Source organism: Rhizobium aethiopicum (genome assembly GCF_014197535.1).
Classification (GTDB): Bacteria; Pseudomonadota; Alphaproteobacteria; order Rhizobiales; family Rhizobiaceae; genus Rhizobium; species Rhizobium aethiopicum_A.
Genome location: NZ_JACIFV010000024.1, coordinates 1 through 56,077, shown reverse-complemented (window position 1 = coordinate 56,077; position 56,077 = coordinate 1). Strand labels below are relative to the sequence as shown.

The 56,077-nt window shown below is 60.7% G+C and carries 52 protein-coding genes and 4 pseudogenes (1 of these 56 cut by a window edge); 19 read left to right on the top strand and 37 right to left on the bottom strand.

Features of this window, described 5'->3' with window-relative positions; translation table 11 throughout:
• The 13 genes from GGD53_RS25060 to GGD53_RS25000 form a co-directional block, all read right to left on the bottom strand.
• Nucleotides 1-959 carry the 5' portion of a tail fiber domain-containing protein gene (locus tag GGD53_RS25060; protein ID WP_184459451.1) on the bottom strand. 49 nt of this gene lie to the left of the window's left edge, so the window shows 959 of its 1,008 coding nt (coding positions 1-959); the start codon lies at nt 957-959; the stop codon falls past the left edge of the window.
• Complete coding sequence (locus tag GGD53_RS25055) at nt 925-1,341, bottom strand: GNAT family N-acetyltransferase (RefSeq protein WP_184459450.1); 417 nt, start codon at nt 1,339-1,341, stop codon at nt 925-927. Before GGD53_RS25055 ends, GGD53_RS25060 begins: the two co-directional genes overlap by 35 nt.
• Complete coding sequence (locus tag GGD53_RS25050; protein WP_184459449.1) at nt 1,338-3,161, bottom strand: hypothetical protein; 1,824 nt, start codon at nt 3,159-3,161, stop codon at nt 1,338-1,340. Before GGD53_RS25050 ends, GGD53_RS25055 begins: the two co-directional genes overlap by 4 nt.
• Nucleotides 3,158-3,862, bottom strand: coding sequence for a hypothetical protein (locus tag GGD53_RS25045; protein WP_184459448.1), 705 nt, complete (start codon nt 3,860-3,862; stop codon nt 3,158-3,160). Before GGD53_RS25045 ends, GGD53_RS25050 begins: the two co-directional genes overlap by 4 nt.
• Before the next feature lie 200 nt (nt 3,863-4,062).
• Nucleotides 4,063-4,629 carry a hypothetical protein gene (locus GGD53_RS25040; protein WP_184459447.1) on the bottom strand — a complete coding sequence of 189 codons (567 nt, stop codon included), beginning with the start codon at nt 4,627-4,629 and terminating at the stop codon, nt 4,063-4,065.
• A gap of 329 nt (nt 4,630-4,958) precedes the next feature.
• A complete protein-coding gene (locus GGD53_RS25035; RefSeq protein ID WP_184459446.1) occupies nt 4,959-5,744 on the bottom strand; it encodes a hypothetical protein in 786 nt (261 codons plus the stop codon).
• 22 nt (nt 5,745-5,766) lie between these two features.
• Complete coding sequence (locus GGD53_RS25030) at nt 5,767-6,741, bottom strand: phage major capsid protein (RefSeq protein WP_184459445.1); 975 nt, start codon at nt 6,739-6,741, stop codon at nt 5,767-5,769.
• A 15-nt stretch (nt 6,742-6,756) separates the two neighbouring features.
• Entirely contained in the window at nt 6,757-7,803 is a 1,047-nt protein-coding gene (locus GGD53_RS25025; protein ID WP_184459444.1) for a hypothetical protein, read from the bottom strand.
• A 98-nt stretch (nt 7,804-7,901) separates the two neighbouring features.
• Nucleotides 7,902-8,213 carry a hypothetical protein gene (locus GGD53_RS25020; protein WP_184459443.1) on the bottom strand — a complete coding sequence of 104 codons (312 nt, stop codon included), beginning with the start codon at nt 8,211-8,213 and terminating at the stop codon, nt 7,902-7,904.
• Between the two features lie 16 nt (nt 8,214-8,229).
• A complete protein-coding gene (locus GGD53_RS25015) occupies nt 8,230-10,311 on the bottom strand; it encodes a hypothetical protein (protein ID WP_184459442.1) in 2,082 nt (693 codons plus the stop codon).
• On the bottom strand, nt 10,311-11,882 hold the full coding sequence (locus GGD53_RS25010) for a terminase (RefSeq protein ID WP_184459441.1): 1,572 nt from the start codon (nt 11,880-11,882) through the stop codon (nt 10,311-10,313). Before GGD53_RS25010 ends, GGD53_RS25015 begins: the two co-directional genes overlap by 1 nt.
• The gene (locus tag GGD53_RS25005; RefSeq protein ID WP_184459440.1) at nt 11,848-12,318 is read right to left on the bottom strand and encodes a terminase small subunit protein; all 471 of its coding nucleotides are present in this window, start codon (nt 12,316-12,318) and stop codon (nt 11,848-11,850) included. The genes GGD53_RS25010 and GGD53_RS25005 overlap by 35 nt, the downstream gene beginning before the upstream one ends.
• A 17-nt stretch (nt 12,319-12,335) precedes the next feature.
• Entirely contained in the window at nt 12,336-12,572 is a 237-nt protein-coding gene (locus GGD53_RS25000) for a spike base protein, RCAP_Rcc01079 family (protein WP_128398695.1), read from the bottom strand.
• A gap of 1,035 nt (nt 12,573-13,607) precedes the next feature.
• Between GGD53_RS25000 and GGD53_RS24995 the strand changes: the two genes are divergently transcribed.
• Nucleotides 13,608-14,465: a dienelactone hydrolase family protein gene (locus tag GGD53_RS24995; RefSeq protein WP_184459439.1), complete on the top strand. Its 858-nt coding sequence runs from the start codon at nt 13,608-13,610 to the stop codon at nt 14,463-14,465.
• 25 nt (nt 14,466-14,490) lie between these two features.
• Here GGD53_RS24995 and GGD53_RS24990 read toward each other — a convergent pair whose 3' ends face one another.
• The 7 genes and pseudogenes from GGD53_RS24990 to GGD53_RS24960 form a co-directional block, all read right to left on the bottom strand.
• Nucleotides 14,491-15,024, bottom strand: coding sequence for a YidB family protein (locus tag GGD53_RS24990; RefSeq protein WP_184459438.1), 534 nt, complete (start codon nt 15,022-15,024; stop codon nt 14,491-14,493).
• Between the two features lie 140 nt (nt 15,025-15,164).
• Nucleotides 15,165-15,506 (bottom strand): hypothetical protein, encoded by a 342-nt coding sequence (locus tag GGD53_RS24985; RefSeq protein WP_184459437.1) that lies wholly within the window; start codon nt 15,504-15,506, stop codon nt 15,165-15,167.
• A 130-nt stretch (nt 15,507-15,636) separates the two neighbouring features.
• A pseudogene (gene aac(3) / locus GGD53_RS24980) lies at nt 15,637-16,441 on the bottom strand (aminoglycoside 3-N-acetyltransferase).
• Between the two features lie 212 nt (nt 16,442-16,653).
• Nucleotides 16,654-17,664: a DUF3618 domain-containing protein gene (locus GGD53_RS24975; protein WP_184459436.1), complete on the bottom strand. Its 1,011-nt coding sequence runs from the start codon at nt 17,662-17,664 to the stop codon at nt 16,654-16,656.
• Entirely contained in the window at nt 17,664-18,080 is a 417-nt protein-coding gene (locus GGD53_RS24970) for a phage holin family protein (RefSeq protein ID WP_184459435.1), read from the bottom strand. The genes GGD53_RS24975 and GGD53_RS24970 overlap by 1 nt, the downstream gene beginning before the upstream one ends.
• Nucleotides 18,073-18,639: a nutrient deprivation-induced protein gene (locus tag GGD53_RS24965; protein ID WP_184459434.1), complete on the bottom strand. Its 567-nt coding sequence runs from the start codon at nt 18,637-18,639 to the stop codon at nt 18,073-18,075. The genes GGD53_RS24970 and GGD53_RS24965 overlap by 8 nt, the downstream gene beginning before the upstream one ends.
• Nucleotides 18,640-18,716: 77 nt before the next feature.
• A complete protein-coding gene (locus GGD53_RS24960; RefSeq protein ID WP_246717880.1) occupies nt 18,717-19,880 on the bottom strand; it encodes a sialidase family protein in 1,164 nt (387 codons plus the stop codon).
• Between the two features lie 243 nt (nt 19,881-20,123).
• Here GGD53_RS24960 and GGD53_RS24955 point away from each other — a divergent pair, with 243 nt between their 5' ends.
• The 7 genes from GGD53_RS24955 (at nt 20,124) to GGD53_RS24925 (ending at nt 24,041) form a co-directional block, all read left to right on the top strand.
• On the top strand, nt 20,124-20,453 hold the full coding sequence (locus GGD53_RS24955) for an ArsR/SmtB family transcription factor (protein ID WP_184459433.1): 330 nt from the start codon (nt 20,124-20,126) through the stop codon (nt 20,451-20,453).
• The gene (locus GGD53_RS24950; protein ID WP_184459432.1) at nt 20,450-20,914 is read left to right on the top strand and encodes an SRPBCC family protein; all 465 of its coding nucleotides are present in this window, start codon (nt 20,450-20,452) and stop codon (nt 20,912-20,914) included. The genes GGD53_RS24955 and GGD53_RS24950 overlap by 4 nt, the downstream gene beginning before the upstream one ends.
• A 41-nt stretch (nt 20,915-20,955) precedes the next feature.
• The gene (locus GGD53_RS24945) at nt 20,956-21,372 is read left to right on the top strand and encodes a GFA family protein (RefSeq protein ID WP_184459431.1); all 417 of its coding nucleotides are present in this window, start codon (nt 20,956-20,958) and stop codon (nt 21,370-21,372) included.
• 191 nt (nt 21,373-21,563) lie between these two features.
• On the top strand, nt 21,564-21,893 hold the full coding sequence (locus tag GGD53_RS24940; RefSeq protein ID WP_184459430.1) for an ArsR/SmtB family transcription factor: 330 nt from the start codon (nt 21,564-21,566) through the stop codon (nt 21,891-21,893).
• Complete coding sequence (locus GGD53_RS24935; protein ID WP_184459429.1) at nt 21,890-22,375, top strand: SRPBCC family protein; 486 nt, start codon at nt 21,890-21,892, stop codon at nt 22,373-22,375. Before GGD53_RS24940 ends, GGD53_RS24935 begins: the two co-directional genes overlap by 4 nt.
• Nucleotides 22,368-22,988 (top strand): glutathione S-transferase family protein, encoded by a 621-nt coding sequence (locus tag GGD53_RS24930; RefSeq protein ID WP_184459428.1) that lies wholly within the window; start codon nt 22,368-22,370, stop codon nt 22,986-22,988. Before GGD53_RS24935 ends, GGD53_RS24930 begins: the two co-directional genes overlap by 8 nt.
• A gap of 156 nt (nt 22,989-23,144) precedes the next feature.
• Nucleotides 23,145-24,041 (top strand): alpha/beta fold hydrolase, encoded by an 897-nt coding sequence (locus GGD53_RS24925; protein WP_184459495.1) that lies wholly within the window; start codon nt 23,145-23,147, stop codon nt 24,039-24,041.
• Here GGD53_RS24925 and GGD53_RS24920 read toward each other — a convergent pair.
• Nucleotides 24,011-24,349, bottom strand: coding sequence for an antibiotic biosynthesis monooxygenase family protein (locus tag GGD53_RS24920; RefSeq protein WP_184459427.1), 339 nt, complete (start codon nt 24,347-24,349; stop codon nt 24,011-24,013). The genes GGD53_RS24925 and GGD53_RS24920 overlap by 31 nt on opposite strands.
• Before the next feature lie 206 nt (nt 24,350-24,555).
• Between GGD53_RS24920 and GGD53_RS24915 the strand changes: the two genes are divergently transcribed.
• Complete coding sequence (locus GGD53_RS24915) at nt 24,556-24,993, top strand: hypothetical protein (protein WP_184459426.1); 438 nt, start codon at nt 24,556-24,558, stop codon at nt 24,991-24,993.
• Nucleotides 24,994-25,504: 511 nt separating this feature from the next.
• A complete protein-coding gene (locus GGD53_RS24910; protein ID WP_184459425.1) occupies nt 25,505-30,835 on the top strand; it encodes a DUF4082 domain-containing protein in 5,331 nt (1,776 codons plus the stop codon).
• A gap of 898 nt (nt 30,836-31,733) precedes the next feature.
• Here GGD53_RS24910 and GGD53_RS24905 read toward each other — a convergent pair.
• Nucleotides 31,734-32,417, bottom strand: coding sequence for a phosphatase PAP2 family protein (locus tag GGD53_RS24905; protein ID WP_184459424.1), 684 nt, complete (start codon nt 32,415-32,417; stop codon nt 31,734-31,736).
• Nucleotides 32,418-32,687: 270 nt separating this feature from the next.
• Nucleotides 32,688-32,909: a hypothetical protein gene (locus GGD53_RS31995; protein ID WP_246717882.1), complete on the bottom strand. Its 222-nt coding sequence runs from the start codon at nt 32,907-32,909 to the stop codon at nt 32,688-32,690.
• 287 nt (nt 32,910-33,196) lie between these two features.
• Between GGD53_RS31995 and GGD53_RS24900 the strand changes: the two are divergent.
• A pseudogene (locus GGD53_RS24900) lies at nt 33,197-34,129 on the top strand (sialate O-acetylesterase); the annotation flags it as partial.
• A 261-nt stretch (nt 34,130-34,390) separates the two neighbouring features.
• On the opposite strand, the gene GGD53_RS24895 reads toward GGD53_RS24900, so the two are convergent.
• On the bottom strand, nt 34,391-35,122 hold the full coding sequence (locus GGD53_RS24895; protein WP_184459422.1) for an SOS response-associated peptidase: 732 nt from the start codon (nt 35,120-35,122) through the stop codon (nt 34,391-34,393).
• Between the two features lie 207 nt (nt 35,123-35,329).
• Here GGD53_RS24895 and GGD53_RS24890 point away from each other — a divergent pair.
• Nucleotides 35,330-35,512, top strand: a pseudogene (locus GGD53_RS24890) (hypothetical protein); the annotation flags it as partial.
• On the opposite strand, the gene GGD53_RS24885 reads toward GGD53_RS24890, so the two are convergent.
• From GGD53_RS24885 to GGD53_RS24870, 5 genes and pseudogenes are all read right to left on the bottom strand, one after another.
• Nucleotides 35,509-35,988, bottom strand: coding sequence for a hypothetical protein (locus GGD53_RS24885; RefSeq protein WP_184459420.1), 480 nt, complete (start codon nt 35,986-35,988; stop codon nt 35,509-35,511). The pseudogene GGD53_RS24890 and the gene GGD53_RS24885 overlap by 4 nt on opposite strands.
• Nucleotides 35,989-36,199: 211 nt before the next feature.
• Nucleotides 36,200-36,484 (bottom strand): hypothetical protein, encoded by a 285-nt coding sequence (locus GGD53_RS24880; RefSeq protein ID WP_184459419.1) that lies wholly within the window; start codon nt 36,482-36,484, stop codon nt 36,200-36,202.
• Nucleotides 36,485-36,584: pseudogene (locus GGD53_RS31990) on the bottom strand (CopG family transcriptional regulator); the annotation flags it as partial.
• A 37-nt stretch (nt 36,585-36,621) separates the two neighbouring features.
• On the bottom strand, nt 36,622-37,035 hold the full coding sequence (locus tag GGD53_RS24875) for a hypothetical protein (protein ID WP_184459418.1): 414 nt from the start codon (nt 37,033-37,035) through the stop codon (nt 36,622-36,624).
• 293 nt (nt 37,036-37,328) lie between these two features.
• Nucleotides 37,329-39,290, bottom strand: coding sequence for an elongation factor G (locus tag GGD53_RS24870; RefSeq protein WP_184459417.1), 1,962 nt, complete (start codon nt 39,288-39,290; stop codon nt 37,329-37,331).
• Nucleotides 39,291-39,806: 516 nt separating this feature from the next.
• Here GGD53_RS24870 and GGD53_RS24865 point away from each other — a divergent pair.
• The 4 genes from GGD53_RS24865 (at nt 39,807) to GGD53_RS24850 (ending at nt 46,126) form a co-directional block, all read left to right on the top strand.
• Nucleotides 39,807-40,904: a branched-chain amino acid ABC transporter substrate-binding protein gene (locus tag GGD53_RS24865; protein WP_184459416.1), complete on the top strand. Its 1,098-nt coding sequence runs from the start codon at nt 39,807-39,809 to the stop codon at nt 40,902-40,904.
• A gap of 83 nt (nt 40,905-40,987) precedes the next feature.
• The gene (locus tag GGD53_RS24860; protein ID WP_184459415.1) at nt 40,988-43,456 is read left to right on the top strand and encodes a PAS-domain containing protein; all 2,469 of its coding nucleotides are present in this window, start codon (nt 40,988-40,990) and stop codon (nt 43,454-43,456) included.
• 231 nt (nt 43,457-43,687) lie between these two features.
• Nucleotides 43,688-45,394: an adenylate/guanylate cyclase domain-containing protein gene (locus GGD53_RS24855; protein ID WP_184459414.1), complete on the top strand. Its 1,707-nt coding sequence runs from the start codon at nt 43,688-43,690 to the stop codon at nt 45,392-45,394.
• Between the two features lie 174 nt (nt 45,395-45,568).
• Nucleotides 45,569-46,126 (top strand): dihydrofolate reductase family protein, encoded by a 558-nt coding sequence (locus GGD53_RS24850; protein ID WP_184459413.1) that lies wholly within the window; start codon nt 45,569-45,571, stop codon nt 46,124-46,126.
• Nucleotides 46,127-46,305: 179 nt separating this feature from the next.
• Here GGD53_RS24850 and GGD53_RS24845 read toward each other — a convergent pair whose 3' ends face one another.
• Nucleotides 46,306-46,857: a DUF1003 domain-containing protein gene (locus tag GGD53_RS24845; protein WP_184459412.1), complete on the bottom strand. Its 552-nt coding sequence runs from the start codon at nt 46,855-46,857 to the stop codon at nt 46,306-46,308.
• Between the two features lie 299 nt (nt 46,858-47,156).
• On the opposite strand from GGD53_RS24845, the gene GGD53_RS24840 reads away from it, so the two are divergent.
• A complete protein-coding gene (locus tag GGD53_RS24840; RefSeq protein ID WP_184459411.1) occupies nt 47,157-48,425 on the top strand; it encodes a DUF892 family protein in 1,269 nt (422 codons plus the stop codon).
• A 74-nt stretch (nt 48,426-48,499) separates the two neighbouring features.
• Here the strand turns inward: GGD53_RS24840 and GGD53_RS24835 are convergent, their stop codons facing one another.
• The 5 genes from GGD53_RS24835 to GGD53_RS24815 all read right to left on the bottom strand — a co-directional run bounded on the left by GGD53_RS24835 (nt 48,500) and on the right by GGD53_RS24815 (nt 51,919).
• Nucleotides 48,500-49,405, bottom strand: a complete 906-nt coding sequence (locus GGD53_RS24835; RefSeq protein ID WP_184459494.1) for an NAD(P)/FAD-dependent oxidoreductase — start codon at nt 49,403-49,405, stop codon at nt 48,500-48,502.
• Between the two features lie 98 nt (nt 49,406-49,503).
• Entirely contained in the window at nt 49,504-49,722 is a 219-nt protein-coding gene (locus tag GGD53_RS24830; protein WP_184459410.1) for a hypothetical protein, read from the bottom strand.
• Nucleotides 49,719-49,979: a DUF982 domain-containing protein gene (locus GGD53_RS24825; protein WP_097597531.1), complete on the bottom strand. Its 261-nt coding sequence runs from the start codon at nt 49,977-49,979 to the stop codon at nt 49,719-49,721. The genes GGD53_RS24830 and GGD53_RS24825 overlap by 4 nt, the downstream gene beginning before the upstream one ends.
• A gap of 189 nt (nt 49,980-50,168) precedes the next feature.
• Nucleotides 50,169-50,636 (bottom strand): DUF2269 family protein, encoded by a 468-nt coding sequence (locus GGD53_RS24820; RefSeq protein ID WP_184459409.1) that lies wholly within the window; start codon nt 50,634-50,636, stop codon nt 50,169-50,171.
• Entirely contained in the window at nt 50,633-51,919 is a 1,287-nt protein-coding gene (locus GGD53_RS24815; RefSeq protein ID WP_184459408.1) for an SDR family oxidoreductase, read from the bottom strand. The genes GGD53_RS24820 and GGD53_RS24815 overlap by 4 nt, the downstream gene beginning before the upstream one ends.
• Nucleotides 51,920-52,362: 443 nt before the next feature.
• Here GGD53_RS24815 and GGD53_RS24810 point away from each other — a divergent pair, with 443 nt between their 5' ends.
• Nucleotides 52,363-53,493, top strand: coding sequence for a sulfite oxidase (locus GGD53_RS24810; RefSeq protein WP_281413931.1), 1,131 nt, complete (start codon nt 52,363-52,365; stop codon nt 53,491-53,493).
• Between the two features lie 295 nt (nt 53,494-53,788).
• Here GGD53_RS24810 and GGD53_RS24805 read toward each other — a convergent pair whose 3' ends face one another.
• Nucleotides 53,789-54,535, bottom strand: a complete 747-nt coding sequence (locus GGD53_RS24805) for a glucose 1-dehydrogenase (protein ID WP_184459407.1) — start codon at nt 54,533-54,535, stop codon at nt 53,789-53,791.
• Between the two features lie 107 nt (nt 54,536-54,642).
• Between GGD53_RS24805 and GGD53_RS24800 the strand changes: the two genes are divergently transcribed.
• Nucleotides 54,643-54,987 (top strand): ArsR/SmtB family transcription factor, encoded by a 345-nt coding sequence (locus GGD53_RS24800; RefSeq protein ID WP_184459406.1) that lies wholly within the window; start codon nt 54,643-54,645, stop codon nt 54,985-54,987.
• A gap of 285 nt (nt 54,988-55,272) precedes the next feature.
• On the opposite strand, the gene GGD53_RS24795 is transcribed toward GGD53_RS24800, so the two are convergent.
• A complete protein-coding gene (locus GGD53_RS24795) occupies nt 55,273-55,761 on the bottom strand; it encodes a hypothetical protein (protein ID WP_184459405.1) in 489 nt (162 codons plus the stop codon).
• Nucleotides 55,762-56,077 lie beyond the last annotated feature (316 nt).

Genomic DNA, 56,077 nt, shown 5'->3' with positions numbered 1-56,077 from the left:
TCGAACACTGCGTCGGGGTGAATCTCGCGCACATCATCCGACATCAGGCCGATCTGCATTGGGCCGCCGTCCTTGTAGCGGAAGGCGTAGACCGGCAGGCCGTTGTCCAGAGTGCCGACGCGGCTGATGTCTTGCTTCAGCCGCCGGTCGGATTTCATTGCCCAGCCACCGAGCAGCGAGCCGCCGAGGCCGAAGAGGCCGCCCATGGCGGCGTTCGACTGGGCGAGCTGCTGGTTGTAGAGGCCCATCTTCTGATTGAAGTTCTCGTTGATCAGGCCGGCCTGGTCGACGGTGGGAAGCTGCGTCGTCGGCGTGTTGACATAGTTCGGCTGGTGGACCTGCGAGCCGGACATCAGCGCCGAGATCTCGTTCAGCGGCTGGTTGCGCTCGGTCAGGATCGAATTCTGTGCATTCGAATACATGTCGCCGAGATATTGGTCGGAGGCGGCCTGCTTGCGGGTGGAGAAATCGCGCATGGCGTTGTCGTAAGCCGCCGAGCCCATCGCGATGCCCTTGTCGGCCAGGCTCTGCTCGAGGCTCGCCTGGTCGCGGTTCCATTGGTTGTCGAAGCCGGAACGCCAGTGATCATTGACATATTTGTCGACATTGCCGGCGCTGAGGTCGACATTGGTGCCGAGGATGCCGGAGACCTTGGCGGTCTGGTCGTTGGCGAGCCTCGCTAGGCCGAGCTGCGTCTGCTGTGTCTGGTCGTAGATCGCCTGGTTCTCGGGCGAATAGGTCTGAAAGGCGGAATAGGTCGGCAGCTTATAGGTCTTGCCGTTCTGGTCGGTCATCGTCTGATAGCCGCTGACCTTGTATTCCAGCGAACCATCCGGCGTGTACTGGTTGGTGTGGCTCAAGCCCGCATTGGCGATGGCGGTATCGACGTTGGTGGCGGTCTGCGCCGCCGCGGTCTGGGTCGGATCAGGCGCTTTGGGGGCCTTTGGCGTGGAGACCATAGGGAAAATCCTCCTTCGTGATGGCGTAAAGCAGGCCGTCGCAATCGCCGAAATAGCCGCGTTGGCGGCCTTCCGGCTCGGCGCCCACTCTGGCGAGCAGCCTCTGGGCGCTGCTGTTGTCGGCGCGGGTGCGGCAGGTGGCGCGGCGGCAGCCGAGCTGGTTGAAGACATAGTCGGAGACGGCGCGCATCAGCGTCAGCGACAGCCGGTCGGCGGCAAGCGAGAGCTCGATATCGTGCTCGGTCCAGACGTTGAAGACGAAGCCGGCGATGATCCGGCCGCGGTCGACGTGGGCAAGCGTCGTGTAGGGCGGGTGAAAGGTGACGCCGATCCTCGCGCCCACCCAGGCGGCGATCTCGGCGCTGGGTTCGCAGACGATCAAATCGGCGCGCCCCTCTCGTAAAGCAGCGAGCCGCCGACAACGGCGGCTTCCGAGACCGAGCCTGACGAGCCGGAGATCAGCGCGCGGATGGTCGGTGCAAGCGCCGAACCCGCGCCGCCGGCGGAGGCGAATTTGCGCACCAGCGAAATGCCGGGGAATTTCGAAACGCCCCAGATTGCCGTTCCCCATTTCGCCGCCGCATTGTTCTCGACGGACGACAGAAGCGCTGTCGGCACCTTCGTCTGGTAGTCGACCGAGATGCCGCCATACATCAGCGTGGACACGCCGATCTCGGCCGTCACCCCGATCAGCTTGGAGAGCTTGGTCGAGAGCCCGTCGCCGAAGCGGCTCCAGGCGCCGACCATCAGCGCGTCGATCGCCGCGCCATTGTCGTTTGCCCCGACCTCGGCCTCGTAAAGCGTGCCGTCGGCGGCGCCGAAGAACAGCCGGTCCTGCCATGTCGCCCAGCAGGAGGCGGGCATGCCGACGAAGCGGCACCAGGCGCCGGTCTCGGTGTTCATCACATATTGATAGGGGCCGAAGGAGGACGGCAGATTGACGATCGCCATCTGCCGCGCCGGGAAGCTCGAAAGCTGCCATTCCTCAGAGGTCGTGCCGGTCGCCGCCACGGTCGCGCGCCATGTCGGGCCGATCCTGGCGGTAATGGCGCCGAGGCTGGTGGCGCCGCGATCGAGCTGCACCGCCTTGGTGATCGGCACGATGCCATCGGTGGTCATGATCGCGAGATCGGCGCCGACCGACAGCAGGCACCGATCGGTGCCGAGCGGCCGGCCGAGCTTGAAGGTGCCGATCAGCCCCCAATTCGAAGCACTGGAAGGATCGGAACCCTGGAAGACGATCACCTCGCCTTCCGAGGAGATCAGCACCAGGCACTGCTGCAGGCCCGTGGAAACCGGAATCGTCCAGACGTTGATCGCAACAAGCGTGCCGCCATATTTCATGTTGCCGCCAACGGGCAGAACCGTCGCCGTGCCGCTGACGGCGTCGGTGGCAAGGTACCAGACATTCGTCGAGTTCTTTTCGATGAACCACAGGCGCGAGCGATAGGCGGTGACGGCGCTGAGCAGCGAGGCATCCGGTATGCCTGTTATCATCGTCGAGGCGACATAGGGCGTGGCGGCCGAGCCCTTTTCCAGCTGGGCATTGGTCACCGTTCCCGTCACGGTGACGGTGAGCGTGCCGGCCGCCGGGGTGAAGGTGAGCGACACCCGGTTGCCGGCGCCCGTTCCGTTCAGCGTGCCGGCGAAGGCGCCGGAGAGCGTCACGGAGCCGGTGCCGAAGAAGCTCAGCGTATAGGCGGTGTTGCGGACTGCGACATTCTGGCTGGCGAGTGTCGCCGTGCCCACCAGGAAATTATTCGTCCAGGAGCTGCCGTTGAAGATCAGCGGCGTGTCGAGGCCGTTGACGAGACGCAGGAATTCCTGGCCGGCCGGGTTGGTATATTGCTGCACCGACCAGTGAGCGCTGGCGAGGCCGGAGACGACAGGCGCGCCGGCCGCACCGCTCACTGTCACGTCGAAGATCTTGTCGCCGGCGGCGGCAAACAGCCGGTTGCTCACGCCGGAATAGGGAATGACCGTCTGCACGTCGGCGTTAAGACCGGTGGCAAAGGCGAGGAAGCCATAGCGGGCGCGCACGCGGTTGGCCTCGGGAAAGAAGTTGTCGAGCTGGAAGGCGGCGTCCTCGGGCATATCGGCCATCTCGACATCGGTTCGCCAGCCGCCGATCGGCGCGATCCAGTCTTTGCCGGGCGAAATGCGGCGGGTGCGGCCGTTCGGGGGGACAGGTCTGCGGGTCATGGCGTCACCGTGATCGTGCCGGGCCAATAATTTTCAGGCGTCTGTCCTCTCGCCGGCAGCGAAAGGTCGACAGGGCCCGCGGCGCGGTCGGCGCCGATGGCGGCTTCCTTGGATCGTTCGAAAGAGGCGAGCTCCTCGCCGTAATCGAGGCCCTTGGCCCGCTTCCAGCGCCAGATCAGCGAGAGTTCGAGCAGCTCTTCGGGAAAGAGCGCTGTGTCGGTGTCACCAGCCCAGTTGGCGGCAGTGGCCGCGCCACCGTTCACCGCCACCCAGAAGCCGGAGACATAGGCATATTCGATCGTCTCCCCTGCAACATTCGGATAGATGTCGAGCCTGCCCGCCGCCATCCGCCAGATCTGCGGCACCGGATTGGCATTGAGAATGGTGTGGCGCTGCCAGGTCTGCGGCTCCACCGGGCCGTTCAGCGCTGAGAGGCGGGAGACGTTCCAGATGCGCGCATTGGCGGCGAAGCGGTCCCAGTCGGCAGGCGGCTCGGCTGGCTCGGGGGCAGCACCCGTCGCTTCGAATTGTCGCCGCACCATCAGCGCCGACCAGTCATGCGCCCGCATCAGGTCGCGGCCGGCGCGGGTGGAAAGGATGCGCAGCTGCATGATCTGCGGATCCGCAGACGACATGACTGCCGTCGGCGGATCGAGGTCGATCTCCGCGCAGACGTTCTGAATGATGGTCAGCAGCGACATGCGGGGATCTCCGGTTCAGAGCGGTTGGCGTGGGTGAAATTCGCTTGAAGGTTGTGCCGTGCAGCCCCCTCATCCGCCCTACGGGCACCTTTCTCCCCGAGGGGAGAAGAGGGAGTCGAGACGTCGCCGCGAGTCTCTTCTCCCCAGCGGGGAGAAGGTGGCGGCAGCCGGATGAGGGGGCTGCTTGTGTCGGCGCTTCGTCAGGCCACTTGCCGGCTACGGCCCTTGCCCTCGCCGTCCTTTTCGATCGCCTCGAAGCGCAGGGCCATCTCCTTCATCTGCTCCTGCAGACGCCCGACCTCGCCCTTCAGCCGCTCGTTTTCAGCGGCAAAGGCCGAGGCTGCGCTGGAGTTCTCTGCCGTCGCCAGATAGGCGCGGGCAGCGGCGGTCAGCTCGTTGGCGCCCATGCCGACCTTCTGCTTGGCGGTGTCGGAAAGCGCGGCGAGCTGCTCGACCGTGTAGATGTTGATCGCCTCCAGCTCCTTGATCTGGCTGGGCTTCAGATAGGGCCATTGCGCAAGCGGCGTGCCGGTCAGTTGCTCGCGGGCGGCAGCGCCGTCCTTGAAGCGCTTATAGGCATCGGCAAAACGCTGTTTGTCGTTGTCGGTCACCTCGCGATAAACTTCGGTGTGCTTATCGCCTGCGATGAAGATACGGACGAATTCCTTGTCGGCAAAGATCGGCCGGCCCTCCTTCTCGGTCAGGAAGGTCTGTTCGACCGGCTCGAGGCTGAAGGAGGCATAAATTCCGGTGTTGCTGTCGGGCATGGTGTTTGCTCGCTGTTGATGGCGGGAGATGTGGATGGGCGCTGAGGCGCTGCTGTGATGTCGTGCGGTCCGTGAAGACCCCTCCCCAACCCCTCCCCACAAGGGGGAGGGGCTAACCCGTCATTCCGACGGCGATCAAAAGGAAGGTCTTGTCGGCTGTCACTCTCGACGGTTTGGGACGATGATGCTGCGTAAAGCGGTGCGGCATATTAGCCCCTCCCCCTTGTGGGGAGGGGTTGGGGAGGGGTGAGCGGCAGCCGGATGAGGGGCACGCCACATACGAAGACGTCAACGAAACGGGCGCCGAAACGCCCGTTGATTGCTATGGTTTAGTTCACCTTCGAAAGATACGGCCGCATCAGCGTCGCCTCGAGCACGCCGGTCGCCGTGATGGTGATGCCGGTGCCGTTGGCGGTGGCATTGGCCGAGAGCGTGATGCTCTGGACGACGCCGTTCGGGCTGTAGCTGATGCCAGCAATCGTAGTGCCGCCCGCAATACCCGTGCAGGCGACGGCGGCGCCGATGAACGGACCGGATCCGGCATTGAGGCCGGAAAGGTTCGTCAGCACGGGAGACCCGTTGACCGTCGTTGCCGCAAACGTCTGGTTGGCGGCTGCAAAGTTGACGTTGGCGATCGCCTTGGTGCCGACGGTCGCCGAGGCAGGCGCACTTGCCTGGCCCGCCGTGGTGGTGGTTTCGGCAACGACGAGGGCCGCCGTTGCGGTCGCCACCTGCGCCGGCGCCTGGCCGTTGCGCTGCAGCCAGATGTAATAGGTGCCGGGTTGCAGCGTCACGGCACCGACCGGGCCGCCGGTGATGGTCGGCGGCTGAGCAGCCCCCGAAAAGACGCCGCAGCGCTGGCCGACGACGGCGGCGGCCGTGGTCAGCAGCGAGGCGACATAATCCCGGCTCCACTGGAACCATTGGCCGGGCTGCAGGGTCGTCTGCGACGCCAGCACCAGCTGGCAATAGACCCATTCGGATTCACGCTCGCCGCCGGCAACCGCGCCGAGGGCGAAGTTCGGCCCCGGAATGCCGGAGCCGGCAACGATCGGGCCTTCGACGACGAACGGGTTCGCGCCAAGACGATCGGTTTGGGAAGTTGCGATGGTCATGGATGTTGATCCTTTCGTTCGATCAGGCGAACAGCACGCCCTGCAGGAAGGCGTTGTTCATGGTGAGGTTGCCGGCAAAGCCCATCAGCTGGACGAAGGCATCCTGGTTGGTGTTCATGCGCTCATCACCGATCGGCGCCATGTCGCGGTCGCGGTGCGGGCGGTAGAACAGGTATTGGGTGTTGAGGAAGAACATCTGGTTGGAAGGCGCGCCGCCGCCGAAGCCGCCGTCGAAGATCACGTCGGCGCCCATATATTGCAGCGACTGGAAGCCGGCCATGCCCTTGTCGGCCGAGGTGATGCGCTGGATCGCCTGCAGCGATTCCCAGTAGAGGCGGAAGAAGTTGTTGTCGGCGACGACGAGATCGGGCGCGTCGGAGCCGCGCACGCAGGACATATAGAGCCGGTTCATGTAGCTCTGGATGTTGGCATTGGTGGCCGCCGCGCCGCCATCGGCCGAGGCCGAGAATTTCTGGTTGCGCCAGAAGCCCCAGGTGGCGCGCGAGATGCCGCCGACCGTGCCGGAGGTCGGCGAAGTCGAGATCAAGAGCTGCAGGCCACCGATCTGACGCCCGCCATCGGCCGTGCCGTCGGAATAGCAGTCGAGCGCGATGTTGTTCTTCAGCGTTGTTTCGGCATTCTCGATGCGCTGCTCGAGCAAATCGAGGATCGCATCCTCGCCGGAATTCTGCAGCTGTTCGAGGCCGGACATGGAGACGGCGACCGCAGCCTGCTTGAGGTCGTATTCGGCGGCGGTGATGACGTCGGAGGGCTGGACGTTCAGGATATCGTAACCGGAATAGCGCTTGAAGGTCGAGTTTTCCTGGTACTGCAGCTCCTGGACGATGGTGCGGCCGCCGGAGACGGGCTTTTTGCGGCCGCGGCTGTTGAGACGGGTGAGAAGACCGTTGTTCTTCGTCACGTCGTCGGCGACCGTGCCGCTGCGGTTGCGCAGCGTCGTGGTGACGATTTCAGAGAGGTTGGGCGAAATGGGCATTGATCATTCCTTTGATCAGACTTGACCGCGCGCGGAGCGCATGGCGTCGCGAAGCGAGTCTCGGATTGAACTGGGCTGGCCTCTTGCCGCGTCGCGGGTCGGGCCCGGGGCGGAAGAGCCAGAAATGGATCGCGAGGCGCGGCGGGCTTGATCTGCCGCTGCGGCCCTCTGGGCTTGCTGCTGGTGGACGAAGGCCGGCGCAGTCTGGCTGATCAACTGCTGTCGGATGTCCGGGCGCATCCAGCATGCGGCGTCGTAGGCGTCCTGAAGTGTCGATGCCCGCCCGGCATTGATGAGGGCGACCATGTCGTCGAGAACGTCTTCGGCATGCGCATTGGCCGGATCGGAAAGAAAGGCATCGACCTGAGTTTCGGTGTCCCTCTTCCTCAAAACATGTTCGACCGTGGCCTCGACATTGATCGGCCCGGTCTGGCGTTGGGGCTGCGGCCCTGCCTGTTCATGGCGCTGCATCGCCTCCCCCGCCCGGCCGTTGACCAGAGCGTGAAGATTGACGCCGGCCACCTTGGCGACGTGCAGGACGGTGTTGACGGGATCGCGGATCAGCGCGTTTTCCCATTCGATCGCCCGGCGCATGACATCGGCATGGGTGATGCCGGCCTGGCGGACGATCGGGGTGAATTCCTCGAGCCCCTTGTAATCCTGCAGGACGCGGAAGCCGCGATCGACCTCCTGCTCCCGCTTGGCGATCGCTGTCTGCACTTCGTTCGGCAGGCTAGAAAACTGCGCCTTGGCTTCCGCCGACCAGCCGGGCGGAACCCGGTTGACGGTGGAAACGGGCTGTTGACGGTTGTCGATCTCGCCTGTCTGCTGTGCGCCACGAGCCTCGGGAGCCGTCTGCCCTGTCCGCGCAGCAGCGGCCTGCTCCTGCCCCTTGGGCAGGAAGCGGCCGTTTTCGCCGTCGCGCGGCTGGCCCGGCAGATCGCCCGGCCCGCCTTCGATGGTGTCGATCGCCGCCTTCAGGCTGTCGCGGACGCTGACCGGCTTCTCCGCGCCAAAATCTTCGCTGCCGTTGCCGGCCTCGTTGAGGTCTTCCATATCCATCTTGGGGATTTCCTATTTCGGGGATTGATGCCCGTTCAGGCCTTTGTTTTATGCATGTCGTTATCCCGGAACCGCTGCACACTTCCGGGCGACATGCATTAGGCGTTGTATTCGGCGTAGACCCGCCGCAATTCGTTGCGGATCGCCTTTCGGTCCGTCTTCGGCTTTTCGATCGGCTGCGGCTGCTCATTGCCGATCTCGACCACGCCGGCCGCCCGATAGGCGGAGCGCAGCTTGGCTTTCGAAGTGTAGTGCCGGCCATCATGCATCGACCGGATGTCGATCGTGTCGCTGACGAAATGCGGCGCCGGCAGGTCCGACTGCGCAAGGTTTTTCACCGGCATGCAGTTGTGCGGCCAGGCGTCGAGCGTGTGCCAGCCGCCGCAGACGCGGCAATAACGTTCTCTCATGCTGTTGCTCCCGGGCTTATTGATAGCGCGCGCGCATATGGTCGATCGTCTGCGCCGCCGCCTCGCCGCGTGCCTGCTCGACCGTGGCGCGAAGCTCGATCTCGGCTTGCGCCACGCCAAGCTCGGCTTTCCGCTGTTCGGCGCCGGCCTTCACCTCGGCCGTCTTCAGCCTGAGCATCTCGGCGGGCGAAGGCTGCGGCTGCGGCTCCGGTTTCGGCGCGCTGGCTGCCTCGGAGAGCTGCGCGCCCACCTGCTCCAGCATGCTTTCGAGCTGGCGGCCGGCGCGGAAGCCGCGGGCGGCAAAGAGCAGCGTCTCGACCATCACGGGCACGAGCATCGGGGATTGTTGCGCCATCGCACCCGCCTGCTGCATGAAGCCGCCGACCATCTGCACGAATTCCATGCGCCGCTGCTTTTCGGCGTCCTCGTCGGGCTCGATCGTCGAATCCGTTTCGATGTCGATCTGGAAGCCGCGAATGCTGTCGTTGCGCAGGAGCTGCACCACCTCGTCGATCGTCGGCTGCGCCATCATCTGTTGCAGCTGCGACGGCAATTCGGGCGACGGTGGCATCGGCTGACCGGTCTGCTGCGCCCGCATGACCGCCTGCTGCGCCGCCATCTGCATCTGCTGCATCTGCATTTCAACCTGCTGCTTCTCGGCCATGCTCGGCAGCTTGATGCCGCTCACCAGCATCAGCGTTTCCGGCTGGAACTGGTCGCAGATGATTTCGCCGGCAAGGCGGATGATGTCGCGGGCAAAACGGGCCAGCTCCGCCTGGCGGTCGCGGATGCGGATCGAGCCCCACTGGCTCTTGATGCGCTGCGCCGTCGCCGTCTCCGAGGCCTGGGTGTCACCGCGGACGATGTCGGAGATGCCGGTGATCTGGTAGACGTCCTCGATCAGCTGCTTGCGCGCCGCCATGCAGGCGACGATCACCTTCTGCACCTCGTCGATCGGCAGCGTCACCACCGCCTTCGAGCCGCCCTTGTCGGTGAAAGCAGCCCATTCCGGGATCGGCACCATCACCATGTCGTTTTCGGGCCGCATCGCCTTTTCGATCGCCGGCGAGATCGCCCCGTCGCCGGAGGGATAGAAGACCTTCAGCCGCAGCTGGTCGGTCAGGTTGTTGATGCGCCTGGTCAGAAGATCGATCTCGTCGCATTGCTGCTGGTAATAGACATAGTCGGGAACCGGGATCAGCGAGCTGGTCGACATCGTGCCATAGGCCGGGCGCGGGCAAGGCCAGAAATGCGTCAGCTCGAGCGGCGGCTCGGAGACTTCCAGCGCCACCGGCGAGCCGTCGGCGATCCAGACGGTATAGTTCTCGCTCTTGCACCAGATCTCCCAGACATGGGTCTTGCCCTCATTTTCGGCGCGCTCGGCCTGGCTTTCGCCCTTGCGGGCACCGGCGGCCTCGGCCGCGCCCGACGCGATCGCCTCACGGCCGAAGCGCTTTTCCATTTCTTCACCGGTCATCGGCACGCGTCGCGCCACCCAGGTCACATCCTTCCAGCGGCGGGCCGGCGAATGCAGGAAATCCGACCAATGGACATAGTCGACGCAGACGCGCTCGTCGGCGATCGTTTCGAGGGCTGCGCCCAATCCACCGAGCGGGCCGTTTTCCGCCGGCGGCTCCGAGGGCGCGACATCAATGTCGAGCGGTTCGAAATCGGCCTCGTAGCGCAGCCACACCGTGCCGCGGGCGCAGAGCAGGAAATCGTCGCGCACCGCCCGCATGATCGAATCGAGATCGGCCTCGTCGCCGGCATAGGCGAGATTGCGTTCGACAATTTCCGAAGCGATGCGGGCGACGGGGTCGGCATCCTTGAAGCGGCGCTCGACGACCGGCTGCGGCACGCGGGCATAGACGGCCGGCTGCAGCACCGCGGTATTGGCCCAGAGCATCGGGAAGCGGCGCTTGGCGGCGCTCGTCTGGTCCGACTGCTGGTCGAGATAGATCTTCTCGATCTTGACGCAGCGGTCGTGCCAGGACTTGAAGTAGCGCTGGGCGCGTTCGAGCTCCTGTTGCCAATGGGCGCCGACCTTCGCCGGGTCCCAGTGCTGCCCGCCTTCCAAAGCCATCGTCTCGTCTTCCATCAAACACGCTCGCTATGTCTCGGAGTGGAATCGGCAAATTCGTTGAATGTCATCGTCTGGAATGTCGGCAGCGGCTTACGCTCGGGCTTCAGCGGTTCGGGCGCCAGGCCGGTGAAGATGATCGCCAGACCGCCGAACGCGTCGGCGCCATGCGAGGCCCAGTTGTGCAGCGGCTCGTCGCGGAAGACGCCGAGATCTTCGTCCCAGTCCTTGCGGTAATTGCGCAGGCATTTGATGCCTTGGGCGCAGCCGGCCTGGTCGAACTCGACTTTTGCCAGGATGCGCCGCGTGCCGTTGATGCGGTCGTGGACATAGGCGCGCTCAACCTTGCGCACCGTGCCGAGACCACGCGCCTTGACCTCTTTCAGCATGATTTCGATGCGGGTCATGCCGCCGCGCGTCCATTCCCGCACCTTGATGTCGTGCGGCATGTTGTGGGCGCCGTAGATATAACCATGCTCGGTGGCCCGCCGCTCCAGCTCGTCGAGCATGCCGTCCATGCCGGTGCCGGTATGCTCGAAATAGCCGATCATCCTGACGCGGCCGGGCAGCACCTGGAACAGCCAGACGCTGTTGGTGTCGTCCATGCCGATGTCGGAGATGGTGTGGACCGGGTAACCTTCGACATGCGGGAACACCCCGATGCGCTCCTCGGCGTCGGCGATCGCCATCTGGTCGGCGTAATAAGCGCCTTCGACACTCGCCTCAAAAGCTTCATCAGGCGTCGATGGATATTCGCGCTTCATATCGCCGAGCTGGATCTCGGCCTTCTTGACGTACCAGGCCTTCTGCCCCGGCCTCAGCGTGATCCCCTGCTCGGCGAGCTGGCGGAAATATTTGACGAAAGCGTCGCTGATGATGACGCCCTCGGGCGCGATCGAATATTGCGGCTCCTTCCACCAGGGGAAGAAGTGGAATTTGAAGTCGAGCTCGCTCAGCTCAAGCGCCTGGCGCTGCTTGACCTGGGCATCCTCGCAGAGCGCATAAAAATGCCCCTCCTGGCCTTCCGCCGTGCTTTCGACGAAGACCATCTGGCCGGCCTGCACCGTGTTCAAGGCGCCGGTCCTGACTTCCCGCGCCTTGTCCGGAAATTTGGCGCAGAGCTTTCCATATTCGGAGATATGCAGATATTGCAGCGTTCCCGAACGCAGCGACGTGCCGACGCGGATGCTCGAATTGTTGGCGAGCAGCAATTCGCTCTGGTTGGTCCTGACGACGGGCACGGCGTTGCGGATGGCTTCGGGCAGATTGTCATAGGGATATTTGATCTTGTCCCGGAAGATCGTCTGCACGTCGCCGAGCGTATGGGCGATGGTGCCGGCCCTGATATCGCGGTTGAAGACGCAGGCATCGAGCATGAAGATCTGAATGAAGGTGGTCAGCCCCAGCTGGCGGGCCTTCAGGAGCACGTTGAGATAATGCATCTCCTCGAAAAGGCTCATCTGCATCACGTTCATCTCGAACCTGACGCGCCTGCCCGCCTTGTCGGTGATCCAGTAGAGATTGTTCAGCCGCCAGCGCCAGTCGGAAAACTGGTCAACCGCCGTTTGGAAGTCCGCGCGTCCTGCCATTGACCGCCTCCAGCAATTGCGAGACTTCGCCGGTCACGCTCTGTTCGGACTCGACCTTGGCGCCATATTTCTTCGGCCGCAGCTTCTCGGCGACCCATTGGCGGGTGGCGATGCGCAGCTGCGAGCGCCGGATCGCCTCGCCGTTTTCCTGCCAGCCGGTGGTCTCGCCGGCCGCATTCTTCTTTTCGATCCAGTCGTCGCTGCTGTTGTCGGCGATCTCGACCATCTCGTCGACGAAGCTGTCGGCCATGATCTCGCGCGCCAGTGCATACCGCGCCCGAAACGCCGCCTTCTCCTCGTCCGCCAGCCAGGACAGCACCGTCGATTTCGCCGGCATGTCCTCGTCCCGGCAGATCGAGCGCAGGCTTTCCCGGTCGGCGATGCGCGCGCAGATTTTTTCCGCCAGCGCTTGGCTGAACTTGCTCGGCCTGCCCATCGGTCAGGGTCTGACGCTCAGAACAAGGCAATGATGTTGGAGGCCGTCGTCCCGGTCAGCGCCACGATCGCCGCATGCACGGGAAGGATCGTCCCGGCCGGCACGCTCTTGAAGACGACCGGATCCACGTCCCGCCGCGGCGCAATCGCCACATCGCCGGCCGTGCCGATATAAAGTGCGCGGGCGCCGACAATGGCGCTATCGTTCGGCGTCACCACAGCGGCCCGCGAGGCCGGAGCAATCGAAGGGTCCATTGCAAATCTCCTTGTAAGGGGTGGATGTCCTGCCGACGCGGTCGCGTCGGGCGCTGCTTAGCTAGATTTCGCCAAGCGCGCTCCCCATCCCCGTCATCCGAGGGCTTGACCTGGGATCCATGCCCGCCGCTGGCGGAGGTCGACGTGGATCCTCGGGTCAAGCCCGAGGAGCAAGAGGTGAGCGCTGTGCCAAACCCGCGTGGTGTTCGATGACGCCGGCCGGAAATCCTGGCAAATGACGCAAGCCATCGAAGCGTCGCCGGCCTTCACCGTCGACATCACCTCTGGACTCAAATTTCGCAGCTTGGATTTACGGTAGGATTAAATGATCCGCCGGGGGGTGATCAAGGACTTTCGAGCACAGAAATTGCCTTCGACGCCGGTTCCAAACCGGCGAAGACGAATTCGTCAAGCGTTTGGCGAAAACATCCCTCCACCCTCCGTCATACCAGGGCTTGACCCTGGGATCCATGCCGATGCTGGTAGAGGCCAAAGGTAGATCCTCGGGTCAAGCCCCAGGAAGACGGAGCAAGGGGTGGGCGCTGTGCCAAACCCACGTGGTGTTCGATGACGCCGGCCGGAAATCCTGGCAAATGACGCAAGCCATCGAAGCGTCGCCGGCCTTCACCGTCGACATCACCTCTGGACTCAAATTTCGCAGCTTGGATTTACGGTAGGATTAAATGATCCGCCGGGGGGTGATCAAGGACTTTCGAGCACAGAAATTGCTTTCGACGCCGGTTCCAAACCGGCGAAGACGAATTCGTCAAGCGTTTGGCGAAAACATCCCTCCACCCTCCGTCATCCCAGGCCTGAGCCAGCCTGAGCCTGGGATCCATGTCCGCTCCCTTGGTGGAGGCCGACGCGGATCCTCGGGTCAAGCCCGAGGAGGACGGAGCAAGGGGTGAGTGCTCCACACCCACGGTGGTGCAGACCACTTTTGAAATCACGCCTCCCGCATTTGATAGCAGCATGCCCCGCCCGCTTTGCCAAGCTTCAGCTTCGGCGTACAAATAGCAGGCTGTCGGCCAAACGATGGAGGCGTCGGTGAAAACTGCAGGACTCTTTCTTTGCCTCGCCACTTTTCTCGGCGTCCCCATGTCCGCGGACCCCGCCGATGCCGACGAACTGGTGCGGTTCGAAAGCGCCCCCGTCAAGCTCAGCGCGTTTCGAATCCGCAAGGCTGCAGAACAAGGAGAAATTCTATCTCAACCGCGGGGCACGCCGTTGCTCGGCTATCTATCCCGCCCTCCCGGCGACGGCCCCTTCCCGGCGGTGGTTCTCCTGCATGGCTGCGATCACCTGCGCTTGAGCGTCAAAGAGCTATGGCCGAAACGGCTGGTCAGATGGGGCTATGTCGTGCTCGTTGTCGACAGTTTCACCACCCGCAAGCTCGACGACACCTGTCGAAGCGCTCTTCCCGAGCGCGTCTTCGATGCCTATGGCGCTTTGGATTTTCTATCGAAATCAAGCTTTGTCGATATCAGGCGCGTCGCCTTGATGGGCTTTTCGGCCGGCGGCACCGCGACGCTGGACGCCACAAAAAACGACGGCAATGAGCAGCTTATGGAGCGCAAGTTCAGGGCGGCGGTTGCCTACTATCCCGCCTGTGACGCCGATCGGGGCGACCCGACGATACCGATCTTGATCATGACAGGCGAGCGCGACAATTGGAGCCGGGCCGAACGGTGCCAGAAGCGGCTTGCCCGCCTCAGCGACAATGCCCCGCCCGTCGAGCTCAATGTCTACAAGGGCATCTATCACAATTTCGATGCGCCGGAGTTCCTGGTGGGAAGGAGGGTGCTGGGTCATATCGAAAAATACGACCCCGACGCTGCGGCGAAGTCCATGCGCAGCGTTTACGCCTTTCTTCGAAGATATCTGGCGAACTGATCTCAAACGGCGCGTTTGCCTAGGACTAAACGCCGCCCGGCCGCCCTGACGTCGTTGCCTGGCTCGCCGAGGACGTGAACGCCTCCTCTGCGCTCGGCACTTTTCCCTCCGGGGTCAGATCGTCGACGGCCTTGGGAAGATCGCGGCTCAGCCGGCCGAGGATCTCCTGATGCGAGAGGCCGGTATTCCTGGCGATCTCGTCCAGGACATCCGGGCCGAGGGCTGTGGCAAGTTCGCCGTCATTGATGTCGGCATTCTGCCCGCGGCGCACCCAGGATTCCATCTTGTCGCCCTGGCCGTTCTGCTGAAAGGTCTTCAGGAGGTCGCCGAGGCCGCCGCTGACGATGCTGCCGGAGGTCAATCCACCGAGAAGGCCGCCGAGACCCCCGGAACCGCCCAGTCCGCCGAGAATGCCGCCGAGGCCGCCTGATGGCTGGCCTCCGGCGCCCGCCTGCTGCGGGTTCTGCAGACCCCGCAGGAGCTCCCGGATCTTGTCCCTGTTCTGGTAACCGGCAACGGCAAGAACGGCGAGAAGCGCCTTCATTTGACCGCTCATCATGATGAAATCCTCCTGTGGTGCTCCGTGGGGTTAACGCCAGCCGGAGTGCTGAATGGGCGAAAGTTCACAATCGTGGAAAGCTCCCGCCGACGGGCGCAATGGCCCGTGCCGGCGGCATTGTTCGACTGTCACAAGTCGGTTCAGATTTCCGGGCAACCGCGCCGGTTGGCGAAGACCATCCGATCCGGCCCGCGGCGCGTCATCCCCTCGACGACGATCCTGCGCGGCGACATGCGGACGATCTGAGCGCGGCGCAGGCCTTCGCTGCGAGCGATGTCGAGCGCATCGTCGGGATCGCAGCCGCGTGGTCCGCGGCGCTCGTAGCGGTCGTAACGGTCACGGTCACGGTCGCGGTCATAAACGCCGACGCCGCCGGGGCCGATGCGCAACTCCATATCCTGCGCGGCGGCGATCGTCGGCGCGATCGTCAGGCCGGTCATCGAGGCCAGGCCGATCAACACGAACTGAAGAGACTTATGCATGGATTCCTCCCATGGCCTTATTGCTTATCGCCATACCAACATCGCCATCGGGATTTTGTTCCGTGAGGCTGGCGGAGCCGGCGCAGAAGCGCAAGAGCCTGGCACGGCAGCGCGGAGCCGCTCAGCCTGCTCAGGCGTGATGCTCCATCCAATCGACAGCGAAGCTGCAGATCGAGGCCGCATCGACCAGCACCGATGGCGCGTCTCCGATCAGGCCCTAGTGCGCCCTGCCCGCCGGCGAGAAAGGCGCTGACGATCCGGGCGAAGTAATCGCTTTCGAGGCCTGGCACAACCGGGTCGGCCGTGTCGAATTCCTCGAGCATGCGCCATACCACGCCGGCCGGTGTGGCAAAGGGCACCTCGTAGCGGCGCAGGCGCTTGTTCGGGATTTCAGCCAGGTGCTCGGCATGATGGAGAAGCGTCATCGTGTCGAGCGGGGCTCCGGCCATGAGGACCTTGCCGCCGGCCGCCACGAGTTTGGCGAGCGGCGAGCCCTCGCCATAACCGTAGTCGAGCGGGTGGTCGGCGGTGAGCCAGTCGGCCCTGGCGCCGATCGCCGCGACCGAGGCGCCCGGATTGCCGCTGCGCCGCGACCCTGCCGTGGTTCGAAGGAATTCCGGGAAGATGCCGTTATCGCGGATCGCCCGGGAGGTCGTGGGATCGAAGGGTGCGATATGGTCGCGCCATTCAAGAGGAACGCGGCCGTTCTCGTCGAGCAGTTCGTCATAGGCGCCGTTCCAGTCCGTATAGGCGACGACGGTGCCCGACGGGCCGACGACATCGCGCAGCGCATCGATGAACATGTCGGGACCGTTGAGCAACCGCCCCAGCCTGCTCATGGCGGCATGAACCATGACCATGTCGCCGGCGCGAAGTCCGAGCTTTTCCAGATCCTTGCTGAGCGAGAGACGGGTGTGAAAGTGCGGAGCGGTCATCGGCCAACGATCAGCAGGACACGACCCGGAGTCAATGCTCCCGGGCGGACTCAGGGCACCATCGCTCGCGATACCCTGCTGCCGCTCACGCGCCTCCTGCCTCCGCGCCCGCGGCGGGCTTCCGTATGGCGCACCGCTTTCAAGGACATGAAGCTGATGGTCAGCGATGACAGTCCGTGGAACCTTCCCTGGGACCGACCGGTATGGATCCTCTACCGCCGATCGGTTCCGCCGAGGCCATCCTTGCGATCTATGAAAGCTTCTGCTTCGTCCACCACGCGTTCCTTGATAACATCATGAGCATCGGAGGCAACGTCCACGGTCTTGTGATAGACTTCCGACGCTACCTCTTTACCCTGCGCGACGACGTCCTGAGCCTGATGGCTGAGGCTATCTCTCGTGCTATCTGCGGCTTCGCCGACCAATTCATCCTCGGCGTCGGTATGGGGCAGCGCCGCGCCGATCGCAGCACCGACCGCGAAAGCCAGGGCACCGCCGACGAGCGGCTGGTCGCGGAAATGGGTGAGGATCGCCTCGTTGAGTTTGCTCGTTTGCTCCTGAAGACTGGTCGCCGCCGAGGAGGATCGGCTCGACAGCGAGCTCGCCGCGTCAGACGCACGGGCGCCGAGGTCACTCGCGGCGCTTTTCGCCTGCTCCCATTTCTCCGCCGCCCAGCCGGTGGCCGCGTCGAGGATTGCACCAGTCTCGTCGGCGATCTGATTGATCTGCTTTCCGCTGGCGTCGGCGAAGCCACGATAGGTCTTGCCCGCCTCGTCCATGAAATCGCCGGCACGACCTCCTGTTTCGTCTGTCAACGCTTTCAACCTCTTGCCGGATTCATCAGCAAAATGGCTGTAACGCGCTCCGTTTTCCATTGCCGGCGGACCAATCCTGCGAACCCGGCCAGTCGCCGGATAAAGCGGGTATTCAGGATCCTTGCTCCAGATCGCCGTGTCACCTGGTGACGGACTGCCTTTTGCCATGAGCCAGGCCAGGCTCACGCCCATCAGCGCGACCGGCAGAGGGTTCTCCTTAAGGGCGCGGCCAAGATTGCTGACATACTCTGCGCCGCCGCTTCCCTTGGCGTATGCGATGACCTCATCGATGAGCTGGCCCGGCGACATCCGTTCCTGGATCGCGTCAATCCGATCTCCTATGCGGCGGCGGTCCTGGTCGATCTCCCGCTGAAGCTCTGCCGATGTTTTTTCCATTGAATTTTCCATCAGATTTTGTCCTTCACAACATCAACGTCGCGGCGAAGCGAGGTCGCAGTACGATCCAATTTCATGTTGTTGGCGCGAAGTGCGGCGAGACCCCGGGAGACCAAGCCCCAAGCGATGCCGGCAATGATGACGCCGACGATCAGAGAGGCGAGCGCACTGGCAGTGGTTTGGGTAAAACCCTGTGTCACGAGGAAGGCCGCGAGACCGCCGACAAGGGCACTCAGCAGGACGCCGACAGCCCCGATCGCCAGCACCAATCCGAATAGGAGAATCTCCACGCCGCTGAGCGCCTGTGAAAGTTTTTCCGAAGCTTCCGTCTTGGCAAGATCGATTTCCTTGCGGAGCAGGCCCGTGACATCACCTACGAGGCCACTGACGAGCTCGGAGAGGGGCGTGTTCTCTGAAGATTTAGACATTATCCTCGCCTCCGGTCGTTGGGGTGCCGGGGCGGAGGCCAATCGATGGCTCACGCGGCGCGGCAGCTGTTTGCCTTTTCGCGGAGGCTGTCAGGAAGCGGCTTGCTGCCAGGCCTGCAAGTGCGGCGATCCCGAGAAAGGCGAGCGGTTGCTTGCGCCCGAAATCCTCGGTCATGGTGGCGATTTCGCCGATGTCCTTGCCTTCCATCCGCCGAGCGACAGTCTGCACGCTGCGCCCGATTTGCCTGGCGTATCGCCCGACTTCAGCCTGACCGGAGCTTTCCATTTCGGCGCCGGCTTTCTCAAGTGCCGTTGCAACGCCGCCGACCTGGCGAGCAGCGAAGCTGGTGCGTTCGGAAAAGACTTCCTTGGCTTTCTCGACGGCCGTGTCGGTGCCTTCCTTGATCACTTCTTTGGCGGCGGAAACATCTTCGCTTACCTTCGCTTCCAGATCGGAAATGGACGTGCGCGTCTCCGGCGAAGAACCGAAACCTGGGGATGAGGACGGTGTCGGCGCCGATGTGCTTCTTCCTGCCGGATCCGTGAAATCGTTTTGCATGTCTAACCTCCCATGTCGTGCCGGCGACTGCGGCAGCCCCGAACCACGGGTGCCCCGCTTTGTTCCCCGAATGCGCTTCAAACGTTCCTCTTCGGCATGGCGCAGAACTGCGACTGCGATGAAGCAGCGCCGTCCTCGCCTCCTTCTTGATCTCTGGCAGGCGTGAGAATGGATGCTGCGAGGTAACGCTCCTCCCTGTCGCCATCGTTGAAGTAGTAGACGGCGAGCAGGGATCCCTCACCGCATTCCGCGATTCTGGGATAACCGAGATCAGCCGTGCCGCCGTCGCTGCGGATGACCTTCTCGGCGCCCCATGTCTGGCCGTCATCGAAACTCATGCGCATCCTGATGCCAAATGGCGGATCACGGTAGCCGTAGACGAGGAGTAGCCTGTCTTCGATCCGTGCGAGCGCTGGCGGATTGCCATTGCTGCCCGTGTCGCCGACGATGCAGCCTTTCCCAGTCCAGGTCTTGCCTTCGTCGTCGGAGGTGAAGGCTTCTATCCACCCCTTGCCGCCGCCCTTCCCCATGCAGCGCGTCAAGGTCAGTATGGCGCCACCGGAAAGTGCCGTGGATGCCGGCATGATCGAATAGCCCTCAGGTTCCGGGCCGACAAAGCCTTGAAGGACGAAGCTGCGCCCGCCATCCCCAGTGCGCGCGCAGAACACTCTACCTTCCGCGCCGCCCTCTTTGGAGGTGCTGAGCATGAAGAGCGCATGCTCCCTGCCAAGAGGCACGACATCGGTGCGCGCCGAGATCGGAAGATGCAAGCCGGTAAAACGATATGGACCCTGCCATGTCAGGCATCGATCCCGGCTGACATAGAACCAGCTGACAGCATCGCCCTCCACATCGGTTCTGGCGCACATGATTATCGTCTCGGGATCGAGAAAGTCCATGGGCTCATCCAGAACGCAGAGGTCATCACGGACCGACAGATGGGGACGAATCTTGAGATCGGCGTTCAGGTGCTCGTCGGCCGAAAGCGAGTGCCCACCCGGCACATGGCCGCGGAACGGCTCGCCCATCCATGTCAGTCCGCCGTCCAGGCTGCGTGCCTGCCAGGGTACGAATGGATAATCACGGTCCAGTTCGTGCAACTCCCCCTTGGCTCCGAGTTTGCCGCGCGCAAAGACGACGACGATTTCGTCACCCCAGGACCAGAGGCCATAATTTGCCGGCCAGGCTGCGAACTCACCCTGTCTGCGGTAGATTTCAAGATGGCGCATTTGCATGTCCATGGAGGCTTCCGGGCGGTTAGAGCACGTGGAATTCTCCTCCTTCCGCAAACTTCGCAGGTTTGGCGAGGTTCCAGCCCGCCTCGCAATCCCGTGCGATGTCATGGTGTCGGCTCCCCGCCGAATTCGCGGATATCCGTAAGATGACAAACCGCGGCTCAGCGATCGCATCCCCGGAACGATGGTTCAAAGACGCTAAAAACAATTAGTCTTGACTCATCAATTAGCGATACCTATTGTTTCCGCATGATCCAGACCGCCCCCATCACTACCGTCATGCGCGCCCTTGCCGATCCCACCCGGCGGGCCATGTTCGAGCAGATCGTCCTCTCCAAGGAGATCACCGTCGTCGAGTTGACACGGGCGAGCACCGTCACCCAGGGCGCCGTCTCGCAGCACCTCAAGGCGCTGAAGCTGGCGGGCCTGGTCACTGAGCGCCCCGAAGGCCGCAATGTCTATTACCGCGCCGAGCCCGAGGGGCTTGCGCCGCTTGTCGACTGGATGAGCCATTACGGCACCTTCTGGCGCGAACGTTTTGCCGATCTCAGAACCTTGCTGAAGGAAATCGATCCATGACCGACACCGCATTGAAGCCCGACACGCAGCAGATCGTCGTCGACGAAGTGTTCCCGCACGCGCCGGAAACGATCTGGAAAACGCTAACCACCGCCGAGCTGATGGGCCGCTGGCTGATGATGCCTGAAGGATTCGAGCCGGTCGAGGGCAAGCGCTTCACCTATCAGACGACGCCGGCCGGCGGCTGGGACGGCACCATTCACTGCGAGGTGCTGGAGGTGCAGCCGAACGAGCGTCTCTCCTATGCCTGGAAGGGCGGGCATGCGGACAATACCGGCTACGGCTCGCCGCTCGACACCGTCGTCACTTTCATCCTTTCCAGAGCCGAAAACGGCACCCGCCTGCGCCTCGTCCATTCCGGCTTCGTCCTGCCGAAAAACGAAACCGCCTTCCAGAAGATGGGCGAAGGCTGGAAGAAGGTCGTGAAGAATATCGGCGCCCTCGCCGGCAGCGAGGACTGATCCAGCGTCAGCCACATCACCGAATTGTTCAGGAGAAAGCAATGAGCAAGCCCTATACCGGCGGCTGCGCCTGCGGCGCCATCCATTACGAGATCGCCGCCGAGCCGATTGCGATGAACGACTGCCAGTGCCGCGACTGCCAGCGGACGAGCGGCACCGGTCACGGATCCTATCTGACCTTCCCGAGCCGGCAGGCGGTAAAGCTTGAAGGCGAGGCCAGCCACTGGCAGATGGTCGCCGACAACGGCAATGTCAAAACCCGCGGCTTCTGTCCGGCCTGCGGCGCGCCTGTTTACCTGACCTTCTCCTATATGCCCGATTTCTTCACCATCCACGCCGCCAGCCTCGACGAGCCGGAGCGATATCAGCCACAAATGGCAACCTACACCGTGCGCGGCCTCGCCTGGGATCGGGTCGACCCGGATGTGCCAAACTTCGAAAAGATGCCGCCGATGTGAGGCAGGCGCAGCGCCCGCAAAATGGTCTCTCGGGTACTCGGTCGCGAGCGGGGAAGGTTCCGCTCACGACATCGTCGCTTGCCCACCAGGGGTCGAGTTTCTTCCTGTCATTGCCGATCCAGCGCAAAATTGTCTTTGACATTTCGCCGCACAGAATATAACCATTTAGCTATATAGCTGATTGGTGATGCATGGACGAGCGACTCGATGCGATTTTTTCCGCCCTCTCAGACCCCACACGGAGAGCAATTCTCGCGCGGCTCGCCAACGGCAAGGCGACCGTAGCCGAGCTTGCGGATCCCTTCGAACTGTCTCAGCCCGCCATCTCAAAGCATCTCAAGGTCCTGGAACAGGCCGGCTTGATCCGTTCTGGCCGGGAAGCGAATTCGCGTCCCCGCATCCTGGAGCCGGCAGCCTTGAAGACAATTGCGGATTGGGTCGCCGATTACCGGCGCTTCTGGGATGAAAGCTTCGACCGTCTCGATGACTATCTCTCCAAGGTACAAGGATACGAAAAATGACCAATCCAGAGACCGCCAGCGACAACAGCCACGACCTGGTTCTCGTGCGAAGGTTCGATGCCCCCTGCGATCTCGTTTTCAAGGCATGGACCGACCCGCAAGCCTTGGTGCAATGGTGTGGTCCTCACGGCTTCAAGGCTGTAGGCGACAGGCTGGAAGCCTGGCCCGGCGGCAGACACCGCGCCTGTCTGATCGCACCGGACGGAGAAGAGCATTGGGTCGGCGGAAAATATCTGGAGGTCGAGCCGCCGCACAGGCTTGTCTTCACCCATGCCTGGGAGATCGTATCAGGCGAAACCAGCCCCGAAACGATCGTCACCATCACCTTCAGGGAAAGCGAAGGAGGCACGGAAATGACGTTTCGGCAGAGTGGATTTGCAAGCGCATCCTCACTTGAGGGTCACGAATCCGGTTGGTCGCAAAGTTTCGAGCGATTGAGCTTTTTTCTCGGAGCTGAACCCGAAGGGCCGAACCATGCGTAAGGCGGCGATGAAGCTCTACTATTGCGAGACGCTCAATCCGCGGAAGGCCTGCGCCGCCGCTCGTTTTCTTCAGGCCGACGTCGAGTTCGTCAGGGTTGACCTGGCTAGCGGAGAGCAGCGCAGCGCGGAATTCCTGGCGCTGAACCCGAACGGCAAAGTCCCGGTGCTGCAGGATGATGCCGGAACCTTATGGGAAGCGAACGCCATCATGTGCAGGCTGTCTGACGCAGTCGCGTCGGATTTCTGGCCGCATGACCACCGGCAGATCGACGTGCTGCGCTGGTTGAGCTGGGATGCCAGCCATTTCACCCGGCACGGGGCGACGCTGTGGTTTGAAACCTTGATCAAGCCGTTGTTCGGCGGAGAGCCTGACGTCGCCGTGATCGAAGACGCGAAGACGAGTTTTCGGCTCCATGCCCGGGTGCTCGACGATCATCTGGCAGCCAACAGCGTCGCCGTCGGCAAGACACTGACCGTCGCAGATTTCGCATTGGCCGCCGCGCTTCCTTATGCAACCGATGCCGACATACCACTCGCCGAATTCCGGCATATCCAAAAGTGGTACGGACGGCTTGAAGAACTGAATGCTTGGCAAAACCCTTTTCCAGCCTGAGAGGTAAAGTCTCTGAGAACATCGTCGTCTCTCGACCTCTTCTCCGCAGCAACGATTCGTGTATATATTGCCACTATGCCGAGCACACCACGCCGCAATAGGCCGCGTTGCTGCAAAGCACCCTGAGCATTGCCAAACCGGCGGGTACATTCTCTCGTGAGCACCACAAGATACTTGCTGATATTGCCGCTAATGGCGGCCATTGCCTACATGGCGATCGTGGCTCTGGTCTATTTTTCGCAGCGGAGCCTGCTTTATCCCGGAGCTGGTGCCACACCTGCTGCTGAGCACGCGGCTTGGGGCGAGGCGGTCCAAGTCAAGACGCCCGACGGCGAGATGCTTCAGGGACTGTACAGCCAGGGCGACAGCGACAAGCCCTGCGTTCTCCTCTTTTTCGGCAACGGCGACCGCGTCGACAATTACGCCTTTCTCGCTCAGGCGCTGGCCGCACACAGGATCGGCTTGCTGGCGATTTCCTATCGCGGCTATCCCGGATCGACCGGCTCACCCAGCGAGCAGGGGCTGCTGACGGACGGTATCGCCGCATTCGACTGGCTTTCGGCACACGACGGAAGCGAGATCGTCGTGCTCGGCCGGTCACTTGGCACCGGCGTTGCTGTGAACACGGCCGCGAACAGGCCGGCCGTTGGCGTCATTCTTGTATCGCCGTACCTGTCGGTTCTGTCGGTTGCGCAGGCGCGTTTTCCGTACCTCCCGGCTGAAATTCTTCTCAAGGATCCGTTTCGATCGGACCTCAACATCGGCAAGGTCAGACAACCGAAGTTGTTCCTGCACGGCCGGCTTGATGACAGCATCCCGCTGTCTTCAGGGCAGGCACTGTACGAGATCGCACCCGAGCCCAAGCGAATGGTGATCTATGACGGTGTTGGCCACAACGATATTTTCAGCGGCAGCCTGGTCGCTGACGTCATCCGTTTCGTCGAAGCGCTGAAAGGAAACGGCCCGAGATCCCGTCACGAACGGGAGCCGGTTCCCGGCGGGACCCGGTCTGACGGCGAAGATCATCGCGATGGTTCGGCTTCGAAACCATAGGCTCTTTCAACGAGCGCCACGCGGATTTCATAACGCGTATACCAGGCTGCCCGGCCCCGGCGTTGTGCTTCGACATGATCGACAACCGCTTTCCAGGCGCGGATGCTTTCTTCGTCCCGCCAATAAGAGTTGATGATGCCGAAACCATCAGCACGGCGGGCGCTTTCGAAACCCAGAAATCCGGGCTGCTGCCTTGCCAGTTCCACCATCGCAGCCCCGACGTCACCATAGCCGTCCTCGATCTCCGTCCGTTGCGATGAGAAGCAGACGACGTAATAGGGTGGTGCAGGTAAGGTCGCGATAGACATGCCAAACCCTCGTTGCCGACCGACAGGAAATATTTGCAACCATCCATCGTGCGGTCAATCCGCAACCCATGCCTGCACAAGGCAGAGGTAACGCGGCAACTCTCTCCGAGCTCGCAGCGGTTGGCGCGATATCTCACATTGCAATCACCTGAGCATAAGATAAACGTGAGTTTGTATATTGCTAAAACCATGGGGCGAAAGAAATAATGCTGCGTCTGCGATTTTTGAAAGAGAATCATATCTCGATTTCTCTGATTTCCGTCATTTTGGGCCTGTCCGGATGCGTCACCAGCACCGACGGCATTCAAAAATCTCAGGATCAAAGTCGCGCTCTGAGTGGAGAGCGGACAAAAATGGGTCAGTCTTACAATCTGAATGCCGATTGCACAGCCGCGACAATACCCAAGGTGCGGCTGGTGCAAGCGCCGGCGCATGGGTCGGTGAATTTTGTCAGCGAAGGTGTTTATTCAAACTATAAAGAGTCGCAGCGCGTGAAGTGCAATTCCAGAAAATCTCCAGGCGTTTCGGAATACTACAGCTCCCAAACCGGCTATTTTGGAAAAGACATGTACAAGGTCAGAGTGTCTTACGGTGAGGGAACCGTGAAGGACGTCACCGTCAATATCAATGTGATCAAGAACTAAAGACGCTCTTGCGGTGCGCGGGCTGCGAGTTCGGCCGAGACGCACCCCCACTCTCCGTGATTCCAGGCCTTGCGCCTGGAATCCATGGCCTTGGCCGATCACGCTAAGGGCAGATCCTTGGGGAACGACAGCGAAAGGCGCCGCCCTGCCCTGCGCCTTGCCGCGTGCACTCTTCGCTAGTCCTTGCTCAGGAAACGCGCGCGATCGACATGGCACTTGCCGGCCACGCAGCAGAGCCACGAAAGCCTCGACTTCATTGGCGCACAGAGTGACAAAAGCCGCGTCGTCCGCATCCATTTGCCAGCCTGCAACTGAGCTCCAGCGCACTCAGGACGTGTGAGGAGTGACAGAATTCTACCCATAAAGAGCTAATTGGAAAGTCCAAAGGATCGGAGCATAGTCCGCCCAGTGGAGTTCAGCGCGCGTGGGGAAATGCGGGACACTGGACTCCTGCGGCCACGCCTCGACGACTTAGCAGGCAACATCGACAGGTTGATGCGGAGGTAGCGTGATGGCGCAGGGCGTTGTTTCTCTCAGCGGGACTCTGACTCAAGATCAGACTTTGGCGGCAAACGTCACGGATGTTGACGGGTTACCATCGGGGACGGTCATTACCTATCAGTGGCAGCAGAGCAGCGATAACGGTGCCACATGGAGCAACATAACAGGTGCAGCCACAGCCTCCCTGACCTTGCAGCAAGCCCAAGTCGGGAAGCGGGTGCGGGCAACCGCTGCTTACACCGATGCTTTGGGTAACCAGGAACTGGTTGCCAGCACCAACAATGCCGCCGTCGCCAACGTGAACGATATCGGCGTCGTCACGATCACCGGTACACCCCTACAAGGCCAAGCCCTGACCGCCGCGGTCTCGGAACCGGATGGGCTCGCCAACGTGTCGATCACATATCGTTGGCAGCAACTGATCGGAACCACCTGGAGCAACATCGCGGGCGCCACCAGTTCAACGTGGACACTTCAGGCAGCGCAGGTCGGCAGGCAAGTCCGCGTCCAGGTAACCTATAAAGATCAGTCGGGAGGAACCGAAAACAATCGAACCAGCCTGGCCACGTCCCCGATCGTCGCGAGTAATCCTGCCGGCAACGACCTTGGCGTCGTTTCCATCATCGGGGCCGCAACTCAAAATCGGACGATCGCGGCTGGTGTTACCGATGTCGACGGGCTCCCGACCGGGACCATCGTCGCTTACCAATGGCAGCAAAGCAGCGATGGCGGCGGCACGTGGGGCAACATTGCCGGTGCCACTGCGAAAACACTCAGCCTGCAGCAAGCACTGGTTGGGAAGCAGGTTCGAGCGACCGCCACCTACACCGATGCCCTTGGGAACAACGAGACGGTCGCCAGCGGTCCGACGACGGCAGTCGCCAACCTGAACGACATAGGCGTGGCGACGATCACCGGTACGCCGGTTCAAGGCCAAGCCCTGACCGCGGCCGTTACCGACCTCGATGGGCTCGCCAACGTGTCGATCACCTATCGCTGGCAGCAGCTGATCGGGACGACATGGACCGACATCGCCGGAGCCACCGGTCCGAACTGGACACTCCAGGCGGCGCAGGTGGGCAGGCAAGTCCGTGTGAGGACCACTTACACCGATCAGCTGGGTGGTATCGAAACCAACCGGGCGAGCGCGCCGACCGCAGCGATTGTCAGCGCCAACAACCACCCGGGTGTGCTTGGCATCAGCGGGACCGCGACGCAAGGTCAGGTGTTGACGGCCGCTGTTACCGACGCGGACGGCGTGCCGGGATCGGTGACCTATCAGTGGCAGCAGAGCAGCAGCGGCACCACCTGGAGCAATATCGGCGGAGCGACTGCCAAGACGCTGACCCTGCAGCAGGCCCAGGTCGGCAATTTCGTGCGGGCAACGGCCAGTTACATCGACAATCTGGGCAACAGCGAGAATGTCACCAGCCCGGCGACGCCCTCGGCAGTCGCCAATGTCAATGATCCCGGCGTGATCTCGATCAGTGGCATAGCGAGCCAAGGCCAGACCTTGACCGCCAGCCTGAGTGACATCGATGGCCTGCCGGCAAGCGTCAGCTACCTGTGGCAGAGCAGCGACAACGGCACTACGTGGAGTGACGTCGCGGGTGGGCAAAGCCTGACTTTGAGCAGCAGTCTTGTCGGCAAGCGCGTGCGGGTGAATGCCACTTATACCGACCTGCGTGGCACTGGCGAGACCGTCGTAAGCGCGGCGACTGCCCCGATTACCTCAGTAAGTTCCAGCCCCGTCAGCCTCTTCACCACCCAGACACCGGCCCAACCCAACTTCACCGACGGACCTGGAGTGGACTGGGAAGTCGGGATGCGCTTCGTCAGCAGCAATACCGGTTCGATCCAGGCGGTCCGCTATTACAAGTCTCCCAGCGAGACCGGCACGCATGTCGGCCGCATCTGGTCGGCTACCGGGCAGCAGCTGGCAAGCGTCACCTTCACCAATGAGACGGCCTCAGGCTGGCAGCAGCAGACTTTGGCAAGTCCGCTGGTCATCAATGCCGGCACCACCTATGTCGTCTCGGTCAATGCCAACAGCTACTATTCGGTGACCTCGAACGGCTTTGCCAACCCAATCAGCAATGGCGGATTGACCGCCCCGGTCGGCGCCGGTGTCTACAACGAAACCATCGGCACGTTTCCAACCCTTGTCTACCAGAACGAAAACTACTTCCGTGATGTCGTGTTTTCTGCTGCGGCGGCGAATCCCGACAACCACCCGGGTGTGCTTGGCATCACCGGGACCGCGACGCAAGGTCAGGTGTTGACGGCCGCCGTCACCGACGCGGACGGTGTGCCGGGATCGGTGACCTATCAGTGGCAGCAGAGCAGCAACGGCACCACCTGGAGCAATATCGGCGGAGCGACTGCCAAGACGCTGACCCTGCAGCAGGCCCAGGTCGGCAATTTCGTGCGGGCAACGGCCAGTTACATCGACAATCTGGGCAACAGCGAGAATGTCACCAGCCCGGCGACGCCCTCGGCAGTCGCCAATGTCAATGATCCCGGCGTGATCTCGATCACTGGCATAGCGAGCCAAGGCCAGACCTTGACCGCCAGCCTCAGTGACATCGATGGCCTGCCGGCAAGCGTCAGCTACCTGTGGCAGAGCAGCGACAACGGCACTACGTGGAGTGACGTCGCCGGCGGGCAAAGCCTGACCCTCGGCAGCAGTCTCGTCGGCAAGCGCGTGCGGGTGAATGCCACCTATACCGACCTGCGTGGCACTGGCGAGACCGTCGTGAGCGCGGCGACTGCGCCCATTACCTCAGTAAGCTCCAGCCCCGTCAGCCTCTTCACCACCCAGACACCGGCCCAACCCAACTTCACCGACGGGCCTGGAGTGGACTGGGAAGTCGGGATGCGCTTCGTCAGCAGCAATACCGGTTCGATCCAGGCGGTCCGCTATTACAAGTCTCCCAGCGAGACCGGCACGCATGTCGGCCGCATCTGGTCGGCTACCGGGCAGCAGCTGGCAAGCGTCACCTTCACCAACGAGACGGCCTCGGGCTGGCAGCAACAGACTTTGGCAAGCCCGCTGGTCATCAATGCCGGCACCACCTATGTCGTCTCGGTCAATGCCAACAGCTACTATTCGCTGACCTCGAACGGCTTCGCCAACCCGATCAGCAATGGCGGATTGACCGCCCCGGTCGGCGCCGGTGTCTACAACGAAACCATCGGCACGTTTCCAGCCCTCGTCTACCAGAACGAAAACTACTTCCGCGACGTCGTCTTCTCTGCTGGATCAAGCGTTGCCTTGCGGGACAACGCCACCATCTACGTCAGTGAAACAGCGGGCGCTGCAACAATCACCGTCGTTCGCACAGGCAGTACGAGCGGACAGCTGACACTGGAGTACACGACCAACGAGATCGGCGGAGCCGGAGCGGCACAGGCTGGAGCGGACTATACGTTGCCGACCTTCAATGGCCGAGCCAATACCGGGCAAGTTGTTTTCGAGGACGGCGAGAGCAGCAAGACGTTTGCCATCCCGATCGTCAATGATCCTGATGCCGAAGGGACCGAGACATTTTCTGTCGGCATCCAGAATCCCGGACCTGGTGGCTCCCTGGCAGCGCCGCGGACTGTTCTGGTCTCCATCGTCGACAACGATTCCGCACCGACCATCTCCCTGAACAATCCGGTCATCACCTTGTCGGAGGCGGCCGCCGCCGCCACCATCACGGTTCAGCGCAGTGGAAACATCGATGCCACGGCCACCGTCGCATATGCAACGAGCAATGGCAGCGCGATCGCGGGCTCCGATTATATGACAACAACGGGCGTGCTCACCTTTGCCGCAGGGCAAGCGATCCAGACCATTTCTGTTCCGCTGCTCAACAACACGGCGGCCGAGAGCAACGAAAGCTTCACTTTAACCTTGAGCAACCCGACAGGTGCTGTCCTGGGGAGCCAAACGACTGCGACCGTCAACATCCTGGACGACGACAGCAACCTCGGCAATCTGGTCCGACAGACCGTCGTGTCCGGCTTGACCGAGCCAACGGCCCTCGATTGGACTCCCGATGGCCGCTATATGGTTGTCGCGCAACAGAATGGCATTGTGCGGGTGGTGGACAACGGCACGCTGCGATCGACACCGCTTGTCGATCTGTCCAGCCAGGTCAACTATACGCCCGGAGATCGGGGGATGCTGGGGCTGGCAATTCATCCGAACTTCGCGGCAAATCCATACGTCTATCTGCTCTACACTTACGATCCCCCGGAAACCGCGAATGGAACCGGCCTGGCGGGACCGGATACCAAAGGGAACCGTCCTTCGCGCCTCGTTCGGCTTACGGTCAATCCCAACACGATGATTGCCGATCCGGCCAGCATGGTCGTGCTGGCCGGTACCAACAGCACCTGGGCATACACCAGCCGTCCGGATCTCGACAGTACCGGCGCTGTGAACATACCGCCGTCCGGCATCGTCAACGGCACCACCATTACCGCCCCTGCAAGCCAGATCGAGGTGGGAACGCAGGACAACGATCCAGATCGCGCCGGAATTCAGAACCAGAATATTCGGGACTATCTGGCGACGGACAGTGACTCCCATTCCAATGGAGCACTCCATTTCGGGCCCGACGGCATGCTGTACTTCAGCAACGGAGACGGCACCTCATACAATTTCATGGACCCTCGCACGGTTCGCGCTCAAGACGTTCACAATCTGTCCGGCAAAGTCCTGAGGATAGATCCGATGACCGGCGCGGGCGTTCCGGGGAACCCCTTCTATGACCCCGCAGATCCGAACAGCAATCAGTCCAAGGTATTCTATTCGGGCGTGCGCAACGCCTATCGCTTCACCTTCGATCCAGTGACCAACCTGCCCGTGCTCGGAGATGTCGGCTGGACCACTTGGGAGGAAATAAATACCGGCCCTGCAGGATCGAATTTCGGTTGGCCGTATCTGGAAGGTCCCGGCCGAACGGGCGGCTACCAGGATCTCCCTCAAGCGATCAGCTTCTACAACAATGGGAACCGAAACAGCCCTTCTGATCAGCCTGCTGTTTTTCCGCTGCTATCGAGAAGCCACGGTTCGCCCGACAACGCCACTGCGATCACCGTCGGGGACTTCTACAACGACAACACCCTGATGTTTGCGGATCTTGTCAATGGCAATGTCTACACCGCAACGATGAACGCAAGCCGGCAGATCTCGAACGTACAGGTCTTCGATACGGGCGTCCCCTATCTGGTAGACATTCAGAAGGGACCTGACGGCTGGCTTTACGGTGCCGATTTGGGCACCGGCACTATCCGTCGCTGGGCAGACCCCAATGCGCCGACCGGCGCGACCCTGTTGACACCGACTTGAGCCGCAGCATTCGGGAGGGGATTGGTGGCACGGATCAGTCAGTCGTCGTGAACAGCAGCGCCAGGCATTGTGGACATTGGAACATGAGCCGCCGCCAAACATTATGTGCTTGCAACATGGCTCATTCCCATTGAAGGAGATTCCACGTGAATAACTTAATCTGGCTCGTCGGCGCCGTAGTCATCGTGCTCGCTATCCTGAGCTTCTTCGGCTTCCGTTGAGAAAGAAGTGCGGCGGCTCAACTGCACCATCCATGAACGCAGGAGCACGCCGCTACGCCGGACGAAAAACCCGACCGGCGCAGCATGTTATATGGGGAGCATTAGCAGCGACTTAAATGTCTGCCGTCGTACCTACTGTGGATCGAGGCTGTCCCGTCGAACTCGCGAGCTGGACGCGTCCGCTTGATGGCGCCTCAAACAGAAACGGCGGCATGAGGCCGCGGGTGTTAAAACCCTTCACTTTGATAAGATCCTAGGATGAGCTCGACTGATCATTCGGCGATTTCTTTCGAACGATCTTGGAAGTGGACTCGGGCAGTCTCGTCAAGATCGATCAGCTTGTCGATCGCTTCCTGATCAACGGCGGGGTGATCGGGCGTAGTGCGGTTCCGGTACGATGCCGGAAAAAAGCCCCGCCGAAACGGGGCAAGTCTTGACAACACGGATCGCACAGGAGGAACACCCGTGCTTTCCTGTTGCCTCAACGAAACAGGGACCGGCTAGGTTCCGTTACAGCGTGGAGATCGTTGAACTCAGCTTCGGCCTTCTTAATTGGCCAATCTCCGCTTGCTACGATTTTGATTTTCGCCAGCCGGCCGCCCAAGCTTCGTCTATGTGATCCGAAACGGCCTGCAGTGGAAGGATGTGCCGTTTATCCGAGCTCGTCGAACTCGCAATCACGAGATGAGGTGTTGAATGGCCCTTCCGACGAGCCGCAGTTCGTCGAACTGCGTCACAAATTCATACGATATGACAAAGAAACCAGAGAAGAACAAACCTGGAAAGCGCTCCTCAACCGTTAGCACAGACGGCATCAATAGCTTCTGAAGAGGGCGTGCAACCAGAAGGGCTGTGCACACGCCTACAAAAGCGCCACCCAGGATGTCGGTCGCATAATGATAGCCAGCATAGATGCGCGGCAGGCAAATCACGAACGTCGACCAGATGAAGCAGGCCGCACCAAGCCGTCGGGATGCACGCCACATCGTTGTCGATACCGCGAAGGTCAGCGCGGCATGGTCACTGGGGAATGAACTCCAATGCTCAAGCGCTTTCGGATCAACGCCCAAAGGCAGCACGAAGTCGGGATTGCCTGAATGCAGCGGCCTGAGACGCTCTGGCAGAAACAGTTGTATAAATCGAGATATGCCAATTCCGAAGAACATGTCTATGATGCATTCGACAACAACTGACTTCCACTTATTTCGAAAAAACCATAGAAACCACAATAATATAAATAAAGTCAGAAATTTTACGGTGTTCAAGTCAAGAAAATGAATAATTAGCTTATTCGCTGTAATCGACCTTGATGAATACTGAGCCATCAGCTTCATCACGAAGGTGTCGAGACTATTCAGCATTGAGAAGCCAGCCAATTTTCTTTGGTTTGAGTGATCTATGATGTTATACTTATGTCATCATCCCGTTAGGACCACTTGCGGCAGCCGACGACACAGCAACAGTGCTCGGCGATCACGTTCGCTCCCGAAGCCGTCGAATGCCTTCACAGCGGCGTCTCGACGGCGACTTGTTCCCCGCATTGGCACGAAATGATCGAGATAGCGCCGTAAGACGCTCGCGACGGCGACCGCAGAGGCGGCATCGGTCAAGGCGCGGGATTGCGTCATTGTTCAACACTTCAGTCGGTTCTCTCTTACCTCGAGCTTTCGTCTCAAAGCCTGTTCCTGCTCGTAGGTCTTGTGAGGAAAATGCTCCCAGCACCACCAGTGAACCGGTATCGCCTTCGAGGGGCTGTGGCCGAAGCCGCCCCACTCGCCGCAACCCTCTTCCTCGCAGTAGTGCTCAATGATCACATTAGCGCCCGGCGCCGATACAGAGAAAATGCCCCGCAGGTAAGCGCACGGGGCATTTTGTACTAACGTGCCGCCAACCGGAGGAGTCGCGGCTTGTAGAAGAATGACATGTTTCTCTGGCGGTTCAACTAGCCTTAAATGCTAATCTTGTTGTGGAAATTAGGTCGCGCTGAGATCAACCAGATTGATAATCTCCGGTCCACCATTGCTGAAGGTGGTTACCCGGCGGGAGGTTCGCAAGTTAGTAAGTTTAGGCAATTGATCATCTACAGAACCCCACCATACTTTTATGTGACACGGCCGTATGACAATTAAAAGGTAAAGTTATGCGTACAATGCTAGCAGTCGGCGGGGCCGCCGTGATCGCAATGTACTTTCTCGGCGGCATGAGCGCGAGACATGAGATCTTTCCCTGGCCAGAACTTTCCGCGATGAAGAAAATGGTTGTCGGAGAGAAGGCTGCGGCTCCAAGCCGTTATACTTTCGACGACAAGCAACGACTCATCGGGGATGAATCGAAAACGCTTGTGACCTGCCCTGCTCAAACTGATCGAACTGCTGTCTTGCTCATTCTTGGCCAATCGAACGCGGCCAACCACGGCGGACAACGGTACCGGTCAAATTATGGCGCGCGCGTTGTAAACGCCTTTGACAAACGGTGCTTCATCGCGGCATCGCCACTTCTTGGATCGACCGATACCAGGGGAGAGTACTGGACGCTTCTCGGGAACAAATTGATCGAATCGGGACAAAACGACAGCGTCATCCTCGCACCTCTCGCATATTCCGGATCTCAGGTCGCACGATGGGCGCCAGGCGGGGACCTCAATCCTATGCTGGTCGATACAGTGACACAGCTTCACGATTCCGGTTATCGGGTAACGAGCGTCCTCTGGGTGCAAGGAGAGGCGGACCTCGTTCACGGCACCACCGGGGAGGCCTATCAGGAACGTTTCCTGTCGATGGTCGACACATTACGTCAGAACGGCGTCGAAGCACCCGTTTACATTTCGATCGCATCGAAATGCCTGGAACCGAGCAACGGCGGCTTCAAGGAGCACATTCCGGACAATGCGATCGTACGGGCGCAACTGGCCCTATCAAGAAGCGGCCAGGGTATCCGAGAGGGCGTCAATTCTGACGCGTTACTCGATGGAGACGACCGCTACGACGATTGCCACTTCGGTGGCACAGCCGGGGAGAAAGTGTCGCAGGCCTGGCTGAATCTTCTGCGTGGCGAGAGCCTCCTGGAATCCTCACCACAGTCTTCGCTTTTGGGGCCACCGGCCAAAGCGGGGCGAGTCTTGTCAACACGGATCACACCGAAGGAATACTCGTTGTTTCCTGCTGTGCAACAAGACGGAACTGGTAAGTGAGCGGTTGCGAAGCCGAACTCGACGCCGGCTGGGGCTTAAATGAGCGGTCGGCCCGCACATGTGCAAAGAGGCAGGGGAGTGGACCAAAACCTTGCTTCTGCGCTGCCCGACACCTCGGCCATGAATGAACGGCGGTTCCGGCCCTCAGCTAAGGCGACGGTTCCGATGCCGCTGCGGATCTAGATTGACCGGGCTGATGATCTCGGGGCCGGTATTCTTCAGATTGTCAACGCCCGTGCCGATCGGCCACATGGTCATAAGGTCGGCCGAGTATGGCTTCATCAGGTCGAATGGATTTGGATCAGGAGATAGCCAGCGCTCATACTCCTGCCGACGGAGAATGACTGGCATTCGTTCACTGAGCGTCTTCATCATCTCATTCGGCGCGCAGGTGATGACGGCGAAGGTACGGATATCGATGCCGGCCGGGTGGCGCCAGACCTCCCAAATGCCTGCGAGAGCAAACAAAACGTCCGTCTTCATCGCGATAGCATAGGGTTGTTTTTCTCGGCTGTGGGGGGACGATTTCCACCCAAAGAATCCGTTGACTGGGATCAAGCAGCGGCGAGACCGGTAGGCAGGTCCGGCGAGTTTGTGTGAGGCAATCTTTTCGCAGCGGACATCGACCAATGGGAGACGCCGGTCGCTGGGCGTTCTAGATGCCGACACCAGCCCCCACTTTGCTATTACAAAGACCGGGGCAACGATACCGGTTCCCGGCGCTGCTTCTTGGATGATGATCGGATAGACTTGGCTTGGTGAGCCGTTGTATCGAGGGATGCGGTCAATCAAGCCGTCAAGCTCGCCTTGTCCGGCGAAAGCGAAACTACGCGCGAGGTCGTGAAGCGATTCTTTGATATAAACGCGACTACACATTCGGTATTCCGTGGGGGGGGAGACTACTTATTTAGATATAACCCTCCCTCAGCAGGTCAAGGCAGCCGAAATGTTTTCCCCGCCGGCACTTGTGAAGCGCCAATACTCCATATGGGTCAATTGCCTTTTAAGATATGGCTGATCAACTGGCGGTATGACAAAGCCGCCTCGCAAGCCTTCCCAGTCGGAACTGGCTTTAAGGCAAGCCGCAAGAACCTGATCGCGATCAAGCCGAAACTCGTCGCCGAGATCCAATACGGAGGCTGGACGCATGACGAGAAGCTCCGGCACCCGTCATATAAGGAGTTGAGGGAGGAGAAGGATGGTCATGGAACTCGGGCCAGACCGTCACGACAGGAAAGTCTCAGCGCCAAACCAACCCAAAATTAGACCGTCAAGCTAGGTATGAACGACCACTCCTCGGCCATGAACTCAAGCGTTTCGTCGCGAAAATAGTAGAGAAAATGTCGTGAGTTAGCGGTGTCTGAATGGATTGTTTCCCACGGCACGGCATCGCGGATCGGGTCGTGGCCAACTAACTCATAAAATTCGCCCCAACGCGGAGCTATGCCACTGTAGCGACCATGGCCATCTACCTTATACCATTCATGATCGTTGGTGTCGTCCCAGCGCCACCGGCTGCAGCCAATGAAGCTTAGAGTGCCCCATGTCTCATCAAACTTCGGACCGGCCTTCCAAAATAGGTTCAAAGTCCTGAGAATACCCGACGGTTTTTCGTCGCGCGCGGGCCTATGCGAGCGGAAACAGACGTTGACCTTGGAGCCCGCAACTGAAACCTGAGGCGCGGGGGCATTTGGCTCGGCAACCCAACCCTGGCCGAGCTGTAGTTCTACAAACTTTAGCATGGACGAGGACTAGCCGAATTGCATGACGGTTTCCACTCGACGTGTCATCAAGCATAGGTTCACGGCCCAGTTCCGCTTTTTTGTTTCTTCTGGCATTGCTTACGACTCGGTGCATGAAATACTCGTCGTGTTGCTGGGGGCGCCATCCGTCATATAAGGGGCTGCGCGAGGTGTCGGATAACGCGGCTGTTTTTGACTTAAAACGGCAAGGCTAAATAGTTCCCGCCAGGCCTAAAATTATGAAAATCAACATAACGGAGGTCACTACCACGAAAGAAGGTCCGGCGATAAAGAACTTCTCTTTTGGCTTCATCAACACGCAATCATCATCACCTCCGCGATCGGCCCAGTGGGCCTCAGGCCCGAAATCTTCGGTGAAATTGAAGCCGTTTCTACTGTAGAAGATGATCGACCTGATGAACCAATACCAGTAGTAGGCGCAAAAGGGGCCCACGATGCACAGAGCAATCCATAGCTGAATTCGATCTTCGCTCAATCAAGCTTCCCCATCAACATCGCCATCTTCGTCCAGTTCGTGCACCGGAAGTGTTCTTCTCCGTCCACTCCCGGACGATAAACCTTATGGCGTCGCAACGCCGTTGCTTTCATCAAAGGACGTCCGCCTCGTGGCAACTATTGTAAAACGAAGCGCTTCTGCTCTTGCTCGACACGTTCCGGTGGATAGCAACCCTTCGCCCAGCTATAGCTGAATGCGACTCTATCAAACTTCCCTTGGAATTCGTTGACGGACCACTGCAGCAAAGCTCCTCGCCAAAACATACCTGCCAGCTTCTGGCAACCGAACCGAACACATCGGAGGTGTACGGCATCGGAGGGCGTACAAGTAAAGCCAAATGCCTGCAGCTTACTGGCGAGGAGAGCTGGATTGCCGTTCGCTTCACTTACAAGGTTATCCACCCATCGCTCATATTCCTTGACGCGGAGCGGCGGTTGGCTGCCAGCGCTTAAGGCCGCCGCTTTGGCGGGGTAACACCACGCAGAAATACAAAGTATGATCAGCAACCGAAAGACACGATAATTGCTCAAGAGGCGCTCCTAAGTCGCGGCTTTCAGCCGAGAGGTTTCCATCTGCCAAGATAGCAGCGAAACCTCCAAATCCGAGTGTCACATTGGTGGGACAAGGTAGTTTAGGAGAAAAGCAAGCCGGTCACCGTAATGAGCGGCAGATTATAAATTTTCGCAAGGTAATCAATGGTTCCGCGGCGCGCCCATCCTCGAAAGCGAAATCGGAGCTCAGGCGCATTCCGAAAACCAGCACGAACTGACCGGCCCCGATCTCATGCTGTCCCCCACGCCGTCGAGATATTGGCGCGAACGTTTCAGTGTGCGCCGCCCGTTTCCTCGTGTGCCCTCACGATGGCGTCCGCTTCCTTGCCGTATAGCTCCTCGAAGTGATCGAAGGTCTTGGAAAAGTAACCAATGCCCTGCGTCGCCGAGCGCAGCGCCCGCGCCAGATCGTCAAGTGCGCCGCCCGGAACAAGTGCCCGGAAGATGTCCCATCCCTTGGCGGTTTCATCCCGGTCGAAGCCGAGAACCTGACCCTTGAGAGCGGAGACGATCTGGACGAGGCTGCCGGAATAGATCGACGGAATGTGAATTTCGCTGCGGAAGATCGGTTGCATTAAAACGGCCGACCCTTCGGAAAGCGCCTGTCGCACTCCCATTCTCGACGCAGTCCTGAAGGCGTGTTCCGAACTGTCGACGGCATGGTGCTGACCATCGAACAGCGTTACGCCGACATCGATGACCTGGAAGCCGAGCGGCCCCTTCTCCATCGCTTCGCGCGCCCCTGCTTCGACGGCAGGGATGTAGTTGCGCGGAACGACGCCACCCTTGACGGTTTCGCTGAAGGTGAAGCCCCGGCCGCGCTCGTTGGGGCGAATGCTCAGCTTCACATCCGCGAATTGCCCGGCGCCGCCGGTCTGTTTGCGATGCCGGTAGTGCACCTCGGACGGCTTCGCGATTGTCTCGCGGTAGATCGGGCTGGGCGTTCGATCAGTTACGTCGATGTGGAAGACGTCGGACAGGGTTCGGCAGAGATCGCGCAGATGTACCGGGCCCTGGGCGCGGACGAGCTGGGCGCCCGTACCTTCCTCCTGCAAAACGACAAGACCGCGATCCGTCTCGGAAAGTTTTGCCAGCGTTTCGGAGAGCTTGTTTTCATCGCGTACGCTGCCCGGGACCAGGATTCTTTCAAGCATCGGCGTTGGTGGCTCGGTCCATTCGGGCGGGGCGACCGTCGCGTTTGATGTCAACAGCGACGGGACGGGCAAGTGGTCGGACTTGACTGTTGCGAAGACATCCCCGGGTGCAGGCGTGATCGCCGAGCTGGACCGTCCGTTTGCAGGATCCTGCACGGCGCCGAGGCCGGAGCCGCCCAGTGCTGCGCCTTGCCGCAGTCCCTCGCCAAACGCGCGCACGAGCACAGTCTTGCCGATATTCTGACGATGATAGGCATGGAAGCTCACGGCGGTCAGCTTGTTTTCATCGACATTGCCCGCACGAGCCAGGCGCTGTCTGAGAATCCCTACCGGCGGCGCCTCGTGGCGCAGCGCTTTCATCAGCCTCATCATGCCGTTGCCGTGACTTGCGGCGCCGATCAGCACTGGAATGATCCTGTTTTCCCTGAGAATCCGCGATGAAATGGCATAGAGGGCGTCGCTGGGCGGCTCGCGATCTTCGACCAGTTCCTCGAGAAGCCAGTCATCGAATTCGGACAGGTGTTCCAGGAGCTCGCTGCGCGCTTCGTGCTCGCGCTCGGCGGCGCTTTCGGGGATTGCGATAAGCGCCGAAGTCTGGCCTTCCCGGTAGCGCCACGCCCGTTCCGAAATCAGATCGCAACTGCCTATGATCCTGTCTCCCTCGCGGATCGGGATCTGGCGAAGCAAAAGCGAGTGGTTGGCGTAATCTTGAAGCGCGGCGATCACGTCCCTCAGCCGCCCCCTCGGTTCGTCCATTCGGTTGACGAAGAGGATGCACGGCGTCCCCGAGGCTTCGACTATCCGCAGATAGGGCGCGGCGAGCACAGCCTCCTCGGGTGCCGATGAAACGCACAGGATGCAGGCGTCGCTGGCAAGAAGCGCGTGCTGCACATGCGCCAACGCTTCGTTGGGTCCTGGCGCATCCAACGCACACCACGCCTCGTTTCCAAAGGAGAATTCTGTGAGGTTCAATCCATAAGGGGAGCTGGATTTTCTCGGCGTTCCCTCCAACGAGCCGAGCTTTTCGACCACTGTTGATTTTCCAGTCTGCGAGGGTCCAAGAACGGTAAAGCAACGCATCGGCATTCCTCCAACTGCCATAGACACAACTTTCAGCCATCATAGGATGCCCTGAACCGCTGCAAGGCGCCAGAGGCGTTAGTTACAGACGCTTTGACCTAAAGGCGTAGGAGCTGTTCTCGAATTGCCAGCGGGGCTGACCGCAGGGGCTGCAGACGCATCCAAAACGATCCATGCAGAGACTCTGGAGCTACTCCCACAAGCAGTTAGGCGTGAACTTGCGGGCTGCCGCGCCAGCTTGGCGGCAAGCGCATCAGCAGCCGGCTCGGCTGCAGAAGGAATGACCGATTTGGGCCGGAAGCCGGCAGTGCGCTGTTAGGAACCCAACACGAAAAGCGGACGTCAAAGTTCTTGCCGCCAAGGGCTGGGATTCGCCCAAAGCAGACAATGAGGTACCCGCAGGAACGTCAACTGCTGACCAGCCCATACGGATAAGAGGCAAGCGCGCTGCAGCTGCGCCTGCGCAGGGGCTGTCGGCGGGGACAGAATTGGCGTAAGCTGTGAAGGAGGTTCACCATGCGCAGCAGCATCACTGCAGCTATCGTCGCGCTCGTCGTTTCCCTTGGCAGTATAGCGCGGGCGGAGATCCTGATCGGAGCGGCAGGCCCGGTCACAGGACCGCTTGCCTGGATCGGGGAGCAGATGCAGCGCGGCACAGAGATGGCAGTGGCCGACATCAATGCGACTGGCGGCGTGCTCGGGCAGAAGGTGCAACTCATCACGGTCGACGACTTTTGCGATCCCGAGCAGGCTGTGGCGGCCGCCCAGAAACTGGTGGCTGATGGTGTGGTGCTCGTCATCGGGCATTACTGTTCCCAAGCCTCGATCCCGGCATCCAAGGTGTACGAGGCCGCGGGAGTTCTACAGATTTCACCCGGTTCGACCAATCCGCTGTTGACCGAACAAGGTCGTGCCAATGTTTTCCGCGTCATTGGTCGCGACGACGCGCAGGGGGTGGTAGCCGGCAACTATCTGGCCGATCATTGGGGTGACAAGAAAATAGCGATCCTTCACGACAACACCACCTATGGGAAGGGGCTCGCCGACGAGACCAGGAAGCAGTTGAATAAGCGGGGTGTCACCGAAGCGATCTACGAGGCCTTCACCCCTGGGAAGAACGACTATACGGCCGAGATCTCTGCGTTACAGGGCGCCGGCATCGCCGTGTTGTATGTTGGTGGGTATTTGCCCGAGGTCGCGCTTATGGTTCGCGCTTCGCGAGACCGTGCCTACGCACTTCAACTCGTCTCAGGCGATGGCATGGCGAGCGAGGACTTTGCGCTGATCGCCGGATCTGCCGCGGAGGGTACCCTCTTCACATTTAGCGCGGACCCTCGGCGCGTCCCTCAGGCGGCTCAAGTCGTCGAGCGTTTCCGTGCCGAGAATTTCGAGCCTGCAGGCTACACACTGCTCAGTTACTCCGCCGTCCAGGTCTGGTCGCAGGCGGTGAAGAAGGCCGGTTCTTTAAGGCCGCAAGAGGTGATCGCCTCAATGCAAGGTAACCAATTTGAAACGGTAATGGGCCGGGTGGATTTCGACGACAAGGGCGACCTCACCGTGCAAAGCTGGATTTGGTATGTCTGGAAGGGTGGCGAATACGTGCCGCTGGAATAGTCAACCGCCGGCCGGGTGGATCGTTTTAGGCCAATCTGTGCAGACTTTAGTGGCTGCGCAAGCAAGACCTTGCAGTTGCCGCTATGTTTGAACGCGTCGGCATACGAGGGCGCTTGTTGCTCGCTTTCTTCGGCATCAGCACCTTCGCAGTGCTCGCGACCGCCGCAGCTCTCTATGCCTTCCTTCAGGTCGGCGACGTGGTCGATCGCATCACCAAGGAACGGGTCCCGACGGCGCTCGCCTCTCTCCAATTGTCGCGCCAGGCTGAGAGGGTCGCCTCAACCGCGCCCTCAGTGCTGGCGGCGACCAGCACGGTTCAGCACAACGAGGTCTCGGCTGCGATCGGACTCGAGATGGGGCGTCTCGAAGAGTTGCTCGCCGCACTTAAAGGCACCGCAGTCAGCGCGACGGCGGTGACTGAAATCGAAGACGCGGTGATTGGTCTACGACGAAACCTCGATGCTCTCGACGATCTTGTCGCCGCTCGCCTTACCATGGTTCAGCGCAAGGAGGAGTTGCTGCGCCGCTTATCGGATACGACAAATGCAAGTCAGCGTCTCATCGCGCCCGGTATCGCCGTGATGAACTCGAAGGTCCCGCAGTGGCGTGCAGCGGCGACTGATTCCGCCGCACCACCCGACGCGCGTGCTGCGGCGCCGAGCGACCTGGTCAAGGCAATCGCGGCCTACATCCCCCAGCAGAGGGCGCAACAGGAGATCTCAGCAGTCAACGACGCGCTGGTCAAGACTGCCAACGCGCGTACGCCGGGAGATCTGAAGCTGATCCTGTTTCCGCTGCGCCGGTCGCTCGCCGTACTCGAAACGGTCTCCACCGAGATCGATGAAAAGTTGCGGACCCGCTTCCAACAACGGTTGGACGAGTTAAAGTCGCTGACCGACGGTGAGAACGCGATCCCGAAGGTACGACAGGACGAGTTTGCTGTCCTGGCAAAGGGCGAGCAGCTTCTGGCTGAAAACAGTCGACTATCGCGCGACCTTACCGCGGCCGTCGATCGCCTGGTTGCAAAGGCAAACCATGAGATCGCCGCGTCCGCCCTCGAAGCCTCGGTCGTCCGGCGCTACGGCACCGGCATTGTCCTTGGCTCCGCCCTTCTAAGCCTCCTGAGTTCGGTTCTGGTTGTCTGGCTCTATGTCGACCGCAGCCTTCTCGCCCGTCTGGGAGAGGTGAGCCAAAGCATGCTGGCAATCGCGGGCGGCAATCTGCAAGCGCAGATGCCCGTCGGAGGCCGCGACGAAATCGGCCGCATGGCAGGGGCGCTCAGGCTGTTCCGGGATACTGCGGTCGAGGTGGAGGAAAACAGCCTGCGCGAGGTTGCGGAAGCGCGCCAGCGACTTGTGGATGCCATCGAGAGCATCTCCGAAGGATTCGCTCTGTACGATGGCGAGGACAGGCTCGTGCTGAGCAATAGCCGCTACCGCGAGCTGTTGTACGCCGGCCTGGAGGAAATGACACCCGGCACGACATTCGAGCAGATTGTTCGCCGGTCCGCTGAGGGCGGCTACATCAAGGATGCTGAGGGGCGAGTCGAGGAGTGGATTGCCGAGCGGCTTTCGCGGCATCGCAACCCTGGTGAAACGTGGGTGCAGCGGCGTCGCGACGGGCGATGGATCATGATTAGCGAGCGGCGGATCACGGGTGGCGGCACGGTGGCCGTCTACTCTGATATCACCGAGCTGAAGCAACGGGAGGAAAACCTTGCCGAGAAATCCGCAGCTCTCGAGGCGCTTTCCAGCAAGCTGGCGAAATACCTGGCGCCGCAGGTGTATAACTCCATATTCACCGGCCGCCAGGACGTCAGGATCGCCAGCCAGCGGAAGAAGCTGACGATATGCTTCTCCGATATCGCCGGCTTTACCGAAACCACAGACAAAATGGAATCCGAGGATCTCACACAGCTCCTCAATCACTACCTGACGGAAATGTCGAAGATTGCTTCAGATCACGGCGCGACGATCGACAAGTATGTCGGAGACGCCATCCTGATGTTTTTCGGCGATCCGGAAACCCGCGGCGTCAAGGATGACGCGCTCGCCTGCGTGCAGATGGCTCTCGCCATGCAAAAGCGAATGAGCGAGCTTGGGGAAATCTGGCGCGATATCGGGATTGAAACACCGCTGCGCTGCCGCATCGGCATTCACACAGACTACTGCACTGTGGGCAACTTCGGCAGCGAGGACCGGATGGATTACACGATAATCGGCGGCGCCGTGAATCTCGCCTCGCGCCTTGAGCAGGAAGCGTCGCCGGGCACCGTGCTCATTTCTTATGAGACGTTTGCGCAAGTGAAGGACACGATCGAGTGTGAGGAACTGGGGCATGTCCTCGTAAAGGGAATAGCCTATCCGGTCGCCACCTATCGCGTGGTCGATCTGAAGGAAAATCTGGTCCGCAGCCGTCGTACTGTCCGGACCGAACTGCCGCACCTGAGATTGGAAGCTGAGCCCGAGCTTATGTCCACCGATGAGCGCGATCAGGCCGCCGCCGCACTTCGAGACACGCTCGATCGGCTTTGTCACAAGCCTGGGGCGTAGGCTCACGTTCGCGCGGGTTGTCGCCTTCCATAGGCACCAACCTCGTCGACCCAGACGTTCAAGAACCATCCGCTTTCCGTGGATACACATTTCCGTGTCGTCCACTTCGACGCCGGCGGTCACAAAGACGGCTTGATGGAGATGGAGGTCGCCTGGGCACCTCTTACCTTTTGTTGACTCACCCGCGCTCGAACAATAACTTGGGAACCCGGTCGTTGGGCTTGTCCTCAAATGACGAACCATTCTCTTCAGCGTCGCCTTGCCGTCATCGTCGTTGCCGATGTGGTGGGATATTCGCGCCTGATGGAGGCTGATGAAGTCGGAACGCTTGATAACCTCAGGGATCTCCGTTCCGGCACTATCGAGCCGGCTGTGATGCGTCACAATGGTCGCATCTTCAAGGTCGTGGGCGACGGCTTCTTGATGGAATTCGGCAGCGCGGTGGAAGCGGTCGCAGCAGCGTTGGAAATGCAACAGGCCACCACTGCCGTTGAGGCTTCCGAAGACCGGCGGCTGCTTTTGCGCGTGGGTGTCAATCTCGGAGATGTCATTGACGACGGTTCAGACGTCCTCGGCGACGGGGTCAATGTCGCGGCCCGCCTCCAGACGCAGGCCGCGCCGGGAGGTATCTGCATTTCAGCCAGCGTTCACGGCGAGATCGTCGGTGAGATCGCCGACCAGTTCTTCGATGCGGGCGAACGCCACCTGAAGAACCTGACTCGCCCGGTCCACGCGTGGCATTGGCCGGATGCGCTGCAGAGCATATTGCCGCTGCCGGAAAATCCTTCGATCGCTGTATTGCCGTTCACGAATATGAGTGGGAATGAAGCGGACGAGCCTTTCGTCGACGGCTTGACCGAAGACCTGATCACCGACCTTTCCCGCACGGCTGGCCTGTTCGTCATCGCGCGCAATTCCGTCTACGGCTACAAGGGCAAGGCGGTCGACGTACGGCTCGTCGCCCAGGAACTCGGCGTCCGCTACGTCCTCGAGGGGAGCGCCAGACGCGCAATGGGCCGCGTCCGCATCAATGCCCAATTGGTCGACACGCTTGGCGGCCAGCACTTGTGGGCCGAACGGTTTGACAGGACGTTGGAAGATGTTTTCGAGTTGCAGGATGAGGTCAACGCCAAGATTGTCGAAGCTCTCGTCGGCCGGCTGACCATCCCGACGCCGCGCAATCGGCCGAAAAACTTTGAGGCCTACGATCTGTGTGTGCGCGCCCGCCTCCTGACGGAAGAGTCGCCGCAAACCGAGCGTGAGGCCTATTTGCTGCTCCAACGCGCGGTCAAGCTCGAGCCGTCATATGCCGAGGCGCTCGGTCTGCTCGCCTATAATCGTTGGCTTGCCTGGACTCATTTCGGCGAGCCCGAAGATCCGAATCGTCGGATGGCGGTGACATCAGCGCAGAAGGCGGTCGACCTGGATCCCAACGATGCCGGCTGCCGTTACGTTCTGGGGACCATCCTGGCTTATGAGCGGCGATGGGAGGAATCGGAGGCCGCCTTCGCCATGGCCCTGAAACTCGACCCCAACCACGCCGACACCTGGGCCGCCATGTCTGATATGTCCGTGCTGGACGGCAGGATTGCCGACGGACTGGCACAGATCGAAAAAGCTCTGCGGCTCAATCCCTATCCAGCCTGCTGGTATCTTTGTCATCTTGGGCAGGCGCAATACGCCGCGGGTGACTATGAGGCGGCAACCGCTACACTGCGCAGGAAAGAAACGTATCGTACCAACTCACGCAAGTTCCTGGCTGCTGCGCTTGCGCAATTGGGCCACCATGAGGAGGCGCGGCGAGAGGCGGAATTGTTCCTGATCGCCCACCCTCATTTCACGATCGGCCATTGGCTCAGTTCCCAGCCGCTGCGCGATGCATCTGTACGAGACCACTTTGTCGACGGCTTCCGAAAGGCAGGCCTGCCGGAGACGTGACAGCGGGCGGGGCCGACGCGTTTGTGACAATCGGTCCTTTCGACAGTCCAATTGCCGTGCAACATTGATCGTCGTGAATACGTCTAACGAGCCTAATGATCGGATTCGGCGCCGCGCTCACGGCACCTGCCGACAGGATCCTTCGCACACTTGACCTCGTCACAGGAGAACGAAATGTCCAAATCCATCCTCGACATGTCGATGTCACTCGATGGCTATATCGCCGACGATAACGATTATCTTGGAGGCGAGGATGGAGAGCGGCTGCACCACTGGGCGGGCGCGGACGAGGGATCCGCTCAGGCCCGGCCCGTCTGTGAATTTGAAGCCGAATGGAAGGCGGCGGGTTCAGTCCTTGCCGGCCGGCGGACCGCCGAGCTGATGGATCACTGGGGAGGCAGTCATGACGGTGCCCCGATCTTCGTGCCCAGTCACCGGCCTCCGCCGCCCGCCGCGCGTTGGGGTTACCCGTTGGTGACCTACGTGAATGACGGAATCGAGAGCGCGATGGCGCAGGCGAAGGCTGCGGCCGGCGATCGGGACGTGCAACTGCGGGGCGGTTACACGGCGCAAGAAGCACTCCGGGCCGGGGTGCTGGACGAGATCCAGATCCATCTGATCCCAGTGCTGCTCGGTCGCGGCCGCCGGCTGTTCGATGTTTTGCCGTCAGAGATCGAGCTGGAGCTTGTCAGGGTAATCGACACGCCGTTGGCGAAACAGCGCTCGCGATGATTGCGCAAGAGCCGATAATCGTAGCGATTTGACACACATCCGTTATCGTGTCCGTCGCCCAGCCAGTTCCTAGGGTCTGGCGAGCTCTGTCACCACGCTTTTATTCGAACGGCAATACGCGCCTGGTCAAGGTGCGAAGCAAACATCCGCTCGCCTTTACAGCGCGAACATTGCCACTTCTACTTGTCTTCCCCTTCCGCCTGGATGCGATCCAACACGGCTTCCGGCGCGACGTCCTTCTTCAGCTCTTCGACCTCGTGGTCCGCCTCGGTCGGTACTTCAAGCTTCTTTGCAATGGCTTCGACCATGGCGATCAGGCGTGTCGTCTCGTGTTCGTTTAATAGGCTGATCTGGAGGTCGAGGTCGGCGCGGATATTGTCTTGTGCAGCCATTCGGTTCTGGTTGATCAAGACAAACGTCGAGAGAAAGATCGCCTCGACCGAAGCCTCCATAGCGAGAATCACCAAAGAGGGGTCCCAGGGTGGAAGCTGTGGGAGCAATCCTACATTGGCGATGATCCAGACTCCGTAAAACACGACGTGAATGTAGACGAACATCATGGAACCGGCGAACTTGCTGATCAAAGCAGCGGAACGCTCCTGAGCAGACGCTGCATTTTGGCTCTGCCGGCGGCGCTGCATGATAGCTTCGATGTTACGGGTTAACGCGGGCGTTAATCCTTCCGCGGCCGGTGTTGTTGGGCTTTTGTGCTCCGGATGGTCGTCGTTCATTACGCAATCCTCGGATCTGTAAACGATGGTTTCCACCTTTGCCGAAAACTGCCCGACGAAGATTCGGTTCAATGTTGGCTGGAATTCCCTGGTGCAAACGTAGCTTAGGAAGATGAGTGGCTTCCTGATTAGCCATCAGGGAGCGAAAGCGGCTAGTCGACAACCGCACGCGCCGTAGCCGTGAACCTGCATGAAAGTTCGGTTGGGTGCCAAGGCCGCCTCCTCCGCCGGCTCCCCCGGCCCGTGTGGAACATTCACCACCGAGTGCGGTTAGGCCGGAGTTCAAAGGAGGACGCAGCATGTATCATCACGTCAAAAAGCTCATGTACACCGTTCGGGTGGATGAGCCTGATCCCCGATTCGGAAATATGCTCCTCGAGCAGTTCGGCGGCGCCAACGGCGAACTCGCGGCGGCGATGCAATACTCGATCCAAGGCCTGAACTGCGAGGATCCCGGGCGGAAAGACCTGCTGATGGATATCGGCACCGAGGAGCTCAGCCATCTCGAAATCGTCGGCACGCTTGCCAGGATGCACCTCAAACCGTTGAAGTCCGTTCGCGAGGAGGCTGAAGCCGATCCTTTGATTGCTATTGCTGGCGGCGGCGGCGTGAACCTTTTCAATTCCATGGGCAACCCTTGGACGGCCGACTATCTGAAGATAACCGGCGAGCTGGACGTGGACTTGCGAAGCAATATCGCAGCCGAAGCCCGTGCCAAGATCGTCTATGAACGCCTGATCGACTTCTGCCGCGATTCCGGCACGAAGGACGCTCTGCAATTTCTCATGACAAGAGAGATCACCCATATGCGGGCATTCCAGCTCGCACTCGAAAGCATGGGTAGACCTCCCCTCAGTGTTGGAAGAATCGCTCCCACACCGGGGCTCGTCGACCAATTCTTCAACGACTCGACGGGCGAAGGCGACCTCGGTGAGGTCGATGCTCGCGGTCCGTGGAACGAAGGAGAGCCCTGGAAATTCGTCGAGGCTCCGGCATTCCAGGCGTTCAAGGGCGCCGACGAGACTGCACCGGTGATCGACGCGCGAAGCGCGCCGCCGGAAAGATCGGAAGGGATCGAGGCGGTGCTCGTGGACGAGCTTCGCGACCTGCTGCATGCGGAAAAGCAGTTGCTCAAAGCGCTCCCCAAGCTGCAGAAGGCAGCCCGCTCCCAGCAACTGCAGACTTTGCTGCAGAAACATCTGGCCGAGACCGAAGCGCAGGTCGAACGGCTGAACGAGTGTCTGCGAGTACTCGGCTCCGCGGCAAGAGCAAAACCTTGCAAGGGAATGGCTGGCCTGATCGAGGAGGGTGAAGAGGTGATGGCGGAAGGCAAGAAGAGAGAAGACGCTCCTGCAGATCTGGCTCTCATCGGTGCAGCATTGCGCGTCGAACATTACGAAATTGCCGCTTACACCACCGCGCGTAATCTTGCCCTTCAGCTTGGACAGCCGGCGGTCGCTCGATTGCTGACATTGTCGCTGGGCGAGGAACAGAATGCGGGCCATCTGTTGGATCAGCTTGCTCAACCGCTTATGTCGGCGGCAAGAATGCCTGCCAGCGTCCGTTGACGTGGCTGGTAATCGTGGCACCCGCGGAGGCGTCAGAGGCACCGACCGCGGGTGCCGTGCAGCGACGGCATCCCTTAGCGCGCTAGAGGACTAGCCTCGTTCAGATCGTTTCGGATCGCGGTGGCCGCTATGCCCGCCTGCCCCATTGCGGTCCCGATCTGATCCAAGCCGATGACCACGTCTCCGGCTGCATAAAGGCCAGGAAGGGTTGACCTTTGGTGACTGTCGACGATGACGCAGCCGTTCTCCGACAATTCTGCGCCGACCATAGCTGCCAGTTCCGACCGAACGTCCGATCCAAGCGCCGGGTAAATAGACGAAAACACGCCGATGCTCGAAGCTGTTGCGATTGTGATCGTATCGCGCTCAGGGTCGATAGATTTTATCGGACCTTGCTGGAGGCCGATCCGCAAGTCCCGCAGCCCATTGACCTCAATCTCCGATAGCTCGTGTTCCTCTTGCGGTGTAATGATCGTTACGTGTGTCGTATAACTCCGCAGGAACAGCGCCTCTGCAAACGCTCTCGATCCACAACCGATAACGGCGACACGTTTGTCGGTGACCTCGAACCCGTCGCAGACAGGACAGTAGCGGATAAGGCCGCGCGCAACAGCCTCGTCATGACGCTCGGCCAACATCGGTGGCTTGCGGTCGGTGACGCCGGTGGCGAGAAGGACTGTTCGCGCTCGCATGCTGCCGCGGCTGGAGACAACTCGAAAGCCGACATGCTCCTGCTGAAGCTTTCTGACGCCCTCACTGCGGATCTGAACTTTGTACCTTTGAAGCTGTGTGCGCATCCTGGCGAGAAGCTCCCTTCCGCTGATACCCTCCGGGAACCCTGCGAGGTTATGGGAAACCGGAATGGTGGCGGCACGACTGCTATGGTCATCGAATACGGTTGTCGAAAGGTGGTAGCGCGCAAGATAAACGGCCGCAGTCAAGCCAGCAGGTCCACCTCCGATGATAATGCAGTCGCGCATCATGTCTCCAGACCGTCGCCGCTCAAGATGTCGTACTCACATCGCCTGCATCGACCAGGTAGACCGCTCCGCGGAAGCCGCCCGGCGTCCGTTGCTCTTCAGGCGGATACCAAGATGGTGATCATCATTAGTGCGGAGCCAACGCCCGCCCCAGCAAGGCCCGTTGTCATATAGCCGGCAAATCTCCCGGCTTGGCCGTGCCTGATCTCCTCAGCGGTGCCGAGAACGGCCGCCAGGCCGGCAGCAATCCAGCATGTAAGCGTCAACGTCCCCAAAAGTATCGCCCAGTGCGGTGCGTCGATTGAAAGCACGGTCATGCGAATACCCTCGCGGCGAGCGCCGCCTCCATGAACGCCCTGCGGGCTCCCTCGGCACTTCCACGGCGAGCGATGGCATCGACGCATCTGCGCTTGGCGATGCCGAACTCACGAGAATTGGTCGACGGCCAGCGATGGAGAAGCGCCGCAAGCGCCGCGTCCGGACCCTCAATGCGCTCACGCATACCGTCGCCGATCCGGACATAAACCGGTGGCTTCCAAGTGACATGGAAGTCGATATTGATAACCTTTTCCATTGCAGACCTCATTGCCAGGTTTTCCCCGACAACCGTCTTCAGCTGTCCGAGTTCCCAAGCCGTAATAGTTGGTCCGTTATCGGACAGCTTGGAAGAGAAGATAGGAAGAAGGTCGTGATCGTTAATGATCTTACACGAGCGTCGATAATGAAGGATTCGCTGGTGAGCTTCAACAAATGCGCACCCTGACTATCCAACCGGGCGGGTGATCATCAGCCAGAGAATTCCCAGCACTGCAGCAAAAGCCGGAAAGCCGAAATAAAACCAGGTCCAGAACAGCCGATGGTATCGCGCCGGCAGCGGCTCACCATTGGCCGCTGCTCCCTTCGCAATCTTGCGCATCTCCATCTGCATCCAAACGACCGGCAGCCAAAAAGCACCCGTGATGAGATAAAGAACAATCGACCAAACGATCCAGCGCTCCCAAAGGGAATAGCCGACATACCAAGCGAGCGCTATGCCGGTGACCGGCTGAGCGATCACGGCGGTTGTGGTGAAGACGAAATCCGCAAAGACCACGATCCGCGCGACCGCGGCCACAGTCGCTGCATTGCCGGTGCGATGCGCGACCAACATGAAAAAGGCGATGCCCGCGCCGGTGCCGAGGAGAACGGTGGCGCCGATGATATGCAGGAATTTCAGCACGAAATAGGTCATCGCTCCTCCAAGATCGCGAGAGCAACCAGGTGCAACACGAGGATCGGCCATATCTTTGTCAACGGGCCGAGCGGCTCATTCCATAACTCCGGCAATATCGCGGTGCCGGCCGCCGCATAGAAGAGTGACAGCAGGATAGCTGCGTAAAGGCCCCACCGCGCAGTGCGGCGTATGGCGATGGCGCATCCTATCGCGATGTCTGCAAGTGCCCCGGCAATAACGGTTGGTGCGGCCAAACTACCTGCCCCGCCCGCCACCATCAGCTTGACACCCTGCTCGAAACCCGATGTCAGCGAAATTATTCCCGTCGATATCCAGAAGATCGGCAGCAGCACAAAAGTGACGGGCTTCAGGAAGTAGAGTTTTGCAAACCAACGCTCCTGCACCGAAACAGGCCGACGCGCCAGAGCTTCGTCCAACGATGACGGCCGGATACCCGTAGCGGCTATCCATTCGCTGGGATCACCGACGGCGCCGCGGACGATCTCCATTGCGGCCGTGCTTCGAACCGGCGGCCGCCATCCCAGCAACCCGGCAATATCGCCGAGCCAATAAAGAAGACTGGCGAGCGGGCGGGGCAGCAGATAGCGCTTGGCCGAACGCCAGCCAAGCCATCTCCGGTATCGCCCCACAATCTCTTCAAACTCGAGTGCCTGCGGACCGACGATTTCAAGCGAGACCTTCGAGGGCTCTGTTTTGTCGATAAGCCGGAGGACGGTTTCGGCGACGTCGTCGAGTTGCACCACCTGAAGTTTCCCGGTCGACGGCATCAACGGCAGAAACGGCAGCGCCGCAAGTCCGCGAAACAATGCACTGGAGCCGAAGGCCGCATCACCAAGGATCACGGACGGACGCAGTATTACCCAGTCGAGATCCGTCTCCATCAGGGCCATGTCGCCGGAAAGTTTCGTCCGCGAGAACGTCGATGGCTGCTGCCGATCCACTCCAATTGCCGAGAAATGGATAACTCGACGTACACCGGATTGCTCGCATGCACGAAACAGCGCTCCCGGTCCCTGCGTGTGGACGCCCGCCATGTTGTGGGTCACTCCATCCTGCAGTGCCCCGGCGCAATTGACGACGGCGTCCATTCCCTCGAGATGATGCAGCCAGGCAGACGGCGCCACTGCTTTGGCCACATCGACTTCAACCCAGCAGCCGGTGCCTTCAACCGGCCGTTTTCCAGGACGCACCACACATATGATATCATGTCCGCATGCCGCTAGCCGGGCGCAGACGGCACTGCCAACAAGTCCTGTTGCGCCGGTAACAAGGATTTTCATATGGACGACCTTCGCACTCAAAAGCCCCGAACCTGTGCGTGCAGGATTTCGTTCCAGCGTCCTTCCTCGTGACAATGCTGAGATAACTTTTGAATTGCGTCGACCCAGCAATTCCGAGTGCTTGAGTTCCCAGATGGCGTCTGCTCAATGCGGCGAGTTCAACCTCCGTCATTCCAGGCCTTGAGCCTGGAATCGATAGAAGGAATGATCAATTTGGGGCCGAAGGCCGGCCGTCCTCACTGGGACATCCCAACACGAAAAAGAGGACATCAGAATTCTTGCCGCCGAGGTCTGAGATTGGCCCCTTTTGCTGCCGTTCGAGGTCGATCCGAGGACGTGCGGTCTACGCTAGGATGCGACCGAAGGCGGAACGGGACAGGAGCACTGCAAGGGGCGGTGTTATCGAACCAGAATTCGCGCGATCGAGAGCCGACATTGTGCTCTTGGAAGGGGAGACGAGAAACGATGCCGACACCACAGCAACCCAGTCTGATAGTTCGACAGAAATCACCACCGAATATCGAGTTTCCGTTTGCGTCGCTCTCCGATTGGCTGATCCCAACCGAGCAGTTCTTCGTGCGAAACCTTTTCCGTCGCCGAACCTCGATGCGCGAGACTGGAAATTGCGCGTTGGCGGGGCGGTGGAGCGGCCGATCGAACTTGACCTCGACAGCATCAAGGCGATGCGGAGCACGACTCTCACCGCCGTCGTCGAGTGCGCAGGGAACGGGCGCGTCTACTATGAGCCGCCAAGGGAGGGGTTGCAGTGGCAGAACGGAGCCGTCGGCAATGCCGCCTGGACAGGTGTTCTTCTGCGCGAGATTTTGGAAATGGCGGGCGTTAAGCGAACCGCATGTGAGGTTCTGCTCGCAGGCGCCGATAGCGGCGTCGTCGACACCAACAAGAAAACGGCTTCTCCCGGCCCCATCGCTTTTGCGCGCAGTTTACCGCTTGAGAAGGCTATCGCTGACAGCACGATCCTTGCCCATTCGATGAACGAGGAGCCGTTGACGCGCGATCACGGCTACCCGCTACGCGCGGTCGTGGGTGGCTGGTTCGGCATGGCTTGGGTCAAGTGGATCACTGATATCACGGTTGTGGAACAACCGTTCCTTGGCTACTGGCAGGCGCGCGACTATTTCCGTTGGGAGCGCAGCCTCGGGGAACCCACGCTGGTCCCCCTTGCGGAGATGGAGGTCAAAGCGCAGATCGCGCGTCCCGTACAGGGGGCGCATCTCAGCGTCGGCCAACCCTATCGAATTTTCGGGGCCGCCTGGAGCGGAGAGGCTCCTATCCGGCAGGTGCAGGTCTGCACCGGAGATGGCAGGGGCTGGCGCGAGGGAAGGCTCCTCGAAACAGAACGCCCCTTTGCATGGCGCTTGTGGGAGTACATGTGGACCCCTGAAGAAGTGGGGCGATATACACTGCGCTGCCGCGCGACCGATGGCGCGGGGCGCGTGCAGCCCGACCTCCAGCGTTCCGATTGCGAGAGCTACGCGGCCAATTGGATCATTCCGGTGGAGGTTACCGTCGTTCCCGAGCCACAGACATACGAGGAGGAATTCGTGATCTAATCACCCGGATGGGCGGAATGGCGGCTCTTGGCGCCACTGCGACCCGCGTTGTCACTGCGCCATGCCAAAGCCGATAATCGTCGCGATTTGCGAGGCGCCCCGCCGCCGGCGAGTTGGGCGGAAACGCACCCTCATTCTCTGTCATTCCAGGCCTTGAGCCTGGAATCCATGGCAGCAACCGAGGAGGGCCGGGCGTGGGTCCTGGGTCAAGCCCGAGGACGACGGAGGGGTGAACCTTCTGTCGATACAGTATGCGCGCGCCTTCACAAAGGCGCACGCACCGTCATCGCAAGCCTTAGCGGAAACCGCCGCTGGCCACCAGCCGTTCGCCGGTCAGCCAGCGGGCATCGTCGGAGGCGAGGAAGACGGCAATGTCGGCGATATCGTCCGGCTGGCCGATGCGGCCGAGCGGTGTCTGGGCGACCATGGTCTGCTGCAGATCCGAGCCGATGACGCCGGCGGTATGGGTCCCCTCGGTCTCGACCATGCCCGGCAGGATGGCGTTGACGCGGATCTTGCGCGGACCAAGCTCCTTGGCAAGCACGCTGTTGATGCCCTCGACGGCTCCCTTGGTGCCGGTATAGACGGCCGAGGCCGGCAGGCCGAGGCTGGTGACCACCGAGGAGATGTTGATGACGCTGCCGCCCTCGCCGAGATGCCTGGCCGCCGCCTGGGTGGTCAGGAGAACGCCGAGAACATTGACGTCGAACATGCGGCGATAGTGTTCTTCGGTCACCTCGCCGATCGGGGCGAATTCATAGACGCCGGAGTTGTTGACAAGCACGTCGAGCTTGCCGAATTCCTTGACCGCGGCATCGACCACCCCCTGCGCCTGTTCGGCCTTGGAAACGTCGCCCTGCACCGCGATGGCCTTGCCGCCGGCCGCGCCGATCGCCTCGACCACGGCGTCGGCTCCGGCCTTGCTCGAGGCGTAATTCACCACCACTTCAGCGCCTTCGGCCGCCATCGCCTTGGCAATCGCGGCGCCGATGCCCTTCGAGGCACCCGTGACCACTGCGACCTTTCCTGTGAGCTTAGCCATCTCTTGTTCCTTCTGATCCGGACGGCCGCCGGAATTGACGGCATTGTTCCGTAGTTCAGAAATTCGGAACTGTTGATCTCGATGTCAAGGGGCACTATATAAAATTCATGCGACCGTTCTTTCACCCAGCCCTGGAGGATATCAAGCCCGATGCGATCCTCTATGCGCTGTCGGATCCGGAGCGCGTCGCGATCTTCGCCAAACTCGCCGGCACCGCCTGCGGCGGCACCTGTTCGGCGCTCGCCGATCTCGGCGACCGCGTCATTCCGAAATCGTCGCTGTCGAACCATTTCAAGGTGCTGCGCGAATCCGGCCTGATCCGCAGCGAACGCCAGGGCGTCGAGATGCGCAATCAGACCCGCTGCGCCGAGCTCGACGAGCGCTTTCCCGGGCTGGTCAGGGCGATTCTGACGGCTTACGGACAACTTCCCGAGCAACTGAAGACGGGGTGACGGCTCTTGGAAGATGGACGCCGCCGACGGTAGGCTGGGTCCTCGGGTCAAGCCCGAGGACGACGGAGGGGGGGCGCTCTGCGGCAATAGGCGACCTATGGAGCAATCCGGATGCGATTACGCTTTCTGGTCTCTCTGCCAGACTTCGTCATTCACGCTACCCGATGCCTATCCGCTGCGCCGACGGCGCGTCTGGCGAGAACGCCACCCCACTCTCCGTCATCCCAGGGCTTGATGTAAAGTCCGGATACATACCTGACAGGTGTTCGGAGACCGGCGTCTGCGTCATTTCTCTATGGCCGCGGAGCCCTCGTCCGCCACCCAGTCGGGGAATTTGTGATAGGTGCAGGCGTTCATCGAAAACCACGCGACGTCATCAGCTATTTGCTGGCGCGAAAGCTCCCATTCGAAAGTGTCGCGGCCATCGAAACCATAGAATACCGCCATTGCCATCAGATCCCTCAAAGGCCCTGGGGGATACAGCGTGCCGTATACTATCGCCTCCTTTCCAGAAAATTTTCCTTTGATGACTTTCTTGATCTCCAAATCTGCTCTTATCATTCGCGTCGGAAAATTTGCTCTCAGGAGCAAACCGGACTCACCGATCGACAGCGATTTCACGCGCGCCTCGACCACGATTTCCGCTTTTGCCAGCAGTTCATTCTGAGGAGGGCATCGAGCCATTCCGGCTGCTGGCGTTGGACCGATAGCCATTAACGCAAGAATTGCTGTAAAACATGGCCGCATATGTGGGTTCAGGAGCGCCTTCGGCATCGGTCTCTTTCCTTACGCTGAGGCAAATCTATTTCGTCTCGATTGCGTGAGGCTGAAATGGAATCGTCATTCAGGCATCCTGTGCATTGAGATACGAGCAGGCGTTTGAGATCAGCCCCTCATCCGCCTTCTCCCGCTCGCGGGGCGAAGGGACCATGCCGCGACCTCTCCGTCCCCCGTCCACCTTTGCGAAAGTCCCCTCCCCAACCCCTCCCCACAAGGGGCAGGGCTGTCCGGGGAAATTGTCAGGCATAAAAGAAAGCCATTTGGTTTGGCGATGTTTTGGGTTTTGGCCGGCTTGGATTGACGGGAGGCG

What these genes read in the sequence shown, in the direction of transcription:
- GGD53_RS25050 (WP_184459449.1), bottom strand. Translation starts at nt 3,161, where the DNA reads ATGACCCGCAGACCTGTCCCCCCGAACGGCCGCACCCGCCGCATTTCG.
- GGD53_RS25045 (WP_184459448.1), bottom strand. Translation starts at nt 3,862, where the DNA reads ATGTCGCTGCTGACCATCATTCAGAACGTCTGCGCGGAGATCGACCTC.
- GGD53_RS25040 (WP_184459447.1), bottom strand. Translation starts at nt 4,629, where the DNA reads ATGCCCGACAGCAACACCGGAATTTATGCCTCCTTCAGCCTCGAGCCG.
- GGD53_RS25035 (WP_184459446.1), bottom strand. Translation starts at nt 5,744, where the DNA reads ATGACCATCGCAACTTCCCAAACCGATCGTCTTGGCGCGAACCCGTTC.
- GGD53_RS25030 (WP_184459445.1), bottom strand. Translation starts at nt 6,741, where the DNA reads ATGCCCATTTCGCCCAACCTCTCTGAAATCGTCACCACGACGCTGCGC.
- GGD53_RS25025 (WP_184459444.1), bottom strand. Translation starts at nt 7,803, where the DNA reads ATGGATATGGAAGACCTCAACGAGGCCGGCAACGGCAGCGAAGATTTT.
- GGD53_RS25020 (WP_184459443.1), bottom strand. Translation starts at nt 8,213, where the DNA reads ATGAGAGAACGTTATTGCCGCGTCTGCGGCGGCTGGCACACGCTCGAC.
- GGD53_RS25015 (WP_184459442.1), bottom strand. Translation starts at nt 10,311, where the DNA reads ATGGAAGACGAGACGATGGCTTTGGAAGGCGGGCAGCACTGGGACCCG.
- GGD53_RS25010 (WP_184459441.1), bottom strand. Translation starts at nt 11,882, where the DNA reads ATGGCAGGACGCGCGGACTTCCAAACGGCGGTTGACCAGTTTTCCGAC.
- GGD53_RS25005 (WP_184459440.1), bottom strand. Translation starts at nt 12,318, where the DNA reads ATGGGCAGGCCGAGCAAGTTCAGCCAAGCGCTGGCGGAAAAAATCTGC.
- GGD53_RS25000 (WP_128398695.1), bottom strand. Translation starts at nt 12,572, where the DNA reads ATGGACCCTTCGATTGCTCCGGCCTCGCGGGCCGCTGTGGTGACGCCG.
- GGD53_RS24995 (WP_184459439.1), top strand. Translation starts at nt 13,608, where the DNA reads ATGGAGGCGTCGGTGAAAACTGCAGGACTCTTTCTTTGCCTCGCCACT.
- GGD53_RS24990 (WP_184459438.1), bottom strand. Translation starts at nt 15,024, where the DNA reads ATGATGAGCGGTCAAATGAAGGCGCTTCTCGCCGTTCTTGCCGTTGCC.
- GGD53_RS24985 (WP_184459437.1), bottom strand. Translation starts at nt 15,506, where the DNA reads ATGCATAAGTCTCTTCAGTTCGTGTTGATCGGCCTGGCCTCGATGACC.
- GGD53_RS24975 (WP_184459436.1), bottom strand. Translation starts at nt 17,664, where the DNA reads ATGGAAAATTCAATGGAAAAAACATCGGCAGAGCTTCAGCGGGAGATC.
- GGD53_RS24970 (WP_184459435.1), bottom strand. Translation starts at nt 18,080, where the DNA reads ATGTCTAAATCTTCAGAGAACACGCCCCTCTCCGAGCTCGTCAGTGGC.
- GGD53_RS24965 (WP_184459434.1), bottom strand. Translation starts at nt 18,639, where the DNA reads ATGCAAAACGATTTCACGGATCCGGCAGGAAGAAGCACATCGGCGCCG.
- GGD53_RS24960 (WP_246717880.1), bottom strand. Translation starts at nt 19,880, where the DNA reads ATGGACATGCAAATGCGCCATCTTGAAATCTACCGCAGACAGGGTGAG.
- GGD53_RS24955 (WP_184459433.1), top strand. Translation starts at nt 20,124, where the DNA reads ATGATCCAGACCGCCCCCATCACTACCGTCATGCGCGCCCTTGCCGAT.
- GGD53_RS24950 (WP_184459432.1), top strand. Translation starts at nt 20,450, where the DNA reads ATGACCGACACCGCATTGAAGCCCGACACGCAGCAGATCGTCGTCGAC.
- GGD53_RS24945 (WP_184459431.1), top strand. Translation starts at nt 20,956, where the DNA reads ATGAGCAAGCCCTATACCGGCGGCTGCGCCTGCGGCGCCATCCATTAC.
- GGD53_RS24940 (WP_184459430.1), top strand. Translation starts at nt 21,564, where the DNA reads ATGGACGAGCGACTCGATGCGATTTTTTCCGCCCTCTCAGACCCCACA.
- GGD53_RS24935 (WP_184459429.1), top strand. Translation starts at nt 21,890, where the DNA reads ATGACCAATCCAGAGACCGCCAGCGACAACAGCCACGACCTGGTTCTC.
- GGD53_RS24930 (WP_184459428.1), top strand. Translation starts at nt 22,368, where the DNA reads ATGCGTAAGGCGGCGATGAAGCTCTACTATTGCGAGACGCTCAATCCG.
- GGD53_RS24920 (WP_184459427.1), bottom strand. Translation starts at nt 24,349, where the DNA reads ATGTCTATCGCGACCTTACCTGCACCACCCTATTACGTCGTCTGCTTC.
- GGD53_RS24915 (WP_184459426.1), top strand. Translation starts at nt 24,556, where the DNA reads ATGCTGCGTCTGCGATTTTTGAAAGAGAATCATATCTCGATTTCTCTG.
- GGD53_RS24910 (WP_184459425.1), top strand. Translation starts at nt 25,505, where the DNA reads ATGGCGCAGGGCGTTGTTTCTCTCAGCGGGACTCTGACTCAAGATCAG.
- GGD53_RS24905 (WP_184459424.1), bottom strand. Translation starts at nt 32,417, where the DNA reads ATGCTGAATAGTCTCGACACCTTCGTGATGAAGCTGATGGCTCAGTAT.
- GGD53_RS24895 (WP_184459422.1), bottom strand. Translation starts at nt 35,122, where the DNA reads ATGTGTAGTCGCGTTTATATCAAAGAATCGCTTCACGACCTCGCGCGT.
- GGD53_RS24885 (WP_184459420.1), bottom strand. Translation starts at nt 35,988, where the DNA reads ATGCTAAAGTTTGTAGAACTACAGCTCGGCCAGGGTTGGGTTGCCGAG.
- GGD53_RS24870 (WP_184459417.1), bottom strand. Translation starts at nt 39,290, where the DNA reads ATGCGTTGCTTTACCGTTCTTGGACCCTCGCAGACTGGAAAATCAACA.
- GGD53_RS24865 (WP_184459416.1), top strand. Translation starts at nt 39,807, where the DNA reads ATGCGCAGCAGCATCACTGCAGCTATCGTCGCGCTCGTCGTTTCCCTT.
- GGD53_RS24860 (WP_184459415.1), top strand. Translation starts at nt 40,988, where the DNA reads ATGTTTGAACGCGTCGGCATACGAGGGCGCTTGTTGCTCGCTTTCTTC.
- GGD53_RS24855 (WP_184459414.1), top strand. Translation starts at nt 43,688, where the DNA reads ATGACGAACCATTCTCTTCAGCGTCGCCTTGCCGTCATCGTCGTTGCC.
- GGD53_RS24850 (WP_184459413.1), top strand. Translation starts at nt 45,569, where the DNA reads ATGTCCAAATCCATCCTCGACATGTCGATGTCACTCGATGGCTATATC.
- GGD53_RS24845 (WP_184459412.1), bottom strand. Translation starts at nt 46,857, where the DNA reads ATGAACGACGACCATCCGGAGCACAAAAGCCCAACAACACCGGCCGCG.
- GGD53_RS24840 (WP_184459411.1), top strand. Translation starts at nt 47,157, where the DNA reads ATGTATCATCACGTCAAAAAGCTCATGTACACCGTTCGGGTGGATGAG.
- GGD53_RS24835 (WP_184459494.1), bottom strand. Translation starts at nt 49,405, where the DNA reads ATGCGCGACTGCATTATCATCGGAGGTGGACCTGCTGGCTTGACTGCG.
- GGD53_RS24830 (WP_184459410.1), bottom strand. Translation starts at nt 49,722, where the DNA reads ATGACCGTGCTTTCAATCGACGCACCGCACTGGGCGATACTTTTGGGG.
- GGD53_RS24825 (WP_097597531.1), bottom strand. Translation starts at nt 49,979, where the DNA reads ATGGAAAAGGTTATCAATATCGACTTCCATGTCACTTGGAAGCCACCG.
- GGD53_RS24820 (WP_184459409.1), bottom strand. Translation starts at nt 50,636, where the DNA reads ATGACCTATTTCGTGCTGAAATTCCTGCATATCATCGGCGCCACCGTT.
- GGD53_RS24815 (WP_184459408.1), bottom strand. Translation starts at nt 51,919, where the DNA reads ATGAAAATCCTTGTTACCGGCGCAACAGGACTTGTTGGCAGTGCCGTC.
- GGD53_RS24805 (WP_184459407.1), bottom strand. Translation starts at nt 54,535, where the DNA reads ATGGCTAAGCTCACAGGAAAGGTCGCAGTGGTCACGGGTGCCTCGAAG.
- GGD53_RS24800 (WP_184459406.1), top strand. Translation starts at nt 54,643, where the DNA reads ATGCGACCGTTCTTTCACCCAGCCCTGGAGGATATCAAGCCCGATGCG.
- GGD53_RS24795 (WP_184459405.1), bottom strand. Translation starts at nt 55,761, where the DNA reads ATGCCGAAGGCGCTCCTGAACCCACATATGCGGCCATGTTTTACAGCA.